Origin of the sequence: Mycobacterium sp. shizuoka-1, from assembly GCF_002723835.1 — a bacterium.
Classification (GTDB): Bacteria; Actinomycetota; Actinomycetes; order Mycobacteriales; family Mycobacteriaceae; genus Mycobacterium.
Window position 1 is genome coordinate 125,752 of the sequence record NZ_BEWG01000057.1, and the last position, 56,590, is coordinate 182,341.

Consider the following 56,590-nt stretch of genomic DNA (forward strand, 5'->3'; position numbering starts at 1 on the left):
GGACACCGCCGCCGCCGCGCAGCTCTCCGACCGGCCCGCCGACGCCCAGTCCGCCCTCAACGAGGCGTGGGCCGGCCTGCAGGCCACCCATCTCGACGCCCAGATCCTCGGCTCGCGCTACACCGAGGACACCGGCAGCGTGAACTACCGCTTCACCTGGCAGCTGCCCAAGAAACGGACCTGGACCTACGACGGCGTGCTGCAGATGATCCGGGACGAGGGCACCTGGCGGGTCCGCTGGACGGCCGCCGGCCTTCACCCCAAACTCGGTGAGCATCAACACTTTTCGCTGCGCGCCGATCCGCCGCGGCGCGCCTCGGTCAACGAACTGGGCGGCACCGACGTGCTGGCGCCCGGCAACCTCTACCGCTACCAGCTCGACGCGGCCAAAGCCGGCAGTGCGTTGATGGCGACCTCGCGGGTGGTGGCCGACCAGCTGCGGCAGTTCGACAACACCCTGGATCCGCAGCGGCTGGCCGAGCAGGCCAGCTCGTCGAGCGCCGCGCTGGATCTCGTCACGCTGCGGCCCTCCGATCACGACAAGGTCGGCCAGGTGCTGGACAACCTGCCCGGCGTCGTCGTCACCCCGCAGGCCGACCTGCTGCCGACCGACGACCGCTTCGCCCCGGCCGTCATCAGCCAGGTCAAGAAAGCGGTGATCGACGAGCTCGACGGCGAGGCCGGCTGGCGGGTGGTCAGCGTGAACCAGAACGGCGCCGACGTCGACGTGCTGCAGGAGGTGCCACCCACCCCGGCGCCGTCGATCTCGATCACGCTGGATCGTTCGGTGCAGAACGCCGCCCAGCACGCGGTCGACACCCAGGGCCGCAAAGCCATGATGGTGGTCATCAAGCCCTCGACCGGGGAGATCCTCGCGGTGGCGCAGAACGCGGCGGCCGATGTGGACGGCCCAGCGGCCACCACCGGCCTCTACCCGCCGGGCTCGACGTTCAAGATCATCACCGCCGGGGCGGCCATCGACCGCAACATGGCCACTCCCAACACCCTGCTGGGCTGTCCCGGAGAGATCGACATCGGCCACCGGACCATCCCGAACTACAACAAGTTCGACCTCGGCACCGTTCCGATGGCCAAGGCGTTCGCGAACTCGTGCAACACCACGTTCGCCGAGCTGGCCAGCCGGATGCCGCCGACCGCGTTGACCGTGGCAGCATCCCAGTACGGCATCGGCCCGGACTACACCATCGACGGGCTGACCACCGTCACCGGAACGGTGCCCCCGACGGTGAACCTGGCCGAACGCACCGAGGACGGCTTCGGGCAGGGCAAGGTTCTGGTCACCCCGTTCGGCATGGCGCTGGTCGCCGCGACCGTCGCGGCGGGCAAGACCCCGAACCCGCACCTGATCGTGGGCAGCCAGACCGCCGAGACCGGCGACCATCCGCCGATCACGCCGGCCATGCTCGACGGGCTGCGGCCGATGATGCGGATGGTGGTCACCAACGGCACCGCCAAGGACATCAGCGACGCCGGTGACGTCCGCGGCAAGACCGGGGAGGCCGAATTCGAAGGCGGCTCGCACGCCTGGTTTGCCGGCTATCGCGGTGACATGGCCTTCGCGGCTTTGATCGTCGGCGGTGGCAGTTCGGAGTACGCCGTGCGGATGGTCAAGATGATGTTCAACGAGCTGCCCCCGGACTTTCTGGCCTGACGCGCCCAATCCCGAAGTGGCGCAACCACTTCGGTTCTTGAGCGGCTGGCGTTGCCGCCGCGGGCGGTGCCTGCCGCCGACGATCTGGTGGCTCTGCGGCGACTTGCGGAGCTCGAGCGGGTATCGGATTGCACCAGAAGTCGGCTACCTTCGGTAGGCGGACGACAATCGGGTAGCTCATGGTCGGGGGCCATACGTGAGTGCTGCCGGTCGTCCAGGAAGGCGCTCATCGCGATGCCCGAACAGTTGACCCCCCACTTCGACGATGTCCAAGCCCACTACGACCTGTCCGATGACTTCTTCCGCCTGTTCCTTGACCCGACCCAGACCTACAGCTGCGCCTATTTCGAGCGCGACGACATGACGTTGGAAGAGGCCCAGATCGCCAAGATCGACCTCGCGCTGGGCAAGTTGGGCCTGCAGCCGGGCATGACACTGCTGGACGTCGGCTGCGGTTGGGGCTCGACGTTGATCCGCGCGCTGGAGCGCTACGACGTCAATGTGATCGGGCTGACGCTCAGCGAGAACCAGCACGCGCATGTCGAGCGGCTGCTCGCCGAGTCGGACAGTCCGCGCTCGAAGCGGGTGGAACTGCGCGGCTGGGAGCAGTTCGACGAGCCGGTCGACCGGATCGTGTCCATCGGTGCCTTCGAGCATTTCGGTTTCGACCGCTACGACGACTTCTTCGCGTTCGCCCACCGGTCGATGCCCGACGACGGCGTCATGCTGCTGCACACCATCCTCGGTCTGCACCCCGACCACGTGCTGGCCCTGGGCATACCGCTGACCTTCGACATGGCCCGGTTCTGCAAGTTCATGATCACCGAGATCTTCCCGGGCGGCCGGCTGCCGTCGGTGCGGATGGTCCAGGCGCACGCGGTCAAGCCCGGTTTCACCGTGAAGCGGTTCCAGTCACTGCAGTCGCACTACCCGACGACGCTCGACCACTGGTCGGTGTCTCTGGCGGCTCACAAGGACGAAGCGATCGCCATCCAGTCCGAGGAGGTCTACGACCGCTACATGCGGTACCTGGTCGGCTGTCCGGCCATGTTCCGCAGCGGCTTGATCGACGTGGGCCAGTTCACCTTGGTGAAATAGTCCAATTCCGAAGCGGCACAGGCGCTCCCATGGGTGTGCTTAGATAGCGCGTGGCCAACCGGATCCAGAGTCTGCTGGGCGTCACCTACCCCGTCGTCCAGGCCCCGATGACCTACATCGCGCGGGCACCGCTCGCTGCGGCGGTGTCCGAGGCCGGCGGGCTGGGGGTGATCGAGACCCTCACTCCCGAGGGGCGCGCCGACCTGGTGCGGGTGCGCGAGCTGACGGACCGGCCGGTGGGCGCCAACCTGATGATCCAGGGCTGGAAGCGCGACCCGTCGATCGTCGAGGTGCTGGCCGAGGCCGGCGTGCGCCACGTATTCACCTCCGCCGGCGACCCCGGCCTGTTCACCGCGCGGCTGCACGACGCGGGCATGACCGTGCTGCACGTGGTGGGGTCGTTGGCCGGGGCCCGTAAAGCGGTCGACGCCGGGGTGGATGCCGTGGTGGTCGAAGGTGTCGAGGGCGGTGGCTTCAAATCGGCGCTGGGCGCCTCCACCATGGTGTTGCTTCCGCTGATCGCCGACCACGTCGACCTGCCGCTGATCGCCGCGGGCGGGATCTGCGACGCCCGCTCGGCGGCCGCGGCGGTGGTGCTCGGCGCCGAGGGCGTCCAGATGGGCACTCGCATGCTGGCCAGCCGCGAGGCCGCCGTGCACGCCAACTTCAAGGACGCGATCCTCGCCGCCGACGACGCCGGCACGATCCTGCTCGACCTTCCCGGCAATCCGACGATGCGGGTGCTGCACACCGGCCTGGCGAGCCGGGTGTCCACCGAGGGTGCGAGCGCCCCGCTGATCAGCGGGGTGACCGAGCTCTACTTCGCCGGCGATCTGGAGGCCAGCGTCGCCAACACCGGCCAGGTGTCCTCGCGCATCGTCGAGGTCCTGCCGGTTGCCGACATCATCCGCGACACCTGGACCGGGGCCCAGCAGGCGTTGACCGCCGGAGTCGCCCGGCTCGGCTCACTGGCTCCCGATCCCGCCTGATCAGCTCGCCGCGGCGCCCGCAGTCACCCAGCGACCCCAGCGCCGACAAGAGGCACACCGAGGTCAGCCGGCGACGATCTCGCCGCCCTGCACCTTCACCGCGACCGGCGTCAGCGGAGCGACGGCAGGCCCACGGAGGACCTGACCGTCCAGGCCGAACCGGCTGCCGTGGCATGGGCAGTCCAGCGTGCCGTCGGTGACCGAGGGCAGCTTGCAGCCGGCGTGGGTGCACCGGGCGACGAACCCCTCGAACACGCCCGCGCTGGGCTGGGTGACGACGGTGTCGCCGACGACCTTGCCCGAGCCCACCGGGATGTCGGCGACCGCGGCCAGTACCTGACCGCGCGCCTGGCTGGTCGGCGGCGCGGTCAGCTCACCGGTGTTGGTGTTGCAGGCGGCCACCGGTGCGACGGCGGCGGTGATCAGCACGGTTCGGCGCGGCAGGGCGAACATCGGCCCAGGCTAGTCGAGGGCCGCTGAGATGGGCGGTTGGCCTGGGCGAACAGGTACCGTGGAAGGGCTATGACCGGAATCGACCCGACCCCTGCGCTGCGGGTGTCCGACGCCGACCGCAACGGGACGCTGCGGCGGCTGCACAACGCCGTCGCGCTGGGCTTGATCGACATCGGCGAATTCGAGGAGCGCTCGGCACAGGTGTCCGCAGCGCGGATGCAGACCGATCTCGAGGTCCTGGTCGACGACCTGCCCGGGCCAGGCGCCATCGTCACCTCGGCCGCCGACCGGGTCGAACTGCGCGGCTGGATGGGCTCGCTGAAACGGCACGGCGAGTGGATGGTGCCGACCCGACTGGCGCTGGTGCGCCGGATGGGCTCGGTCGATCTCGACCTCACCAACGCCCGCTTCGCCGGACCGGTCGTCGTCATCGAACTCGACATGGTCCGGGGCTCGGTGGATCTCCGACTGCCGGACGGGGCGAGCGCCTCGATCGACGATGTCACCGTCTACGCCGGCAGCGCCCGTGACCGCCGCCGGGACGCCCCGGCCGAAGGCACCCCGCACGTCGTGCTCACCGGGCGGGTCGTCATGGGCTCGGTCACCGTCCGCGGCCCCAAGCGTCCGCTGCTGCGTCGCCACTAGGCTGGCCCCATGCCCGTCCGCACCGAACTCCGCCCCGGCGTGGTTTCCCCGACCCTGCCGGTCCCCAAGGCGATCGAGCGTCCCGAATACGTCGGTAAATCGACCGTCGCCGAAGGCAGCGAGCCGTGGGTCCAGACCCCCGAGGTCATCGAGAAGATGCGCATCGCCGGACGCATCGCCGCCGGCGCGCTGGCCGAGGCCGGCAAGGCCGTCGCGCCCGGAGTGACCACCGACGCACTCGACCGGATCGCCCACGACTACATGATCGATCACGGCGCCTACCCGTCGACCTTGCACTACAAGGGCTTTCCGAAGTCGTGCTGCACATCGCTGAACGAGATCATCTGCCATGGCATCCCGGACTCGACCGTGGTGGCCGACGGCGACATCGTCAACATCGACGTGACGGCCTACATCCACGGTGTGCACGGTGACACCAACGCCACGTTCCTGGCCGGCGACGTCAGTGAAGAGCATCGCCTGCTGGTGGAACGTACTCACGAGGCCACCATGCGGGCCATCAAGGCCGTCAAACCCGGCCGGGCGCTGTCGGTGGTCGGGCGCGTGATCGAAGCCTACGCAAACCGATTCGGTTACAACGTGGTTCGTGATTTCACCGGGCACGGCATCGGGACCACGTTCCACAACGGACTGGTGGTGCTGCACTACGACCAGCCCAGCGTCGAGACCGTGCTGGAACCGGGAATGACGTTCACCATCGAGCCGATGATCAATCTCGGGTCGCTGGACTACGAGATCTGGGACGACGGCTGGACGGTCGCCACCAAGGACCGCAAGTGGACTGCGCAGTTCGAGCACACGCTGGTCGTCACCGAGGACGGCGCGGAGATACTCACCCTGGCGCCGTGACCGGCGGCGCGCTGCTGATCGCCGGCACCACGTCGGATGCCGGCAAGTCGATGGTCGTCGCCGGATTGTGCCGGCTGCTGGCGCGCAAGGGGATTCGCGTCGCGCCGTTCAAAGCGCAGAACATGAGCAACAACTCGGTGGTGACCGTCGACGGCGGCGAGATCGGCCGGGCCCAGGGCATGCAGGCGCGGGCCGCCGGCCTGCAACCGAGCACCCGGTTCAACCCCGTGCTGCTCAAACCCGGCAGCGACCGCACCTCACAACTGGTGGTCAAGGGTCATCCGGTCGGCACGGTGGGCGCCGCCGACTACATCGAACACCGCGACCGGCTGGCCGGTGTGGTGGCCGACGAATTGGCCTCGCTGCGCACCGAATTCGATGTCGTGGTGTGCGAAGGCGCCGGATCGCCCGCCGAGATCAATCTGCGCGCAACCGATCTGGCGAACATGGGGTTGGCGCGCGCGGCGAACCTGCCGGTGGTGATCGTCGGCGACATCGACCGCGGCGGGCTGCTAGCGCACCTGTTCGGTACCGTCGCCGTGCTGTCGCCGGACGACCAGGCCCTGATCGCCGGGTTCATCGTCAACAAGTTCCGCGGCGATCCGGCGCTGCTCGCGCCCGGCCTGGACCAGCTGGCCGAACTCACCGGGCGGCCCACCTACGGCATCGTGCCGTACTGCGACGAGTTGTGGCTCGACACCGAGGACTCGGTGTCGGTGGTCGCGGGCCAGGTGATCGGGGTGCCGGCAGCCCCGCGCGGTCAGCACTGGCTGCGGGTCGCGGCGGTCCGGCTGCCGCGGATCTCGAACTCCACCGACCTGGAGGCACTGGCGTGCGAGCCCGGGGTCCTGGTGCGCTGGGTGAGCGAGCCGGCCGAGCTGGCCGATGCCGACATCGTGGTGCTCCCGGGCAGCAAGGCCACCGTGGCCGACCTGGGCTGGCTGCGCGAGCGCGGGCTGGCCGAGGCGATCGCCGCCCACGCCGCCGCCGGGCGTCCCGTGCTCGGCATCTGCGGCGGCTTTCAGATGCTGTGCCGTCGCATCGGCGACACGGTCGAGACCCGCGCCGGCGACGTCGACGGCCTGGGGCTGTTCGACGCCGACATCGACTTTGCACCCGAAAAGGTGCTGCGCCGCTGGCCGAGTCCGTTGAGCGGCTACGAAATCCACCACGGCCGCATCACCCGCTGCGCCGAAGACGGCTGGTTCAGCGCCGACGGTACCGTGCAGGGCTACGCCCGCGGTGCGGTGTACGGCACCCACTGGCACGGGTTGCTGGACAACGACGAATTCCGTCGCGACTGGCTCACCGCAGCCGCCGCGGCGGCCGGGCGGACCGGATTCCAGGTGGCCACCGACACCGCGGTCTCGGCCCGCCGGGACGCCCAACTCGACGTCATGGCCGATCTGCTGGTCGCCCACGTCGACCTCGACGCGGTGTTGTCGCTGTGCAGCAGCGAGACGCTGGTGCGCCCCACGGTCAGCACGCGACTGAATCGGTAGCCTGAAACCCATGTCGGGTTTTAGGGTGCGCGTCTGCGCGGTGGTGGGCGCCGTCGTCCTGGTCGCAGGTTGCGGGTCGACGGTCGCGGGAACGGCCACGTGGCCGGGGGCCACGTTGGAACGGGCCACCCTGACCCCGGCGGACTTCCCGCCCGGCGTGCAGTACGACCGCATCGTCGAACACCCTGGCCAGCCCGACAACTCGGGCAGCCCGCCGTCGATGCTGTCGCGCCCGGAGGGCTGCGCCAACGCCATGACCAACGTCATCGCCGACTCCGCCGAGCGCGGCCCGGGCAGCGCCGCGAAATACGCGGCCACCTATAACGGTGCGCGCATCGTGATGACCGTGCTGTCCTGGCCGCTGGACCTGGACAAGCTCAAGGCGGCGGCGGGCCGCTGTGCGGAATTCGAAGCATTTTTCGACCGACGCAGCAAGGGCATCCCCATCACCACCACCGAGCTACCCCCTTTGGGGGATGATGTTCTGGCATATCAGCAAACAATGCAGCTGACGGGTTCACCTAGTAGTGTCTACATGGCGTTCCAGAACGTCGGCAGGTACGGGATGTTCGGAATCGCTTTTCCCACGCCCGATCCCAGCATCGGGGCCAAAGCGACACTGCCACAGACATTTCTGGACGTCGTTGCCAAGCAGGCTGCCAAGATTCATCGGAATATTTGAGTAGGAGTTGAGAGACCCTGCCGAAACTGCCCGCCGCAAGCCACTTTCGCAGTAACGTGGCGAAATGCCTTCGACGATGGTGACTGTCGATGGGTTCCCCGTTCCGGTCAGCGTGACCGGCCCGGAGAAGGGCCCCTACGTCGTCGTGCTGGGTGCCGCCCAGCATGCACCGGCCGCCTACGACGGGGTCTGTCAGCGCCTGCACACGGCGTCCGTGCGGACGGTGGTGATCGGTGCCGACCCGCGCCTGCATCCCAAGGCCGTGCTGGGCATCCTCGACGCGCTCGACGTCCGCTGGGGGATCCTGGTCGGGGATCGCGCCGGTGCGGAGCTGGCCTGGGAATTGGCCGCCACTCGGCTGGACCGGTTCACCGGTCTGGTGGTGGTCGACCGTGGCCACCCCCGAGTACCCGACCAGAACGGCGTGGTCCGCGACGAGGACTGCCCGCCGGTGGAGATCAACACCACCGCGTTGGTCAGCACCCCGGCCGCCAGGGCAGCGGCCAGAGCCAGCCAGCGGTACGTGTACAGCGACTACCGGATCGTGGAATTCACCGGACGGCGCAACGCCGCCGAGTCCACCGCCCAGTTGGCCGCCGAGATCGTGCTGCGCACCAGCACCTGGTAGCGCTCAACTACTCGGCGCGCCCGGCGGCTGCGCGGGTGTCCAGGCCTGCGGCAGGCCCGGCTGACCGGGAAACAGGAAATCGACGAAAGCCTGTGCGGTCGGCTGAGGCTCGTGATTGGCCAGGCCAGGGCGCTCGTTGGCTTCGACGAACACGTACTCGTCGCGGGTCACGTCGGGCACCAGAAGGTCGATGCCGGTGACCGGGATGCCGATCGCCGCCGCAGCCGCCACCGCGACCCGGCACAGCTCGGGATGCACGACGGCGGTCACGTCATGGATGGTCCCGCCCTGATGCAGGTTGGCGGTGCGGCGCACCCGCAGTCGCTCGCCCTCGTCGAGCACGTCGTCGAACGACCGGCCCGCCTCGGCCACCGTCGCCTCGGTGACCTCGTCGACCGGGATCCGGGACTCGCCTCCGGTGGCGGCCGCCCGCCGCCGGCTCTGGGTCTCGATCAGCTCCCGGACGGTGTGCTTGCCGGTGCCCACCACCTCGGCGGGTTTGCGCAGCGCCGCCGCGACGACCTTGCCGTCGATGACCACCAGCCGCAGATCGTCGCCGGGTGCACGCTGCTCGATCAGCACCTCGGGGTGCTGCTCGCGGGCTCGGGCCAGCGCGGCATCCAGCGCGCCGGGTCCGTCGACCCCGACGGTGATGCCCTTGCCCTGCTCGCCGCGCGTCGGTTTGACCACGACATCGCCCACTTCGGCCAGGAACGCGTGGTCCTCGGCGTCGAAGGTGGCCAGCCGGCCCCGGGGCACCACGATGCCGGCCTCCGACACGATGCGCCGGGTCAGCCGCTTGTCGTCGCAGCGGCTCATCGCCACCGCGGAGGTGTATTCGCTCAACGACTCCCGCGTCACCACGCTGCGGCCGCCGTGCGACAGCCGCATCTCGCCGGTCTCGGCGTCGAGCACCTCGACCCGGATGCCACGCCGCATGGCCTCGTCGGCGATGATCCGCGCATAGGGGTTCAGATCGTCGACGGTTTCCGACGCCGGGGTGAACAGCGGTTCGTTGATCGCGTTCTTGCGTTTGACCGCGAGCACCGGCACCCGCTGGAAACCCAGTTTCTCGTACAGCGCGATCGCGGCCTCGTTGTCGTAGGCCACCGACAGGTCCAGGTAGGCGCGCTGCCGGCTCTGGAAGATCGCGGCCAGCGCACGGGTGAGCGAGGCCCCGACCCCGGGCAGGCTGGTGGTCGGGTCGACCGCCAGCGTCCACAGGCTCGCACCGTCCTCGGGGTCGTTGAACAGCCGCTTGTGATCCACCCCGGTGACCGTGCCGATCACCGACCCGTCGTCGTCGCGCACCGCGACCAGATACTCCACCGCATCGCAGTGCAGGTGGTTGTTCCAGATCACCTCGGTGGGGGCGGCCACCATGCCGCAGCGCAGGTAGACCCGGTTCATCTCGTCGGCTTCGGCGGCATCCCGCAGCGGCCGCACCGAGAACCCGATCGGACCAGGCGGCTCGGGGTCGTCGTCGGGTAGCCGCCACCGGTAGGTGTGGCTGGGGTCGATGAACAGCTCGGCCGGCGATTTGGCCACCAGCACGTGCGATTCCCTGGCGTAGATGCAGATGTCCCTGCGGCCCTTGGCCTCGTGTGCCAGGACGGCGGCCAGCTTGTCGGGGTCTTCGAAAGTCTGCCCGAAAATGAGCCTGCCCCAACCGAGTTCGAGGACGACATCGTCGGACATCTCTTCGACCAGATGCGGCGGCGACGCGTCGTGCAGGCCGAGGGTGATGGCCTCGGTGGCGGTGCCGATGCGCGATCCGCCTCCGGCTACTCGCTGGGTGCTCATGCGGCCGGCCCGGTGATGCCGTGCTGCTGCAGCCACAATTCGAGCAGGCCGATCTGCCACAGCTCGTTGCCGCGCAGCGGGGTCAGCCGGCCGTTGGGATCGGCGAGCAGCCGTTCGACGGCCTCGGGGCGGAACAGGCCGCGCTCCTTGGCCTGCGGTGCGTACAGCGCGTCGCGGACCATGTCCAGGTAGGGCCCTTCCAGGTGGGTCAGGGCGGGCACCGGAAAGTACCCCTTCGGCCGGTCGATCACCTCGGCCGGGATCACCCGGCGGGCAGCCTCTTTCAGAACTCCCTTGCCGCCGTGTGCGGTCTTGTATCCCGGCGGGCAGGTGGCCGCCAGCTCGACGAGCTCGTGGTCGAGGAACGGCACCCGGCCTTCCAGGCCCCAGGCCATCGTCATGTTGTCGACCCGTTTCACCGGATCGTCGACCAGCATCACCGTGGTGTCCAGGCGCAGCGCGCGGTCCACGCCGCTCTGGGCGCCGGCGCGGGCGAAGTGCTCGGCGACGAATGCCAGGCTGGGATCGTCGGAGCCGGCCAGGCGCTCGTCGGCCAGCAGGGCCGCCACGCCGTCGTGATCGCGGTCGAAGAACGCCGCCCGGTAGCGGGCGACCGACCCGTCGACGCTGGCGGCGTCGGGCTCGTTCATCGGCAGATACCAGTGGTAGCCGGCGAACACCTCGTCGGCGCCCTGCCCGGACTGCACCACCTTGACATGCTTGGCGACCTCCTGGCTGAGCAGGTAGAACGCCACACAGTCGTGGGAGACCATCGGCTCGCTCATCGCGCCGATCGCACCTTCGAGAGCGGGCAGCATCCGGGCGGTGTCGATGCGGATCTGGTGGTGGTCGGTGCCGAAGCGCTTGGCCACGATGTCGGAGTAGACGAACTCGTCGCCCTTGACGCCGCCGACCGACTCGAAGCCGATCGAGAACGTCGAGAGCCCGGCCTGGCCCGCCTCGGCCAGCAGCCCGACGATCAGGCTGGAATCCACCCCGCCGGAGAGCAGACAGCCGACCGGGACATCCGCGACCAGGCGCCGCTTGACGGCCGTGCGCAGGGCATCGAGGACCGCGTCCTCCCAGTCCCGTTCGCTCCACCCGGCGTGGTCGTCGCGGCGAGTGAAATCCGGTTCCCAATAGGTGATTTCACGACGTCGACCGTCGGGTTCGACCACCAGCAGGGTGCCGGGAGGCAGCTTGCGCACGCCGCACAGGATGGTGCGCGGGGCGGGCACCACCGAATGGAAGCTGAGGTAGTGGTGCAACGCGATCGGGTCGATGTGGGTGTCGACGCCGCCCCCGGCCAGCAGCGCCGGCAGCGACGATGCGAAGCGCAGGCGGCGGGAGTCCTCCGAGATGTAGAGCGGCTTGATGCCCAGACGATCACGGCCCAAGACCACCCGGCCACTGTCGCGCTCGGTGATGGCGAAGGCGAACATCCCGTGCAACCGCTCGACGAATCGGTCGCCCCAGTGGTGGTAGGCCTTGAGTAACACCTCGGTGTCGCTGTGGGAGAAGAACCGGTATCCGTGGCCGGCGAGTTCGTCGCGCAGGGCCTCGTAGTTGTAGATGCAGCCGTTCCAGCAGATCGTCAGGCCGAGGTCGGCGTCCACCATCGGCTGGGCACCGGCCTCGGACAGATCGATGATCTTCAGCCGGCGATGGCCGAGCGCCACCCGGCCCTGGGACCACACGCCCGCGCCGTCCGGCCCGCGCGGCTCCATCGTCTCGGCCATGGCCGCCACCGCGGCCACATCGGGGGCCTGATTGTCGAGACGGACTTCACCCGCCGCTCCACACATCGATCCCGACCCATCCCGTCTGCTCGCTGACTCGGCCCTCCTATTTACCCGGGCGGCGCGGATTTCAACCGGGCCGAGACGTCCCTCACATAAACCGCGCCCCTCGGCCAGGGGCACGAGGGGCGCGGGGCCCGCCTCACGACGGGCCTGGGGTGTGGTCTCCTTCAGCGAGTCAGGAAACCCCCTCCAGCTCTTCACCGGTCACGTCGACCTGCTTGATCGGGCCGGTGAACCAGTTCTTCACCGATGCGTGCCAGTAGATCCACAGCAGGATCAGTACACCGCCGACGACCAACGGCGTGTAGTTGACGAACTTCCACTCGAAGCTGGCATCCCACGGTGCGCCGCCGATCGAGGTGGGGAACATCGCGATGATCGAGGTGATGATGATCTCGGCCAACGCCAGGGGAGCCATCCACTTGTGGTGCCCCCGCAGGTTCCACCGCCCCAGCGGGAACGAGTCACCGGCCTTCCAGCGGAAGTAGATCGGCACCGCGAAGCACAGGTACAGACCCACCACGCCGATCGACACCACCGCGAAGAATGCGATCGGGACCGGAGCGCCGTTGATGTCCACCTCGACCAGCGCGGGCAGCGTCAGTACTGCCGCGATCGCGGCGGTGATCATCACGGCATTGGCCGGAACTTTGCCGGCGTTGACCTTCGACCACAGCTGGTGACCCGGCACCGCCCGGTCACGGCTGAACGCGAACAGCATGCGCGAGGCGCTGGTCTGGCAGGCGGTGGTGCAGAACAGCTGGCCCGCCGTCGAGATCAGCAACACCGCACCGGCCCACTTGGAGTCCAGCGCCTGGCTGAAGATCGTGGCCACCGCGCCGCCACCGGCGGTGACGCCGTCGACGTCCTGCACGGCGAACAGGAAGGTCAGCAGCAGGATCCAGCCGCCGATCGCCGAGTAGAAGATCGACCGCCAGATGCCCTTGGCGGCGCCGTCGGCGGCGCTCTTGGTCTCCTCGGACAGGTGAGCCGACGCGTCGTAGCCGGTGATCGTGTACTGCGTCAGGATTGCCGACATCGGCAGCACGAACAGCAGGAACCCAAACCCTGAGGTGGACCCGCCGAAGAAGCCGGTGTTGTTGACCGTGGTGGTGAACACCGTGGACAAGCTGGCGTGCTGTGCGGGCAGCGCCCACAGGATCACGATGACCGCCGCGGCACCGAAGACGTGCCACCACACCGAGATGTTGTTGATCACGGCCAGCAGGTGGCTGGAGAAGATGTTGATGGTCGCGACGATCACCAGGATGACCAGGAACATGATGAACGTCCGCGTCAGGCTGTAGCCGGCCAGCCAGCTCTCGCTGAACGTGCCCAGCGTCAGGTCCAGGAACGTCGCCGACCCGTAGGCCACCGAGGCCAGGATGGCGATCAGCCCGACCAGGTTCAGCCATCCGGTGTAGAACCCGGCCTTGGGTCCACCGAGTTTGGCTGCCCACCAATAGATCCCGCCCGATGTCGGGAACGCCGACACCATTTCGGACATGCACAGCCCGATCATCAGGATGAACACCGACAGAATCGGCCAACCCCAGGCGATGGCCGCCGGGCCGCCGTTGTTCCAGCCCAGGCCGAACGACGTGAAGCAGCCGGCCAGGATGGAGATGATCGAGAACGAGATGGCGAAGTTGGAGAACCCGGACCAGGACCGGTGCAGCTCCTGGGTATAGCCGAGGCTGGCAAGGTGCCGTTCGTCCTCGTCGAGTATTTCGTGACCCTCTGGCACGGCTCTTCTCCTTCTGATCCGTTCTGGGCATCGATGGCGGAGAGGCGTCGACCGGCGCTCTCTGGTTAGGGACAATAGGCCGCTATTGGTCTGGTGTCCTACCTTTGGAGTGACGTTTATGTAAATCTGGAGGACGACATCGCCGCGGCGGCGATGTCCAATGGTTGACTTTCCGTCGAATCATCTGCGAACCGCCGCTATCGAGAGGGACACCCGTGACGTCTGGAGGTGTGGGCCGGCGCCGGCCCGGTCTGTTGGTGCAGGCCGAGCTGGAAGCGATGGTGGCCGCCGGTGAGATCGACACGGTGATCGTCGCCTTCACCGACATGCAGGGCCGGCTGACCGGCAAGCGGGTCGCGGCGCGGCTGTTCGTCGAGGAGGTGGCCGCGCACGGCTCGGAGTGTTGCAACTACCTGCTGGCCGTCGACGTGGACATGAACACCGTCGACGGATATGCGATGTCGAGCTGGGAGTCCGGCTACGGCGACATGGTGATGACCCCGGACTTCTCCACGCTGCGCGTGCTGCCGTGGCTGCCGGGGACCGCGCTGGTGATGGCCGACCTGTCCTGGGTCGATGGCGGCCCGGTGAACCCGGCCCCGCGCAGCATCCTGCGCACCCAGCTGGACCGATTGGCCCAGCGCGGCCTGGAGGCGTTCGTCGGCACCGAACTGGAGTTCATGGTGTTCGACGACACCTACCGGGCGGCCTGGGCGGCCGGGTACCGGGGGCTGTCCAAGGCCACCGACTACAACGTCGACTACGCGATCCACGCCTCCACCCGGATGGAGCCGCTGCTGCGCGACATCCGCCTCGGCATGGACGGCGCCGGGATGTACTGCGAAGGGGTCAAGGGCGAGTGCAACTTCGGCCAGCAGGAGATCGCGTTCCGCTACGACAGCGCCCTGGTCACCTGCGACAACCACACCATCTACAAGAACGGCGCCAAAGAGATCGCCGACCAGCACGGTAAGAGTCTGACGTTCATGGCGAAATACGATGAGCGCGAAGGCAACAGCTGTCACATCCACATCTCGCTGCGCGGCACCGACGGTTCTCCGGTCTTCGCTGATGCCGACGAGCCGCTGGGGATGTCGCCGATGTTCCGCAGCTTCATCGCCGGCCAGCTGGCCACACTGCGTGAGCTGACCCTGTTCTATGCGCCGAACATCAACTCCTACAAGCGTTTCGTCGAGGGCAGCTTCGCGCCGACGGCGATCGCCTGGGGGCTGGACAACCGGACCTGCGCGCTGCGCGTCGTCGGCCACGGCCATTCCATGCGGATGGAATGCCGGGCGCCCGGCGGCGACGTCAACCAGTACCTGGCGGTGGCCGCGCTGATCGCCGGCGGTCTGTACGGCATCGACAACGGGCTGGAGCTGCCCGACGCCTACGCCGGAAACGCGTACACCAGCGGCGCGCAGCGGCTACCGACCACGTTGGCCGAGGCCGCCGCGCTGTTCGAAGGCTCCACGATTGCCCGTGAGGCATTCGGCGACGAGGTCGTCGAGCACTACCTCAACAACGCGCGCATCGAGCTGGCCGCATTCAATTCCGCGGTCACCGACTGGGAAAGGGTGCGCGGCTTTGAACGGCTCTAGCCGGATGGACCGCCCCGTCATCGGGCTGACGACCTATCTGCAGCAGGCCCGCAGCGGAATCTGGGACGTGCACGCCAGCTTCCTGCCGGGCATCTATCTGCAAGGTGTCACCCTGGCAGGCGGCATCGCCATGCTGCTGCCGCCGCAGCCGGTGGACGCCGAGATCGCCGGCCGGGTGCTCGACGGGATCGACGGGCTGATCATCACCGGCGGCCGGGATGTCGACCCCGCGGCCTACGGCCACGACGCACACCCGAACACCGACCAGCCCGACAGCGACCGCGACGCCTGGGAATTCGCCCTGGTGGCCGCGGCCATGCGACGGCATCTGCCGCTGCTCGGGATCTGCCGCGGCGCGCAGGTGCTCAACGTGGCGCTGGGCGGCACCCTGCATCAGCACCTGCCCGACCTCGTCGGCCACACCCGCCACCAGCAGGGCAACGCAGTGTTCACCACCTCGACGATCCAGACGGTGGCGGGCAGCAGGCTGGCCGGGCTGGTGGGGGAGAGCACGACCGCGCAGTGCTATCACCATCAGGCCATCGACCGGCTCGGTGACGGCCTGATGGTCAGCGCGCTGGACGGCGAAGGCGTGATCGAGGGCGTCGAGGTTCCCGGCGACGACTTCGTGCTGGCCGTGCAGTGGCATCCCGAGGAGACGTTGGACGATCTTCGAGTCTTCGCCGGCCTGGTCGAGGCCGCGCGGGTGTATACGACAGAGAGAGTAGGAAGTTGATAACCGAACTGGTCAATCCGGCCACAGAGCAGCCGCTGCGGACGGTCGAGCTGACCGACGCCGCCGGTGTCGACGACGCCGTCGCGCGCGCCAAGGTTGCGCAGAAGGCATGGGCGGCAAAGGCTCCCGCCGAGCGAGCGGCCGCACTGCGGGCGTTCGCCGCGGTGGTCGACGCCCATGTCGCTGAGCTGGCCGCCCTGGAGGTGGCCAACTCGGGGCATCCCGTCGGCGCCGCCGAATGGGAGGCCGGTCATGTGCGGGACGTGCTCCAGTTCTACTCGGCCACACCGGAGCGGTTGTCGGGCAAGCAGATTCCGGTGGCCGGCGGGCTGGACGTGACGTTCAACGAGCCGATGGGGGTGATCGGGGTCATCACCCCGTGGAACTTCCCGATGCCGATCGCGGTATGGGGTTTCGCGCCCGCGCTGGCGGCCGGCAACGCGGTGGTGCTCAAGCCCGCCGAGTGGACTCCGCTGACCTCCATGCGGCTCGGCGAGCTCGCGGTGGAAGCCGGATTGCCCGCCGACCTGTTCCAGGTGTTGCCCGGGCGCGGGTCGGTGGTCGGGGAGCGGTTCATCACCCACCCGGATGTCCGCAAGATCGTGTTCACCGGCTCCACCGAGGTCGGCACCAAGGTGATGGCCGGTGCGGCCAACCAGATCAAGCGGGTGACCCTCGAATTGGGCGGCAAGAGCGCCAATATCGTGTTCGCCGACTGCGATCTAGAGAAGGCCGCGGCCACTGCGCCCTACGGGGTCTTCGACAACGCCGGCCAGGACTGCTGTGCCCGTAGCCGGATCCTGGTGCAGCGCAGCGTGTTCGACAAGTTCATGGAGATGCTCGAACCGGCCGTCAAGGGCCTGGTCGTCGGCGATCCCGCCGCCAGGGAGACCGAGATGGGTCCGCTGGTGTCGCGCAAGCATTTCGAGTCGGTGGCCGCCTACGTGCCCGACGACGCGCCGGTGGCCTTCCGCGGCTCGGCGCCGAGTGGACCCGGATTCTGGTTCCCGCCCACGGTGCTCACCCCGGCGCGCACCGACCGCACGGTCACCGAGGAGATCTTCGGACCGGTCGTCACGGTGCTGCCGTTCGAAGACGAGGCCGACGCGATCGCCCTGGCCAACGACACCGAATACGGTCTGTCCGGCTCGATCTGGACCGACAACCTGTCGCGGGCGGTCCGGGTCTCCCGAGCGGTGGAGGCCGGCAACCTGAGCGTCAACTCCCATTCGTCGGTGCGGTACAACACCCCGTTCGGCGGGTTCAAGCAATCCGGGCTTGGCCGTGAGCTCGGTCCCGATGCGCCCCTGCACTTCACCGAAACAAAGAACGTCTTTTTCGCAGTAGAGGAGAGCTAGATGAATCTGTCACAGCGACTCAAGGACAAGGTCGCCGTCGTCACCGGTGGCGCCAGCGGCATCGGGCTGGCGACCGTCAAGCGGATGCGGGACGAAGGTGCGATCGTCGTCATCGGCGATCTCGACGAGACCACCGGACAGTCGGTGGCCAACGACCTCAACGTGACCTTCGTCCAGGTCGACGTCGCCGACCAGGTCGCGGTGGATCGATTGTTCGACACCGCATTCGAATTGCACGGCGGGGTCGACATCGCGTTCAACAACGCCGGCATCAGCCCGCCCGACGACGACCTGATCGAGAGCACCGGTATCGACGCGTGGGACCGGGTGCAGGACGTGAACCTGAAGTCGGTGTTCTTCTGCTGCAAGGCCGCGCTGCGGCACATGGTGCCCGCGCAGCGCGGATCGATCATCAACACCGCGTCGTTCGTCGCGGTCAACGGCTCGGCGACCTCACAGATCTCCTACACCGCCTCCAAGGGCGGCGTGCTGGCCATGTCGCGCGAGCTCGGAATTCAGTACGCGCGGCAGGGAATTCGGGTCAACGCGCTGTGCCCCGGTCCGGTGAACACCCCGCTGCTGCGGGAGCTGTTCGCCAAGGACCCGGAGCGCGCAGCGCGCCGACTGGTGCACGTGCCGATGGGCCGTTTCGCCGAGCCGGAGGAGCTGGCCGCCGCGGTGGCGTTCCTGGCCAGTGACGACGCGTCGTTCATCACCGGGTCGAGCTTCCTGGTCGACGGCGGCATCACCGGCCACTACGTGACCCCGCTGTAAGGACGGGTGAGCGTGACGGCCGAACCGGAACCGCAGCAGGCCTCCGAGGCTCTGCTGCGTCCGGTGCGGCTGGGCAACGCGTTCGAGGACACCGTCGGGCGGCTGCTGCAGACCATCAAACTCGGCGTGCTGACGCCGGGCGATTCGCTGCCACCCGAACGGGAGCTGGCCGCGCGCCTCGGGGTCAGCCGTGACACCGTCCGCGAGGCGATCAAGTCGCTGGCCGACGCCGGCTACCTGGTGTCGCGGCGCGGCCGCTACGGCGGCACCTTCCTGGCCGAGTCATTGCCCGCGCAGACCGAGGGAGTGGTGCGCTTCAGCAGGGCCGACATCGACGACGCCCTGCGATTGCGGGAGATCCTCGAAGTCGGTGCCGCCCGGATGGCGGCCACCCGCACGCTGACCGCCGCCGAGCGCGACGGGCTGTGGTCGCGGATGACCGACGTGCGCTGCGCGTGTGCCGAGGACTACCGGCGGCTGGACTCCCGCCTGCATCTGGCGATCGCCGAGGCCGCCGGATCGGCGTCGCTGGTGCCGCTGGTGGCCGAGAACCGGATGCGCCTGAATGCGCTGCTGGACCAGATACCGTTGCTGCGCCGCAACATTGCGCATTCCGACGAACAACACGAGGCGATCGTGATCGCGATTCTGGCCGGCGACCCCGATGCGGCCGCCACCGCGATGCAGGCCCACGTCGCCGGCTCGGCGGCCCTGCTGCACGGCTTCCTGGACTAGCTGCCGCGGACCAGCGGCCCGGCCATGCGGAGATCGGGCTGAGAGCGCTCGAGCGGGGTGGTGATGACCCGAATCCACGTCGCGGTGAGCCATGCCGCGCACAGCGCCGCGATCACCATCCAGGCCGTGGGCCCCTGCGTCTGCCCAGGAGGTGCGCTCTGATGCCACCAGATGACGCCGACGCCGGTCACGGTCGCCAACCCGCTGACCGCACCGGCCACCCAACACCACCGGAAGTGCCGGACGGTCACCGCGATGACCGACGCCGCGGCGGCCAGCAGAGACATCGCAGCGGCCACCAGGCAGATCGGGATCCGGGCCGCCGGCGCGTCGCTGATCTCGGCCCAGCCGGTCGTCGCCGCGCCGACCGATCCGGCGGCAACGGCGAGGGTGACCAGGCGCGCCGGTCGGCTCATCCACACCTCGTCGAGCACCCGCCGCCAGATCTGGCGCAACATCGGATCGACGGGGGAGGCGCTACGGCGGGACACGTTCACTGGTCGTACCGGTCGGGGCGCTGGTTCCCGGCCGCTCAACCGACCTGGTCGTCGCGGTGCGCGGCGCTGATCATGTCCTCGCGGGCGCGGGCGACCCGGGACCGGATCGTGCCCACCGGGCAGCCGCAGACCTCGGCCGCTTCGGCATAGGACAGGCCGAGCACCTGGGTCAGCATCAGGGCGTCGCGGCGGTCGGTGTCCAGGCCGTCGAGCAACATCCGGATCTCGACGATGTCCTCGAATCGAGCGGCGCTGGGCCTGGTGTCGAGCACCTGCTCCAGATCGACCGCCGAGTTCGTCCGCGGCCGGGCCTGATTGCGCCGGATCTGGTCGATGACCACTCGGCGGGCGATCGACATCAACCACGTGCGTGCCGACGAGCGGCCGGAGAACCGGGGCAGCGCCCCGAGCGCGCGCAGGAAGGTCTCCTGGGTGAGGTCGTCGGCGTGACCCGGATCACCCAGGAATGCGACGGTGCGCCAGACGTCGCGCTGAGTGGCCTTGATGAACGCATCGAGGGCGGCCGAATCGCCGCGCCCGGCGGCCAGGGCCAGCACGGTCACCTGGTCGTCGTCGCGTTCGCCCACGGTCAGTGAGAGTAGGGGATGACCGCGACCGGCACATCTGGGGGGCCGGACCGAAGCGTATTTTGGGAGTCTCGGGAACCGATCGGCCTCGTGCGCCGACCAACACCCGGGCACCACTGAGCCAAGGAGGGCGATGACGGCATCCGTCGTGGGCGGTCCAGCCGCCACGGACGCGGCCGGCGCGCAGGGACAGGTGCACCGGGTCGAACTCGACGTCTCGGGAATGTCCTGCGCGGCCTGTGCGGCGCGGATCGAGACCAAACTCAACAAGCTCGACGGCGTGCGCGCCTCGGTGAACTACGCCACGCGGGTGGCCAGCGTCGACGTCCCCGATGCGGTGGCGGCCGACGACCTGTGCGCGGTGATCCGCAAGGCCGGCTACGACGCTGCCCCACGTTCGGCCTCACCGGCCGCGCCGGTGGACCCCGACGATCAACTGGCCCGTAACCTGCTGCGCAGGCTGGCCATCGCCGCGGTGTTGTTCGTGCCGCTGGCCGACCTGTCGGTGATGTTCGCGGTCGTCCCGAGCACCCGGTTCGCCGGCTGGGAGTGGGTGCTGACCGCGCTGGCGGCACCGATCGTCACCTGGGCGGCCTGGCCGTTCCACCGGGTCGCGCTGCGCAACGCCCGTCACGGCGCCGCCTCGATGGAAACCCTGATCTCGGTCGGCGTCACCGCGGCCACCCTGTGGTCGCTGTACACGATCTTCGTCGGGCACCGCAGCCGGCAGACCGACGGCATCTGGCAGGCGCTGGTGGGCAGCGACGCCATCTACCTGGAGGTCGCCGCCGGTGTCACGGTGTTCATCCTGGCCGGCCGGTATTTCGAGGCGAAGGCGAAATCGCGCGCGGGCAGCGCGTTGCGGGCGCTGGCGGCGCTGAGCGCCAAGAACGTGTCGGTGCTGCTGGCCGACGGCACCGAGATGGTGCTGCCCGCCGACGAACTCAAGGAGCAGCAACGGTTCGTGGTGCGCCCCGGCGAGACGATCGCCGCCGACGGGCTGGTGGCCGAGGGCAGCGCCGCGATCGACATGAGTGCCATGACCGGCGAGGCCAAGCCGGCGCGCGCGAACCCGGGTGATCCGGTGATCGGCGGGACGGTGGTGCTCGACGGCCGGCTGATCGTCGAAGCCGCCGCGGTGGGTGCCGACACGCGGTTCGCCGGGATGGTGCGGCTGGTCGAGGAGGCACAGGCGCAGAAGGCCGACGCGCAACGGCTGGCCGACCGGATCGCGGGTGTGTTCGTGCCCGCGGTGTTCGCGATCGCGGCCCTGACGGCCACCGGCTGGTTGTTGGCCGGCGCCGACGCCGACCGCGCGTTTTCGGCGGCCCTGGCCGTGCTGGTGATCGCCTGCCCCTGCGCGCTGGGGCTGGCGACCCCGACCGCGATGATGGTGGCTTCCGGGCGGGGGGCCCAGCTGGGCATCTTCCTCAAGGGGTACCGGGCGCTGGAGGCGATCCGCGCCGTGGACACCGTGGTGTTCGACAAGACCGGAACCCTGACGACGGGGCACCTGGCCGTCACCGAGGTGACCGCCGCCGACGGCTGGGACCTCACCGAGGTCCTGGCGCTGGCCGCCGCGGTCGAGGTGGCCTCCGAGCATGCCGTCGCGGTCGCCATCGCCACGGCCACCGAACAGCGTCGGCCGGTGGAGGATTTCAGATCGCATGCCGGGCGCGGGGTGACCGGCACTGTCTCCGGCCGGCAGGTGCGCGTCGGCCGCCCGTCTTGGGTCGCCGAGCGTGCCGCGGTGCCCGCCGCCGTCCAGTCGGCTCGCCGCAGCGGTGAATCACGTGGTGAGACAGTCGTTTTGGTGGCCGTCGACGACCAGGTGTGCGGGGCGATCGCGGTGGCCGATGCGGTCAAGGACTCGGCGGCCGGTGCGGTGGCCGCGCTGCACAGCCGGGGACTGCGCACCGTGCTGCTGACGGGGGACAACGCCACCGCAGCCGGTGCGGTGGCGGCGGTGGTCGGGATCGACGAGGTCATCGCCGAGGTGCTCCCCGAAGGCAAGGTCGACGTGATCGAGCAGCTGCGTGAGCAGGGCCGGGTGGTCGCCATGGTCGGCGACGGGATCAACGACGGGCCCGCGCTGGCGTCGGCGGATCTCGGTCTGGCAATCGGGCGTGGGACCGACGTGGCGATCGGTGCGGCCGACATCATCCTGGTGCGCGACGATCTTGACATCGTCCCGCAGGCTCTCGACCTCGCCCGCGCCACGATGCGCACGATCCGGACCAATCTGTTCTGGGCATTCGGCTACAACGTGGCGGCCGTTCCGATCGCCGCGGCCGGACTGCTCAACCCGCTGATCGCCGGTGCGGCGATGGCGTTCTCGTCGTTCTTCGTCGTGTCGAACAGTCTGCGGTTGCGCAACTTCGACGCCCGCTAGTCACCGAAAGGCAGATCAGATGTCCCAGCAGACCTTCCTGGTTACCGGCCTGCATTGTCAGAGCTGTGTGCGGGCGGTGAGCGGCGCGTTGACCGCACTGCCCGCGGTCAGCGCCGTCGAGGTGGACCTGGACGCCGACGGCGCCTCCACGGTCCGGGTCGAGTCCGCCACCGACCTCAGCGTCGAGCAGGTTCGTACCGCGCTCGAGGAAGAGGGCGAATTCGCCGTCGTGGGCTGATACGGCTGCCACGATGGAGTCCCCACGTCAGAAGGAGACAATGATGTCCCGAACAGCAGGCGAGCGGTATCAGTGTGGCGAGTGCGGAGCCACCATCGTCTACGAAAAGCCTTGCCCCTGTTGCAAGTCTGCCAGCGACCACGCCGAAACGTGCTGCGGGCAGCAGATGTCGAAGGTGACATAGTCGCCATTTCCTGAGGTCGGCCCGCGGCTGTCGTGCCGCGCGGTGATCGTCTCCGGCGCCGGTGGGGTGAACGGCGTTTCCGGACAGGAATTTTCGCCGCTACAGCGGCATATCTGAGTTCGTGCTGCCGGCAGGTCGGTCGCGAGCTGCCATCGGGAATCGAGGGCGTGGCGATGTGCTGCATCGACGTCGTGGCTCGCGCCCGGCCTGCCTGCGGCCAACCTAACATATGTTCATCTGAACAGCTAGACTGATGATCTTCCCGTCTGGTGCCCGCAGAGAGGACTGTGCATGGCCGAGTACACCTTGCCCGAGCTGGATTACGACTACGGCGCTCTGGAGCCGCACATCTCCGGCGAGATCAACGAGATCCACCACAGCAAGCACCACGCGACCTACGTCAAGGGGCTCAACGACACCTTGGCCAAGCTCGAGGAAGCTCGCTTCAAGGATGATCATGCGGCGATATTCCTGCACGAGAAGAACCTGGCGTTTCATCTCGGCGGGCACGTGAACCACTCGATCTGGTGGAAGAACCTGTCTCCCAACGGCGGCGACAAACCTGTCGGGGAGCTGGCCGCCGCCATCGACGACGCGTTCGGGTCATTCGATGCGTTCCGCTCCCAGTTCACCGCGGCGGCCAACGGATTGCAGGGTTCCGGTTGGGCGGTGCTCGGGTACGAGCCCCTCGGCGGCACCCTGCTGACGTTCCAGCTCTACGACCAGCAGGCCAACGTGCCGGTCGGGATCGTGCCCCTGCTGCAGGTCGACATGTGGGAACACGCCTATTACCTGCAGTACAAGAACGTCAAAGCCGACTACGTGAAAGCATTTTGGAACGTCGTCAACTGGGCCGACGTGCAGGACCGGTTCGGTGCTGCCGCCGCGAAACGCGGTTAGCTCAGCCCGCGCCGCCCCGGTTCTCGGCCAGCTTGCGCAGCATCGCGTTGTAGGCGTCGAGGTCGTCGTCGTAGTGCGCGTCGGCGTGCCGGTCGGTGCGTGCGGCGGTCCGGCGGTCCTGACGGGTCCACTGCACGACCAGTGCCACCACCACGACAATGATCGGCAGTTCACTTGAGCCCCAAGCGATCGCCCCACCCAGGTGCTGGTCGTCGTTGAGGCTGCCCAGCCATGGCAGATCGAGGTTGCGGTAGAACGTTCCGCCCAGCACCGACGTCATGGTCATCGTCGCGATACCGAAGAACGCGTGGAACGGCATCACCGCGAACAGCATGCCGAGTCGTCCGATGAACGGCAGGCGCTTGGGTCCCGGATCGATACCGATGATGCCCCAGAAGAACAGATATCCGGTGATCAGGAAGTGCAGGCTCATGAACTCGTGGCCCCAGTGGTACCGCACCAGCGTGTCGAACAGCGGGGTGAAGTACACGGCATAGAGCGAGCCGACGAACAGGACGAACGCCGTTGCCGGGTGGGACAGGAACCGCGATATCGGCGAATGCACCAGCCACAACAGCCATTCCCGCGGTCCTGGCGGGTGGCCGGCGCCGGCGACGGGCAGCGCACGTAGGGCCAAAGTGATCGGTGCTCCCAGCACGAGGAAGACCGGAATGAACATGTTCAGTGCCATGTGCTCGGACATGTGCACGCTGAACATCGCCGACCCGTAGGCGCGCACGCCCGACCCGGTGGCGAACAAGAATGCCGCGCAACCGAACAGCCATGCCACCGTGCGTCCCGGCGGCCAGCTGTCACCGCGGCGGCGCAGCCGCACGACCCCGATCAGGTATGCGGCCGCCAGCGCCACCGCGGCCATCCCGAGCAGAACGTCGAAGCGCCACACGGTCAGCAGCCGAACCGCACTGGGGGGATCGGGCAGCTGGTATCCCAGGAACACGTCCCACGCGGTGAACTGGTGGGCCAGCAGCCGCGGCGCCGTCTGCACGGCCATCGCGGACACGGCCGCCACCGCAAGGACGGCAGCCAGGGCACCGGCCAGGGTGACGCCGCGGGCGGACCGAAGCCGGCCGACGTCGAAAAGCCAGCCGAACAGCAGGGCGGCCCCGGCCAGCACTCCGAGTCGGCCGTAATCCGAGCCGGTCAGCCCCGCCGGGGTGGCCAGGAGGAACAGCAGCAGCGCGCCGTACACCAGCGCCACCGCGCCCGCGGCGACCTCGACGACCAGCACGCGCCGGCGCAGCTCGGCCGTCGGCGGGGAGACGACGGCGCTGACCTTGACTCCGGTCAACACCGCGAGGGCGAGCGCGAACACGATGGCGGCACTGGTCGCGTAGTCGTGATCGGGCCCCTGTCCGGCGTTGCCGCTGACCGGCAGCACGATCACCCCGATCAGCGTGGGGATCACCAGTGCGGCGTGCCAGACCCAGCGGACCGTGAGCCGCAGTGAGATGGTCACGACGGCGGCGGCCACCGCAACGGCGATCCATCCGCGAGCCATTTCCGAGGCGCCGAGCGCACTTCCGATGCCCGCGCCGCCGATCAGGCGGCTCAACGGCACCCCGGCGGCGTTCGCCGATTGGATCAGCACCATCGCCAGCGAGCTCACCAACCACAGTGGTGCCAGGCGTTCGGCCATCAGGTGGACCCGGAACGACGCCGGATCCAGCACACCGCGGTCGTCGGGCTCCGCGGTGATCACGACGAAGACCAGCGCGCCGAGACAGATCGCGGCGGCCAGGGTGGCGGTGAAATAGCCCACGACCTCAGCGACGCTGGTCGCGGCGCCCGGATACGAATCACCGGTCGCGCTGAACCGGCTGGCGCCGGTGACGGCGGCGTGGCCGGCCAGCGCGGCGACCATGGCCAGGTAACCGGCGAGGATCCACCGACCCGCCGGCCGGGCGGCTGCCTGGGTCGACTCCATCGTCGAAAGTCTACGACTGCCCGTCGTAGTCGAGTCGCCGTGGTGGGAACTTTCTGGTGCGATGGGTCGACCATTGCTGAGGCGCGGACGACGAGTCGACGTAAGGAGTTGGGCCGGTGATTGCAGACCTCACGCTGCGGTGGTTGGTCACCATCCTGTTCGTTCTCGGCGCCGCGGAGTGCCTGTATGCCCTTGCGGTCGGCAACCGGCGGCCGGTGACCGTGATCGGCCAGTTGCTGCACGTTGCCATGGCCGTCGCGATGGCGGTGATGGCCTGGCCGTCGGGTGCCGCGCTGCCCACTGTCGCGCCGATGGTGTTCTTCCTCTTCGCGACCGGCTGGTTCGTCGTCGTCACGGCCGGCCCGATCGGCGCCGGGCATCGGATCGCCGGCAGCTACCACGCGCTGATGATGCTCGCGATGGCTTGGATGTATGCGGTCATGAACGGCCACCTGTTGCCCGGCCAGTCGACCTATGTCGGCAATCCGTCAGATACGGGTTCGGCGGCGGGGGGCTCGGGTCATGCCGGGCACGCCGGGATGAACATGCCAGGAATGGACATGCCGGGGATGGATATGACCGGGACGGCCGGCTCCGGCGCCAGTTACCCGGTCTACATCACCACGCTGAACTGGGTGTGCGCCGTGGGTTTCGCGGTGGCAGCGGTGTATTGGCTGTTCCGGTACCTCGCGGCGCGCATGGACCGCGAACCCGCCGATGCCGGCGTGCCGCTGGGGTTTCTGTGTCAGTCGATGATGGCGGCCGGCATGGCGATCATGTTCGGCGTGATGCTCTAGCGCGACGACGAACTGTGGCCCGGCCGTCGGCCGGGCCACAGCAGTGCACTGGTGGGCTAGCAGGACCCCTGCGCCCGCAGCGATGTCTGCGCCGCCCGCACGGTGCACGACTTCGCCGTCGAGGACGCTGAACGGTGCGGAGTGGCCGTGACGTGGTGGCCGCTGAGCTGGCGAATCACCGAAGCGGACAAATTGGCCTCGTCCGGTAGCGCCACACCCTTGGCCTGCAGTGCGTCGTAGGTGGTCTTGATCAAACCGCCGTTGAGCAGGCCCGTCACCGTGCCGTTCGTGCCGTGGGTGGGATGGGCGTAATTGGGGGTGCCGAATGCACTGTGGTAATTCGCCCCGAGCGGAGAGTCGTCCAACGCCTTGGTGAATGCGGTGTTCTGGTTGAACACCCGGTCGCCGAGCGCCTGGATCGCCCGGATGCCGGGCGCCGGATTGCCCGGCGTGGTCTCCGAGCCGAAGCCGGGCCGGCCGACCGCGTCGCCCGACGGCGTGCTGTAGCCGTGCGCCGAGGCGATCCCCGCCGCAGGAGTGGCCACCATCAGCACGGTGGCCAGCGCGGCCCCGCCCAATACGGTGCCGGTGAAGACGCGATGTCGCTGGGTGTCAAGGGTTCTCATGTGGTCAATGCCTTTCGTCGAATGTGTTGTCGGTCAGCGCTTCTGGCTGTCACATGCGGCTGTCGTGGTGCGGGCTTCCGGGTCGGCGCAGACGTTCTTCGAGCCGCCCGCGCCGGCCGATCCGCTCGCGCCGGTTCCGCCGCCGGTCTTGGCGCTCCCGCTCTTGGCGGCGCCGCCACCGGAGCCACTACTGCTGCTGCCACCCGAGTCCGAGCCACCGTGATCGTGGCCCGGGTGTGCGGCCGCGATTCCCGGCGCGGCCAGCGTCAACGCCGCGGCCGCGATCAGCGTGCCGAGCAGCCTCGGCACACGTGGTCGTCCCTGTGTCATGCGCATCTCCCGTGTTCGCGGGGCGGCGGATCTACTACGATATGTAGTACTTGGGCGCAGATGTCTGCGCGCGTGTCCCCGGCCCAACCTGTGTTGTCGGTATCAACTTCGTGCGGATTCCCGAGCGGCTGCGGTGACCGCTGACGCGTCACAGCAGGCGATCAGGAAACGCACAGACAATTGGTCGCCGCGCGTCCGGGAAAGTTCCCGCGAGATCAGGCTGCCGAACCGTCGGTGGGGTAGAGGTGCCCGCGTCGTCGACCCCGAGAGGCGTTGTCGGGCAACACCACATCGGCGGTGACGCCCACGGCGTCAGATCGCGGCGCCGGACCGGGGGTGCGGGCGTCGCGCCATACCAGCAGCGCCAGCACCGTCCCGGCCAGGACCGGCAGGTGCGACAGGATGCGGTCCAGGCCCACCGCACCCGACGCCGCGTCGCTCACGACGTATCCGGTGAGGATCGCGGTGAACACCGCCAGCACGCCGGCCAGGCCGGCGGCCGCCGCGGGGCGCGCCGCCGCGACGATCATGACGACGCCCAATGCCGCCGACCATGCGGTCGATTCGTTGAGCAGGTGTCCGCCCATCATCGCGTGATGCCCGGGCGCCGCCGTGCCGATGCCGGCGCCGGCGGCCTGGGCGATCGCCAGTCCCAGTTGGATCAGCCCGACCAGTCCCAGCGTCCAGCGCAGCCAGGTGGCACTCGCCGGCAGCCGACGGGACGCCCGCGACGCCGCGGGCCGCTCGCCGGGGGCCGCGACGGCCGCCACCTGGGAGCGGCCGGCCAGGCGCCGCAGCAGCTGGGTCTGCTCGACGGCCTGCGCATACCAGTCGCCGCAGGCAGCGCAGGTGGCGAGATGCTCGTCGACCCGGGCGGCGGGAACAGGTTCGCGTTCGCCGTCGATCCGGGCTGACAACGCCTCCTGGGCGACAGTGCAGTCCACGTTGCAATAGTCGCCTATCCGGCCTGGATTGTTCCAGCGTCCCGGGCGCAATCGGCCTCCTGGGCTAGATTCCTATTCATGGACGGGCCGGGAGATGAGGGCAAGGTCGAGCGTGCCTCGTCCGCGCTGGCCGACGTCGACATCCACGGCTGGACCCAGCGCTTCGATCTGCTCTCCGACCCGCACCGGCTGGAGATTCTGCTCGGGCTGCACCGGGCCCCCGGGATCTGCGTCGGTGACCTGGCGGCAGCGGTGAGCCGATCGGAAAACGCTGTCTCGCAAGCGCTGCGCGTGCTGCGTCAACAGGGCTGGGTCAGCTCCACACGGGTGGGCCGGCAGGTGAGCTACCGCCTGGAGGATCACACCGTGCACGACCTGTTGCACTGGATCGGCGCCGCGCACTCCGACGTTCACGCCGAATAGCGCGATCGGTTCACCCGAATATCTGTACAGGTAGACAGATGACCGGGCGCGGGCATAGGCTTCCCACTCGGGACGGGGACACCGCCGTCATCGCGAGGAGGCACCTTTGAGCGTCCGGATCACGGCGATGCACATGAGTGACGGCCTGGTCAACGCGCCCACGTCGGTGGTCTTCGGGCTCCTGGCCATCGCGGTGGTCGGCTTCTGCGGCTGGCGGGCGCGCACCGAACTCGACGAGCGCACCGTTCCGCTGGCCGGGCTGGTCGCGGCCTTCATCTTCGCCGTCCAGATGATCAACTTCCCGATCCTGCCGGGAGTCAGCGGCCACCTGCTCGGCGGCGCCCTGGCCGCGATCCTGGTCGGCCCGTACACCGGCGTGCTGTGCATCACGATCGTGCTGGTGGTCCAGTCGCTGCTGTTCGCCGACGGCGGGGTGACCGCCCTGGGGATGAATATCACCAACATGGCGCTGATCGGGGTGACGGCCGGCTATTCGGCGGCCCTGGTGTTGTACGCCCTGGTGCGGCGGCGCCGCCGCGAGGCCTCGGTGCCGGCGCTGGGGGTCGTCGGTTTCCTTTCGGCCCTGATCGGAACGGTCTGTGCCGCAATGGGCTTCGTCGTGGAGTACGCGATCGGTGGTGCCGCGCCGACCGCACTGGGAACGGTCGCCGCCTACATGTTCGGCACCCACGTCCTGATCGGAATCGGGGAGGGGCTGATCACCGCCGTCACGGTGATGGCCGTCGCGCGGTCCCGTCCGGATCTCGTCTACCTGCTTCGGCGCGACCGTGACCGCGCGGCGGTGACCCTGTGAACACCCGGCGCTGGGCATTCTGGGCGGCCTTCGGTGCCGCGATCCTGCTGATCGCCGGCGTGGTGTCCTACTTCGCCAGTTCCAGTCCGGACGGACTGGATTCGGCGACGCTTCAGGGCTGCCAGGTCGTCGAGACCGCGCACGGCGAGCAACTCACCGGAAACTGCATCGCCCAGCACGCGACCGAGCACTCGATGTCGACGTCGCCGCTGGCCGACTACACGATTTTCGGCCACGCCGACACCAATGGGCCGGCCGGAATCATCGGCGCCGTCGTGGTGCTGGCCATCGCCTTCGGTGCGTTCTGGTTGATTGCGCGCACTCGCCGTTCGAAGGGCTGAGATGGGCGCCGGGCACTCCCACCCGCTCTATCGGGACGGCGAATCGGCGGTGCACCGCGCGCCCGCCGAGGTGAAGATCGCCGGCTTGGTGCTGTTCGTCCTCGCGGTCGTGGCCACCCCGCGCGAGATGATCTGGCCGTTCGCCGTCTACGCCGCGATCGTGCTGGTGGTGTGGCGGCTCGCCGGTATCCCGCTGCGCTGGATCCTGCCGCGGATGCTCATCGAGGCACCGTTCGTCGTGCTGGCCGTGCTGCTCCCGTTCGCCGAAGGCGGCGAGCGTGTCGAGGTCGCCGGCGTCGGGCTGTCGGTGACCGGGCTGTGGGCGGCCTGGGGGATCGTCGTCAAAGGGACGCTGGGGGTGGCGGCGTCGCTCACGGTCGCGGCCACCACGTCGGCGCGCGAGCTGCCGCTGGCGCTGAGCCGGCTCGGCATGCCCGGACTGGTGACCTCGATGCTGGTGCTGATGATCCGCTACGTCGACCTGCTGTCGGCCGAGGTGAGCCGGATGCGGATGGCCCGGATCTCCCGCGGTGACTCGCCGCGCGCCATCCATCAGATCGGGGCGATCGCCAAAGGGGTTGGCGCGCTGTTCCTGCGGTCCTACGAACGTGGTGAGCGTGTCTACCTGGCCATGACCTCGCGCGGCTTCGACGGCAAGGTGCCGGAGCTGGCGATCGTCGGCGCCGGGCCGCGCGCGTCGGGCGCGCAGTGGGCGTACGCGCTGACACCGGCGGTGGCGGCGGCCACGGTGGCGGCCTCGGCGTGGGTGCTGCGATGAGCGCGCCGGCGATCCGCGTCGAGGGTCTGCACCACCGCTACCCGGACGGGCGCGTCGCGCTCGACGGGGTCGACCTGTGCATCGCCCCCGGCGAGCGGGTGGCGATCCTCGGGCCCAACGGCGCGGGCAAGACCACCCTGATGCTGCATCTCAACGGCGTGCTCGCCGCGACCTCGGGCGCGATAGAGATCAGCGGTATCCCGTTGACCCGCAAGACCCTTCGCGACATCCGGCGCCGGGTGGGACTGGTGTTCCAGGACCCCGACGATCAGTTGTTCATGCCGACGGTGGCCCAGGACGTCGCGTTCGGACCGGCCAACTTCGGGGTGACCGGCGACGAGTTGGCGGCCCGGGTGGCCGCCGCGCTGGATGTGGTGTCGATGACCGAGCATGCCGACCGCAGTCCCGCGCACCTGTCCGGCGGTCAGCGCAGGCGTGCGGCGCTGGCCACCGTGCTGGCTTGTGAACCGGAGATCCTGGTGCTCGACGAGCCGTCGGCCAACCTCGACCCGGTGGCCCGGCGCGAGCTCGCCGAGACGCTGGCGAGCCTGCCGGCCACCATGGTGATCGTCACCCACGACCTGCCCTATGCCGCCCAGCTGTGTGATCGGGCGATCGTGCTGGACGGCGGGGTGGTGGTGGCCGACGACACCGTCACTGCGGTGCTCTCCGACAGCGAACTGCTGGCCGCCCACCGCCTCGAACTGCCCTGGGGCTTCGTCGTCCCCGCGCGCTGAGATTCAGTGCCGGCGCGACGGCGGCCACGGCGGCTCGCCACAGAGCGCCAGCAAGGCGTTCTCGATCACCTCGGGCAACGCCGGGTGGATCCAGTACTGGCCGCGGGCCATGTCCTGGCCGGCCAGCCCGAAACTCATCGCCTGGATCAGTGGCTGGATCAGTGACGACGCCTGGTGGCCCATGATGTGGGCGCCCAGGATCGTGCCACTGTCGCGCTCGACCACGATCTTGGCGATGCCGGTGCTGTCTTCCATCGCCCAGCCGTAGGCCACATCGGCGAAATCCTGGACCTTGACCTTGATGTCGTAGCCGGCCGCCCGGGCCTCGTTTTCGGTGAGCCCGACACACGCGATCTGCGGGTCGGTGAACACCGCCGACGGCACGAACCGGTGATCCGACGGCATCAGGTTCTCGGTGTCGTCCCAGTCGTGCAAGAGGTTGTGCCGGACCACCCGGGCCTCGTGGTTGGCGACGTGCTTGAGCTGGTAGTGCGAGCTGACGTCACCGAGTGCGAAAACGCCTCGCGCCGTGGTCCGTTGATACTCGTCGACCACAACGAGGCCGTCCTCGTCGAGTTCCACCCCGGCCAGGTCCAGGTCCATCAGGTCTCCGTTGGGAATCCGGCCGGTCGCCACCAGCACCGCGTCTGCGCGCAGGGTGGAGCCGTCGTCGAGTTCGACGACCACCTGCGACCCGTCCTGGGTCGCGCCGATCATGTTGCGGTGAAAGCGGATCTCCCACTTCTTGGCGGCGATGTCGGTGAACCGTTCGCAGATCGTGTCGTCGCAGTGCGACAGCATGCCGGCCCCGCGGATCACGATCGTCACCCGAGTGCCCAAGGCGGAGAACACGTGCGCGAATTCGGCGGCGACGAACCCGCCACCGATGATCACCAGGTGTTCGGGAAGTTCGGGAATCCGCATGATGGTGTCGCTGGTGTGCACCTCCACGCCGCAGCCGGCGATCGCCTCGGGAACCATCGCCCGCGCGCCGGCGGCGATCACCACCTGCTCGGCAGTGAACTCCGCGCCGTCGTCGGTGCGCAACCGGTAGCCCGATTCGGTGCGCCCGGTGAAGCGGGTGTGGCTGTCGTAGACCGTGACGTTGGGCGAGGAGCGCCGGTAGTTCTCGCCGCCGATCGCCAGCGGGTCGATGCGGCCGAACACCCGCGACACGATGTCGGGCCAGCGCACGCCGTCGACGTGGGCGTCGACACCGAACCGGGCGGCGTCGCGCACGGTCTGGGCCACCTCCGCGGCGTAGACGAACATCTTCGTCGGGATGCATCCCACGTTCAGGCAGGTGCCGCCGAACACCCCCTGCTCGCAGATCGCGACCTTCTTGCCGGCGTAGCGCTCGTCGAGGATCGAGTTGCCCGACCCGGTCCCGATGATCGCAATGTCGTAGTGCTCCAACGCATTCCCCTTATCCCCGGCCGGTGGCCGATCCGGCCGTGTGATGCGCTCGGTAGTCGTCGAGCCAGCCGGCCAATTCCCGATACGCCGCGGCGCGAGGCTGCGCCAGCGACAAGAACACGTCGTGCTTGGCGTCGCGCACCGGGACGACGGTGGTGCGGTTGCCGATACAGCCGGCCCAGCGCGCGATCTGGGTGACGTCGAGCACGGCGTCCCCGCGCTGCATGGCCTCCGGCACGGTGCCCTCGGTGACGCTGTGGTCGGACCGCAGAATCAGGTTGGGCACACCGACATCCAGGCCGCGATGCAACGTGGCATGCCCGCGGCGGATGGCGTGGATCCAGCCGAACGTCACCGGGAACCCGCCCAGCGGTTTCCACTGCAGGTTGTACTCGAACTCGCCGTGATAATCGCGGTGCAGCGTCAGCCCGTAGCCGCCCTTGCTGGTGCCGCGCACCACTCGGGTCTTGCGGACCCGTGACATCGCGCCGATCGCCGTCGAGGTCAGCCTGGTCCGCAGGATCGCCGGGCCGTGCAGGTCTAGCCAGGGACTGTTGAGCACCAGGCCGCCCAGCGACAGCGAGCCCGTCGCGTTACGCCTGCGCACCCGGTCGAGCCACAGCGAGACGATCAGACCACCCGCGGAATGGCCGTACACCAGGATCTGCGTGCCGGGGTTCTCGGTGGCGATGACCGCCGCCGCCCGTTCCAGTTCCCGGTCGTAGCGGGCCAGATCGGTGGTGAAGTGCGGGGTCTGGCCGTCGCGCCAGGACCGGCCACACTTGTGTTGGTCCAGCGCGTAGAACCGGAAGCCGGCCGCCGCGAAGTGCTCGGCCAGTTCGGTGTTGAAGAAGTAATCGGTGAACCCGTGCACCGCCAGCACGGTGTGCGCGGCGGGCGCCTCATCGGCGCGCCGGACCAGCGTGGCGAACAGTTCGCCCTCGCCGTCGGGGTCCGGCCCCAGAGCCATGGTGGCCTGTTGGTAGCCGGGAAGGACATCGTCGGCCCATTCGGCCTGCGCTGCCGTCACAAGGCCTTACCTTAGTGGGCGACGCTGCGGGGGTGTGGTGCTGGCGACTCTCGCGAATAACTGAGTGCCGGTCGGGATAACCTGACTATCTGTACAGCTGTTATCGAGTGCGAGTAAAGGACGACGAGCCGGTGTCTGATAACACCAAGACCGACGTGGTGCTGGTCGGCGCGGGAATCATGAGCGCGACGCTGGGGGCGCTGCTGCGGCTGGTCCAACCGGACTGGTCCATCACCTTGGTCGAACGCCTCGACGCCGCCGCCGCCGAGAGCTCCGATCCGTGGAACAACGCAGGCACCGGCCACTCCGCGCTGTGTGAGCTCAACTACACGCCGGAGAAGGCCGACGGCACCATCGACATCGCCAAGGCCATCAACGTCAACGAGCAGTTCCAGGTCACCCGCCAGTTCTGGAGCTACGCGCACGCCAACGGCATCCTGCCCGACGTCCGCAGCTTCCTGAACCCGATCCCGCACGTCAGCTTCGTGCAGGGCGCCGAGCATGTCGACTATCTGCGGCGCCGCCGCGAGACCCTGGTGCGCAACCCGCTGTTCGCCACGATGGAGTTCATCGACGACCGCGACGAGTTCGCCCGCCGGCTGCCGCTGATGGCCAAGGGCCGGGACTTCTCGCAACCGGTCGCGCTGAACTGGACCACCGACGGCACCGACGTCGACTTCGGATCGCTGACCCGCCAGCTGCTCGGCTACGGCACCGAGCGCGGCATGACCACCCTGTTCGGCCACGACGTGCTCGACCTGCACAAGGAGTCCGACGGCGGCTGGACGGTCAAGATCCACAACCGGCGCACCGGCCAGAAGCGCAAGCTGTCGGCCAAGTTCGTGTTCGTCGGCGCCGGCGGCGGTGCGCTCCCGCTGCTGCAGAAGGCCGGCATCGCCGAGGCCAAGGGCTACGGCGGGTTCCCGGTCAGCGGTCAGTGGCTGCGCACCGGCAATGCCGAGCTGGCCGCCGCGCACCAGGCCAAGGTGTACGGCCTGCCGCCGCTTGGCGCTCCGCCGATGTCGGTGCCGCACCTGGACACCCGGGTGATCAACGGGCGCTCGTGGCTACTGTTCGGGCCGTTCGCCGGATGGTCGCCGAAGTTCCTCAAGGAAGGCAAGGTCACCGACCTGCCGTTGTCGGTCAAGCCCAACAACCTGGCGTCGATGATCGGCGTCGGGCTCACCGAGATGGGGCTGCTGAAGTACCTGATTGGCCAGCTGGCCCTCAGCGAGGCCGACCGCGTGGACAACTTGCGTGAATTCGCCCCCAGCGCAGTCGATTCCGATTGGGAGCTGGATATCGCCGGCCAGCGGGTGCAGGTGATCCGCCGCGACGCCAAGAAGCTGGGTGTGCTGGAGTTCGGCACGACGGTGCTGGCCGCGGCCGACGGCTCGATCGCCGGTCTGCTCGGTGCCTCGCCGGGCGCCTCCACCGCGGTTCCGGCGATGATCGAGGTGATGGAGCGCTGCTTCGCCGATCGCTACCAGAGCTGGCTGCCCAAGCTCAAGGAGATGGTGCCCTCGCTGGGTGTCAAGCTCTCGGAGAACCCGGAGCTGTTCGCCGAGGTGTGGGCGCACGGCACCGAGGTGCTCGGGCTGGACAGCGGTGCCGACGGCAGCCGCGCCGCACTGGCGGCCGGGGCGGACACCACGTCGCTCACCCCGGGTTCCGGTGACCCGGAGCCCGCGGGGGTGGTGTGACGGTCGCCCTGCGCCGCTTCTGGGCCAAGGACCTCGACGCGGCCACCCTCTATGAGCTGCTGAAGCTGCGGGTCGAGGTGTTCGTCGTCGAACAGGCCTGCCCGTATCCCGAGCTCGACGGGCGCGACCTGCTGGCCGAGACCCGCCACTTCTGGCTCGAGCAGCCCGACGGCACGGTGATCGCCACGCTTCGGCTGATGGAGGAGCACGGCGGCGGGGAGAAGGCGTTTCGCATCGGCCGGGTGTGTACCCAGCGCGCCGCCCGCGGGCAGGGCCACACCACCCGGCTGTTGCAGGCCGCGCTCGCCGACGTCGGCGTCCACGCCTGTCGGATCAACGCCCAGACCTACCTCGCCGAGATGTACGCCCGGCACGGATTCGTCGCCGACGGAGACGAATTCGTCGAAGACGGCATCCCGCACGTTCCGATGCTGCGTCCGGCCGCGCCGTCATCGGTCGAACAGTCGTGAGCGCGCCCGCTTTCCCGTTCAGCGCGATTGTCGGCCACGACCGGCTGCGGCTGGCGCTGGTGCTGTGTGCGGTGCGCCCGGAGATCGGCGGGGTGCTGATCCGGGGTGAGAAGGGCACCGCGAAGTCGACCGCGGTGCGTGCCCTGGCCGCGATCCTGGCCGAGGTCGATGCGGGTTCGCGACTGGTGGAGTTGCCGATCGGGGCGACCGAGGACCGCGTCGTCGGGTCGCTGGACCTGCAGAAGGTGTTGCGCGACGGTGAACACGCGTTCTCGCCGGGACTGTTGGCCCGGGCGCACGGCGGCGTGCTGTACGTCGACGAGGTCAACCTGCTGCACGACCACCTGGTCGACATCATGCTCGACGCCGCCGCGATGGGCCGGGTGCACATCGAACGCGACGGGATCTCGCATTCGCACGAGGCGCGGTTCGTGCTCATCGGCACCATGAATCCCGAAGAGGGAGAACTGCGCCCGCAGCTGCTTGACCGGTTCGGGCTGACCGTGGACGTGGCGGCCTCCCGCGACGTCGCGGTGCGTAGCGAGGTGATCCGTCAGCGGCTGGCCTTCGAGGCCGACCCGGCCGGGTTCGCTGCGCGGTTCGCCGAGCAGGACAGCGACCTGGCCCGCCGGATCGCCGCCGCGCGTGAGCGGGTCGCCGACGTGGTGCTGCCCGACGCCGAGCTGACCCGGATCGCGGCGCTGTGCGCGGCCTTCGACGTCGACGGGATGCGGGCCGACCTGGTGGTCGCGCGCACCGCGGTGGCGCACGCCGCCTGGCGGAGCGCGGAAACCGTTGGCCAGGAAGACATTCGGGTGGCCGCCGAGTTGGCGCTGCCGCACCGGCGCCGCCGCGACCCGTTCGACGACCCTGGCCTGGACCCCGCGCAGCTCGACGAGGCACTGGCCTCCGCCGACGCCGACCCCGACCCCGATCCGGATCCACCGGGAGGTGGCGGCCAGTCCGTCGATGGATCATCCGAAATGACTGCACCGCAGGGCAATTCGTCGTCGTCCCCGAAACCGTCGGCGCCGCCGGCGGCGACGTTTCGGACCCGGGCGCTGACCGTGCCCGGGGTGGGGGAGGGCAACCCCGGCCGGCGCTCCCGGGCGCGCAACCGATCCGGCGCGGTGGTGACCGCCGCCGACACCCCCGAGCAGGGGCACGGGCTGCACCTGTTCGCCACGGTGCTGGGTGCCGCGGCCAACGGCCGGCGCCGACCGCAGCCCGAGGACATCCGCCGGGCGGTGCGGGTGGGCCGGGAAGGCAACCTGGTGATCTTCGTCGTCGATGCTTCCGGCTCGATGGCGGCCCGCGACCGGATGTCGGCGGTGTCCGGGGCCGCGCTCTCGCTGTTGCGCGACGCCTACCAGCGCCGCGACAAGGTCGCCGTCATCACGTTCCGTCAGGACGGCGCCCGGGTGCTGCTGCCGCCGACGGGCTCGGCGCACATCGCCTCGCGTCGGCTCACCCGCTTCGACACCGGCGGCACCACGCCGTTGGCGCAGGGACTGTTGACCGCCCGCGACATGGTGCTGCGGGAGCGGGTGCGCGACCGGACTCGGCGCCCCCTGGTGGTGGTGCTCACCGATGGTCGGGCCACCGGCGGCCCGGACCCGTTGGGTCGCAGCCGTTCCGCGGCCCGCCGCCTGGTCGCCGAGGGTGCTGCCGCGGTGGTGGTGGACTGCGAGACGTCCTATGTCCGGCTGGGTCTGGCCGCTGATCTGGCGCAGCATCTGGACGCCCCGCTGCTGCAACTGGAGCAGTTGCGCGCAGACTATCTGGCGCAGGCCGTGCGCCGCGCCGCCTGAGACACGACGCCCGAGACACGACAAGGAGCCGTCCATGCCGCAGGGCCAACCGGCCGTTGTGCCCGACGACGGCCTGACCACCCGGGCCCGCCGCAACACCCCGGTGCTCGCGGTGCACACCGGGCCCGGCAAGGGCAAGTCGACCGCCGCGTTCGGGATGGCGCTGCGGGCCTGGAACGCCGGCATGAACGTCGCGGTCTTCCAGTTCGTCAAGAGTGCCAAGTGGAAGGTCGGCGAGGAGTCGGCGTTCGCCGCGCTGGGCCGGCTGCACGATGAGCAGGGCGTCGGCGGCGCGGTGCAGTGGCACAAGATGGGCTCGGGCTGGTCCTGGAGCCGAAAGGCCGGTTCCGACGTCGACCACGCCGCGGCCGCCGCCGAGGGCTGGGCCGAGATCGCCGAGCGGCTGGCCGGTCAGCGCCACGACTTCTACGTCCTCGACGAGTTCACCTATCCGCTCAAGTGGGGCTGGATCGACACCGACGAGGTGGTCGCGACCCTGCTGGCGCGACCGGGTCACCAACATGTGGTGATCACCGGACGCGACGCCCCCGCGCGGCTGATCGACGCCGCCGACCTGGTGACCGAGATGACGAAGGTCAAGCATCCGATGGATGCCGGCCGCAAGGGCCAGCGCGGGATCGAATGGTGAGTGCCGTCCCCGCCGTCGTGATCGGCGCCCCCGCATCCGGAAGTGGAAAGACCACGGTGGCAACGGGTTTGATCGGCGCGCTGCGAGCGGCCGGGCATCGGGTCGCACCGTTCAAGGTGGGCCCGGACTTTATCGACCCCGGTTACCATGCACTGGCGGCCGGCCGGCCCGGCCGCAACCTCGACCCGGTCCTGGTCGGCGAGGAACTGATCGGACCGCTCTACCGGCACGGCAGCGCCGCCGCCGACATCGCCGTGATCGAAGGGGTGATGGGGCTTTTCGACGGCCGCATCGACGAGCACCTGGTCACTCCGGCCCGCGGGTCCACCGCGCACGTCGCCGAACTGCTCGGCGTCCCGGTGCTGCTGGTGGTCGATGCGCGCGGTCAAAGTCACAGCATCGCCGCTGTGCTGCAGGGATTTTCGACATTTCACCCGGGGGTGCACGTGGCCGGGGTGATTCTCAACCGGGTCGGCACTTCCCGCCACGAGCAGGTGCTGCGCCAAGCCTGCGAGGCCGCCGGCGTGCCGGTGCTCGGCGCGATCCCGCGCCATGACGAGTTGGCGGTGCCCTCGCGGCACCTGGGCCTGGTGACCGCCGTCGAACACGGCGACCAGGCGCACGCCGCGGTCGCGGCGATGACCGCGCTGGTCGCCCGCCACGTCGACCTGGCGGCCGTCGTCGCACTGGGTGCCGCGCGGGTGAGCGCCGCGGCGTGGTCGCCGCACGACGTGGTCGGCCCGCCCGCCGACGGGCGGCCCGTGGTGGCGGTGGCCGCCGGCAAGGCGTTCAGCTTCGGCTATGCCGAGCACCCCGAGCTGTTGGGTGCCGCCGGCGCCGACGTCGTCGAGTTCGATCCGCTGACCCAGACGCTTCCCGCCGGGACCGCCGCGCTGGTGCTGCCGGGCGGTTTCCCCGAGCAGCATCTGGCCGATCTGTCGGCCAACACCGCACTGCGCACCCAGATCCGCGACCTGGCCCGCAGTGCTCCCGTGCAGGCCGAATGCGGCGGACTGGCCTATCTGATGGACGACCTGGACGGCCATCCGATGTGCGGGGTGCTGCCCGGCTCGGCCCGGTTCACGCCGCGGCTCACCCTGGGTTACCGCCAGGCGGTGGCGCTGTCCGACTCGTCGCTGTACGCCGCGGGGGAGCGCGCTGTCGGCCACGAATTCCACCGCACCACAGCTGATTTCATCGGTGACGTGGCACCAGCGTGGGCGTTCCGGGAACGAGACGGCCACCCGGCGACCGATGGTGCGGTCTGCGCCGGGGTGCACGCGTCGTATCTGCACACCCATCCCGCGGCCCAGCCACGCTCGCTCGCGCGGTTTGTCACTCGCGCCGCCTCATTCACTAGGCTCGGCGGGTGACCGAGAACGCCTACCTCGTCGGCTTACGTCTGGCAGGCAAGAAGGTCGTCGTGATCGGCGGCGGCACCGTGGCGCAACGACGCCTCCCGTTGCTGATCGGCAGTGACGCCGACGTGCACGTGATCACCCGGGCCGCGACGCCGGCGGTGGAGGTGCTGGCCACCCAGAAGCCCGGCATCACGCTGGCGCTGCGCGACTACCGCGACGGCGACCTCGAGGGCGCCTGGTATGCGATCGCGGCCACCGACGATCCCGCCGTGAACGCCGCCATCGTCGCCGAGGCCGACCGTCGGCAGATCTTCTGTGTCAGGGCCGACATCGCCAGGGAGGGCAGCGCGGTCACGCCGGCGTCGTTCGGCCACGACGGGCTGGTGGTGGGGGTGCTTGCCGGTGGCGAGCATCGCCGCTCGGCGACGATCCGCTCGGCCATCCACGAGGCATTTCAGCAGGGATTGATTGCGCTGGACAGCCCCGAGCGGCCCGGCGACGTGGTACCCGGCAGCGTGGCACTGGTCGGTGGCGGGCCCGGCGACCCCGAGCTGATCACCGTGCGCGGGCGCCGGCTGCTGGCCCGCGCCGACGTCGTGGTCGCCGACCGGCTGGCGCCGCCCGAGCTGCTGGCCGAACTCGGGCCGCACGTCGAGGTCATCGATGCCGCCAAGATCCCGTACGGGCGGGCGATGGCCCAGGAGGCGATCAACAACGTCCTGATCGACCGGGCCCGCGCGGGGCACTTCGTGGTGCGGCTCAAAGGCGGCGACCCGTTCGTGTTCGCCCGTGGTTATGAGGAAGTCCTCGCCTGCGCCGAAGCCGGGATCCCCGTCACAGTCGTGCCGGGTGTGACCAGTGCCATATCGGTGCCGGCCATTGCTGGAGTTCCGGTCACCCACCGCGCGGTGAATCACGAATTCGTGGTGGTCAGCGGCCATTTGGCACCACAGCATCCGGAATCGTTAGTGAATTGGAATGCGCTGGCGCAATTGTCGGGAACGATAGTTTTGCTGATGGCGGTCGAACGCATCGAATTGTTTGCCGAGGCATTGATCGCGGGCGGCCGACCTGCACAGACGCCGGTTCTCGTGGTGCAGCACGGCACCACCGCCGCCGAACGGACGGTGCGAACCACATTGCAGGAAGCGGCGCAACGCATTCGCGCCGAGGACATCAGACCGCCGGCGATCATCGTGATCGGCCCTGTTGCGGGCCTTCCAGCGACTTTCGGCCTTTAACATCTTCTTAAGATTACTGTAGGGTAGCTCGGTATGACGGCCCTCAACGATGCTGAGCGAGCGAGCGATCGCGCCGCCAACAGTTCGAAGCGAGCTGTCCCGATGCGCCTTGAGTCGACGACTGACCAGAAGGCGCTGGCGCGGACGAGTTACTACCCGGCCTGGCTGCCGTCGCGGCGGTTCCTGGCCGCGGTGACCGCGATCGGCGGCATGCAGTTGCTGGCCACCATGGACAGCACTGTCGCGATCGTGGCCCTGCCCAAGATCCAGGACGAGCTGAGCCTGTCCGACGCGGGTCGCAGCTGGGTGATCACCGCCTACGTGCTGACCTTCGGCGGCCTGATGCTGCTCGGCGGCCGCCTCGGCGACACCATCGGCCGCAAGCGCACCTTCATCGCCGGCGTCGCGCTGTTCACCATCGCCTCGGTGCTGTGCGGTATCGCCTGGGACGAAGCCACTTTGGTGATCGCTCGGCTGCTGCAGGGTGTGGGTGCGGCGATCGCCTCACCCACCGGCCTGGCCCTGGTGGCCACCACCTTCCCCAAGGGCCCAGCACGCAATGCCGCGACCGCGGTGTTCGCCGCCATGACCGGCATCGGCTCGGTGATGGGCCTGGTGGTCGGCGGCGCCCTGGTCGAGGTGTCGTGGCGGTTCGCATTCCTGGTCAACGTGCCGATCGGCCTGCTGATGATCTACCTGGCCCGCAACACCCTGCGGGAAACCCAGCGCGAGCGGATGAAGATGGATGCGGCCGGCGCCCTGCTGGCCACCGTCGGCTGTACCGCCGCGGTGTTCGGCTTCGCCCAGGCCCCCGAGAACGGCTGGTCCTCGCCGGTGACGTTCGCGGCGGCCGCCGCGGCCGCGGTGGCCTTCGTCGCGTTCGTCTTCGTCGAGCGCCGCGCCGTCAACCCCGTCGTGCCGTTCAGCCTGTTCCGCGACCGCAACCGGCTGGCCACCTTCGCCGCGGTCTTCCTCGCCGGCGGCGTGATGTTCACGCTGACCGTGCTGATCGGCCTGTATGTGCAGGACATCATGGGCTACAGCGCGCTGCGCGCCGGGATCGGCTTCATCCCGTTCGTGATCGCGCTCGGCATCGGCCTGGGACTGTCCTCGCAGCTGGTGTCGTACTTCCCGCCGCGGATCCTGGTCATCGCCGGCGGTGTGCTGGTGCTGGGCGCCATGCTCTACGGCTCCACCCTCAACGGCGGTATCCCGTATTTCCCGAACCTGGTCCTGCCGATCACCATCGGCGGTCTCGGCATCGGCATGATCGTCGTGCCGCTGACCGTCTCGGCGATCGCCGGGGTCGGCTTCGACCAGATCGGGCCGGTGTCGGCGATCGCGCTGATGCTGCAGAACCTCGGCGGTCCCGTGGTGCTGGCCATCATCCAGGCCGTGATCACCTCCCGCACGCTCTACCTCGGCGGCACCACCGGGCCGGTGAAGAAGATGAACGAGGCGCAGTTGCACGCCCTGGACCAGGGCTACACCTACGGCCTGCTGTGGGTCGCCGCGGTGGCGGTGATCGTGGGCGTGGTGGCGCTGTTCATCGGCTACACCGCCCAGCAGGTCGCCCACGCCCAGGAAGTCAAGGAAGCGATCGACGCCGGCGAGCTCTGAACTCGAGTCGGGCTCTAGTCTCGATCCGGTTTCGGCCCGGTTTCGCACGCTGCGCGCCTGAAAGCGCGGCCCATTCGTGGCGGTAGGGTTGCTACCCATGTCTGGCGTGAGCGGTCCCGCACCGGCCACCAGACCCCTTGCCTCCCGCGTGCTGGGGGTCGCGATCGTCGCGATCACCGGCATGCAGTTGATGTCCACGCTGGACGGCACCATCGTGATCGTCGCGCTGCCGCGGATGCAGGCCGAGCTCGGCCTGTCCGATGCCGCCAAGAGCTGGGTGATCACCGCCTACGTGCTGACCTTCGGCGGGCTGTTGCTGCTCGGCGGCCGCGTCGGCGACGCCGTGGGCCACAAGCGGGCGTTCATCTCCGGCGTCGGCGTGTTCACCATCGCTTCGCTGGCCTGTGGGCTGGCCAACGACCAGTGGACGCTGATCGTGGCCCGCGCGGTCCAGGGGGTGGGTGCGGCGGTGGCCGCGCCGACCGGCCTGGCGCTGATCGCCACCACCTACGCCGTCGGGCATGCCCGCAATCAGGCGCTCGCCGTCTCGGCCGCCATGCAGGGCCTCGGCTCGGTGCTGGGCCTGGTGCTGGGCGGCGCGCTGACCGGGTTGTCATGGCGGCTGGCGTTCCTGGTGAACGTGCCGATCGGGATCTTCATCATCGTCGTGGCACTCGTCCGGCTCGAGGAAACCCGGCACGAACGCCTCAAACTCGACGTCACCGGCGCGCTGCTCGCCACGCTCGCGTGCACCTGCGCGGTGCTGGTCTTCACCCAGGGTCCGCCGCGCGGCTGGATCGACCCGTGGGTGATCGGCGCGGGGGTGGCCGCGGTCGGCTTCTTCGTCGCCTTCCTGATCGTCGAGCGCAGCGCCGACAACCCGCTGGTGCCGTTCTCGGTGTTCGACAGCCGCAGCCGGGTGGCCTCCTTCGCGGCGTACTTCATGGCCGGCGGCGTGATGCTGACCCTGAGCGTGATGATCGGCCTGCTCGTCCAGGATGTGCTCGGCTACTCGCCGCTGCGCGCCGGGATCTGCTTCATGCCGTTCGCGGCCGCGTTCGTGGTGGGCAACGTCGCGGCCACCCGGCTGGCGCTGCGCGTGCCGCCGCGCTGGCTGATCCTCGGCGGCGGACTGCTGGTGCTGGCCGCGATGCTGTACGGCTCGACACTGAACCGGTCCATCCCGTATTTCCCGGACCTGTTCGTCCCGATCGTCGTCGGGGGTCTGGGCATCGGGCTGATCTCGGTGATCCTGCCGCTGTGCACGCTGGCCAATGTCGGCCCGCGGGAGATCGGTCCGGTCTCGTCGATCACGCTGATGGTGTTCAACCTCGGCGGGCCGCTGGTCCTGGTGATCGTGCAAGCGGTGCAGACCTCGCGCACGCTCTACCTGGGCGGTACCACCGGGCCGGTGAAGTACATGACCCCGGCCCAGCTCGACGCGCTCGGGTACGGCTACACCTATTCACTGCTCTGGGTGGCGGGCATCGCGCTGCTCGTCGGGGTGGCCGCGCTGGGCATCGGATTCTCGACCAAGGACATCGCCGCCGCCCAGCACACCCGCGAAGCCGTCGAGGCCGGCGAGCTCTGAGCCGTCAGCGGCGCCGCTGCGCTTGCCCCCGGAACCGTCGGTAACCGCCGTACACCGCCGCCGCGACAAGGAAATTCACGAAGTACGCCAGATCGGCGCCGTGCAGCGCGGTGGCCACCGGGCCGACGATCAGGTTGGTGTGCATGAACGGAATCGCGGCGGCGAATGCGGCGAAGAACGCGCCCAGTGCGACCAGCGCGTCGGTGCGCCCGGTCAGCTCGGCGGCCGGGTCCACGGTGTCGCGCCCGGCGCTGCGGTAGCGCCAGTCGATGGCCACGATCGCGACGAACGCCGGGATCCAGTAGCTGACGAACAGCAGCACACCCTGGAATCGCGCGGCCAGGTCGCCGGAGTGCAGCCACATGATCAGCGCGAACGCGATCACCACCACCACGACCGCCGACACCGGCCGCCGCACCCGGACCCCGACGGTCTGCAGCGCCAGCGAGCCGCTGTAGTCGTTCATCGCATTGGACGTCACCGAGCCCACCGCGATGGCCAGCAGCGCCACCGCACCCAGCACACCGCCGCCCATGATCTCGCGCACCCCGGCGGCGGTCTGATCGGTCAGCGTGCCTGCCGCGGCCACCCCGATCGCCTGCACCGCGATGTAGGCCACCGCCAGCCCGCCGAACGTGTAGCCGAACACCGCCGTGCGCGAGGTGGTCACCGGCAGGTAGCGGCTGTAGTCCGAGGCGTAACTGGCCCACGAGATGGCCAGGCTCAACGCGATGGTGACCTCCAGGACGAACGCCCCGGCCAGATCCGCGCCGGCGAGGGTGGGCAGCGTGATGACCTGGTGCCCGCTGATCAGTTTCCAGCCGAACACCGCGAAGGTCACGATCAGCACCACCGTCATCACCGCCTGCACCCGGTGGATCACCTCGTAGCCGAACACTCCGACGGCACCCTGGGCTGCCAGCACGATGACCACCGCGAGCCAGAACGGCATGCCGAGCAACTCGGCGAGCGCCTCGCCGCCGAACAGCCCGACCAATCCGTCCCAGGCGATCGACGACAACCACTGGATCACCGCCACCACGCTCACGGTGCCGCCAAATGCCATGCGCGCGTTGGGTAATTGAGCGGTGCCGGTGCGTGGCCCCCAGGTGGACAGGTAGCCCACCGCCAGGCAGCCGACCACCGTGCCGATCACCATCGCCAGCAGACCCAGCCAGAAACCCAGCCCCAGCACCACCGCGAGCGTGCCGGTGAACACCACGGTCATGTTGACCTGCGGGGCGAACCACACCGTGAACAGCCGTCGCGCGGACCCGTATCGGTTGTCCGGAGGGATCGGGGCAATGCCGTGCGTCTCGACGGCCATGTCGCCGACGTGCGACGGCATCCGGCCGGCGTAGGTGTGGGACGCCAGAGACGATCCCGCGGGCCCGGTGGGCGACGAATCACGTGTCACCCACCCACCCTAGTGGCAGCCGGGCTCAGACCTCGATCGGTGGGTGCAGCCGCTCCATCGTGTACTGGCGGTTGCGCCGCGCTGCCCACGCGGTCGCCGCCAGCGATGCGGCCAGCACGCCGGACAACACGGCCACCGCGATCCACAGTCGATGGTCGATCCCGCCGTTGATGAGCTGCCGTAATCCGTTGACGGCGTAGGTCATCGGGTCCGCCGGATGGATCCATTGGAATGGTTTCGCGGTGGTCTCCACCGGATAGATCCCGCCGGCCGACACCAGCTGCAGCATCAGGAACGCCAAGGTCACCACGCGCCCGACCGCCACCCCGAACAGCGCGTTGAACGCTTGGATGATCCCGAGGAACGCGGCGATGACCAGGATCAGGAACGCCACCGTCGCCAGCGGGTAGCGGGCCTTCAGGCCGACTCCGTAGTGCACCACGACGTACATCACCACGACCTGACACACCGCGACCAGCAGGGCAGGCCAGTAGGAGGCGAGTACCACCCGCAGCGCGCCGAGCCCGTTGATGATCGGCCGGGACTGCAACGGCGTCAACAGCATCCAGATGATGAGCGCACCGATGAACAGCGCCAGCGGGAGAAAGAACGGTGCGAAGCCGGTGCCGAACGTGGCGGCCGGGTTGTGCGTGACCAGATCCAGGTTCACCGGCGAGGCCACCGTCTTGGCGACGACCTGCCGCTGCTGGGGCGTCCACGACGGCACCTGGGTCGAGCCTTGTCGCAGCTTGCCGGCCAGCTCCTGGCTGCCGGCCTTGAGCTGGCCGGTGCCGTCGGCGAGGCGTTGCGCGCCCGCGGCGAGCTGGCGACTGCCGTCGGTCAGGGCGACCAGCCCTTTGCTGAGCCGCTGGGTGCCCGCGTCGAGTTGCTGGACGCCGCTGCGAAGTTTGAGGACGTCGGCGCGCAGCGTGCCGTCGACCGCGGCGGACAGGAACGTCCGCATCTTGCTGTTGGGATCACCGAGTTCGTCTTCGAGGCGGGCGGCGCTGTCGCGCAGCCGGGCCAGGCCGTCGTCGGTGGCGGGGTCGATCCCTTGCGCGCGCAGCAGCCGCTGAGCGCCGGCGAGGACGGTGCCGACCTCGCGCACGGTGGGGTCGGGATTGGCCGACAACGTGGCCACCGCCTGGTCGACGAGGGCCGCGGCCTGCGTCTGGTCGACGTGCAGCGCGGCGATCCGGTCGGTGGTGGAGCGCACCGCGCCGCTGAGGTGTTGGGCGACCGCACCCACCTCGGCCGGGTCCAGCCCGAGGCTGTCGACGCGTTCCAGCACGTGCACCAGCGGATCGGTGGCCGTGGTGATCGCGGCGTTCAACTGCCGGGTGCCCGAAACCAGCTGGGCCGCCCCGTCGCGGGCGGTGGCCATGCTGGTGGCCAGCGTGCTCGATCCGGCGGCGAGCTGCCGGGCGCCGCCGTCGGCGGTGACCAGCCCGGCGGACAGCTTGTCGGCGCCGTCGGCGGCGGCCGTCAGACCTGCGCCGGCGTCGGTCAAGCCGGTCAGCACGGTGCCCACGGTCTGTTCCCCGACGCTGGAGTTGACCTGGTTGATCACCTCGCGGGCCGCGTTCTGGCCGATGATCGAGCCGAGGTAGTTGTTGGCGTCGTTGAAGGTGAACTGGAGGTTGGCCTGGGTCGGGTCGCCGCCTGAGGGCGAGGCGATGTCGGCACTGAAATCGGGCGGGATGGTGATGGTGAAGTAGTAGGTGCCGTCGGCCAGCCCCTTGGCGGCATCGTCGGCCGACACCTCGTGCAGCAACAGCTGGCCGGAATCCTTGAGCGCCTTGGCCACCTGGTCGCCGGCGCGCAGCGGCTTGCCCGCGGCATCGGCACCCTGGTCGGAGTTCACCAGAGCGGCGGGCACCTTGTTCACCGCCGCGAACGGATTCCAGAACGCCCACAGGTACATGGCGCCGTACAGCAGCGGCATCAGCACGATCGTGATCAGCGCGATCCGGGGCAGGACGCCCCGCGAGTACCGCTTGAGATCGGTGCCGAGCGACATTCCGGCGAGCATTCTCACCCCGTGCCTTTCTGCGTCTGCGCCAGCTCGGCGCGGTCGGTGTTGGCGACCTCGATCTGCGATCGCACATCGTGGCCGGTGACCCCGTTGACCGTTGCGGTGACGACGGTCTGTTCACGCCCCAGGTCGATCAGGCGCTCGATGAGCAGATCCCGGTTGACGTCGCTGGTGACGAAATCCAGGTTGCCGACCACGAGCAGCGGCGGGCGCCTGGTATTGGCCAGGGCGATCCGCAGCAGCAGCCGGTCGAGCTCGGAGAGCTCCTCGAAATACTCGTGCAGTGGCGGCAGCGGATGAGGGCCGAACACCGGCGCGCACAGTGCGGCCAACGCGGTGCTGTCGGCTCGCCGCACCAGCCGGTACCACGGTGCGTCCCAACGCAATTGCTCGGTGATCAGATCACATACGGTCACCGACTCGGGGACCGTGTCGAGTTCGTCGATACCCGCCAGGGCCGACTTCGCGAAGATGTCGTCGGCCGCGGCAGCCCCGAACACCGACAACTCGCCGGACTGCGGAGCCATCCGTCCGGCGATCGTCATCAACAATGCGGTACGTCCCGATCCGGCCGGGCACACCAGGACGTTGACCCCGCCCGCGGGTATCGCCAGGTCCACCGGTCCGTAGACCGGACCCCACGGGCCGCGCATCCGGATGCCCCGCGCGACCACCGCGGGCGGATCCATGTCGTCGGTGTGGCTCTGAGGCGATTCCGGTTCCACTGTGCCCTCCCGCTCATCGGTGCCCGCACATCACAACACGCCGCGCCGCCCACGCGCGGCCGAACCTACCCGCCGGACAGCGCGCCGCAACCCGGTTAGGCTCGACGGGTGACCGGGGCGCCCGACCTGCCGAGCCGACAAGAAATATCCGACGCGGTCGGCACGCTGGGCTGGCGACTGGTGCTCGGCGCCCTTTACGCCGAGGTCCCGGTGTCGTCGCTGGCCCAGGCCGGCGACGCGGCTCTGCTCGCCATCGGAGCCGTAGGCAAGGACGGGCAGGGACACCTCAGCGTCGACATCCGCGCGCAGCGCGCGGTCCTGCGCCTGCAGTCAGCCGACCAGTGGGCGGTCACAGCCGTGGATATCGCTGTGGCGCAGACCATCTCGGCGGCGTTGCGGGAGCAGGGACTGCGCCTGGGGCCGGGCACGGTGCAGGCGGTCGAGATCGCCATCGACGCGCTGGACATCGCGGGAGTCCGCCCGTTTTGGAAGGCCGTCACCGGCTACGTCGACGAGCCCGGACCGTCGGATCTGTCCGACGGGCTGATCGACCCGTCGGGGCGCGGCCCGGCGATCTGGTTTCAGCAGATGGACGCCCCGCGGCCGCAGCGTAACCGCATCCACCTCGACGTCGACGTCCCGCACGACGCCGCCGCCGACCGCATCGCCGCGGCGATCGCCGCCGGTGGCACGCTGCGCTCGGATGCGCACGCGCCGGCGTTCTGGGTCCTGGCCGATCCGGAGGGCAACGAAGTCTGCATCTGCACCTGGCAGGGTCGCGACTGAGCGCTCATCGCTAGGCTGTTCCACCGTGATCACCCGCATGTCCGAGCTGTTCTTGCGCACCCTGCGTGACGACCCGGCCGACGCCGAAGTGCCCAGCCACAAACTGTTGATCCGCGCCGGCTACGTCCGGCCGGTGGCGCCGGGGCTGTACACCTGGCTGCCGCTGGGCCTGCGGGTGCTGCGCAAGATCGAGAAGATCGTCCGCGAGGAAATGGTCGCGATCAACGGGCAGGAGATCCTGTTCCCTGCGCTGCTGCCCAAGGCGCCTTATGAGACCACCAACCGCTGGACCGAGTACGGCGACGGGGTGTTCCGGCTCAAGGACCGCCGGGACAACGACTACATGCTCGGGCCCACCCACGAGGAGTTCTTCACCTTGACGGTGAAGGGGGAGTACAGCTCCTACAAGGACTTCCCGTTGGTGCTGTTCCAAATCCAGACGAAGTATCGCGACGAGGCCCGCCCGCGCGCCGGCATCCTGCGCGGGCGCGAGTTCGTGATGAAGGACTCGTATTCCTTCGACGTCGACGACGACGGCCTCAAGACCGCCTACCACGCGCACCGCGAGGCGTACCAGAACATGTTCAAGCGCATGGCGATTCGCTATGTGATCGTCTCGGCGGTGTCCGGGGCGATGGGCGGGTCCGCCTCCGAGGAGTTCCTGGCCGAGAGCGAGGTCGGCGAGGACACCTTCGTGCGCTGCCTGGAATCCGGCTACGCGGCCAACGTCGAGGCCGTCGTCACCGCGGTCCCGGAGGCGCTGCCGTTCGACGGCCTGCCCGAGGCGACGGTGCACGACACCGGGGACACTCCCACGATCGCCACCCTGGTGGAGTGGGCGAACTCCGCGGGTCTGGGGCGGGAGATCACGGCTGCGGACACCCTGAAGAACGTGCTGCTCAAGGTCCGAGCGCCCGGCGGCGAGTGGGAGCTGCTGGCGATCGGGGTGCCCGGCGACCGGGAGGTCGACGACAAGCGCCTCGGCGCGGCGCTCGAGCCGGCCGACTACGCCATGCTCGACGACGCCGACTTCGCCAGGCACCCGTTCCTCAAGAAGGGCTATATCGGCCCGAAAGCCTTACTGGCCAACGGTGTTCGCTATCTGGTCGACCCGCGGGTGGTCGACGGGACGGCGTGGATCACCGGTGCCGACGAGATCGGCAAGCATGTCGTGGGCCTGGTGGCCGGTCGCGATTTCGTCGCCGACGGCACCATCGAGGCGGCCGAGGTGCGTGACGGCGACCTGTCACCGGACGGGGCGGGCCCGCTGGTGTCGGCCCGCGGCATCGAGATCGGCCACATCTTCCAACTGGGCCGCAAATACACCGACGCGTTCTCCGCCGACGTGCTCGGCGAGGACGGCAAACCGGTACGGCTGACCATGGGTTCCTACGGCGTGGGGGTGTCCCGGCTGGTGGCTGTGATCGCCGAACAGCAGCACGACGAGCTGGGCTTGCGCTGGCCGTCGTCGGTGTCGCCGTTCGACGTGCACGTGGTGATCGCCAACAAGGATGCGGCGGCCCGCGCCGGCGCCGAGGAGCTGGCCCGCGATTTGGACCGGTTGGGCCTGGAGGTCCTGCTCGACGACCGCACGGCCTCGCCGGGGGTGAAGTTCAAGGACGCCGAGCTGATCGGGGTGCCGTGGATCGTCGTGGTGGGCCGGGGCTGGGCCGACGGTGTGGTCGAGTTGCGCAACCGGTTCAGCGGCGACAACCGGGCACTCGCAGTGGACACCGCGGTGGCGGAGATCGCGTCGGTGCTCGCGTCCTAGCGATTTCGGCGCGCTTTCGTTCGCCCAGCGGCGGTTTTCGCGCCGAAATCGCTCGTTACTCGGTGCCGCCGGGGAACGCGACCGTCACCGGCGCGACGCCCAGGATCTGTTTCCAGCGTGCCGCGGTGACCGCCGACTCGGTCAGTGCGCTGACCCCGAACGCGCGGTCGGATTCCGAGCTCGCCTGCTCGATCACCGCGCGCCAGGCCACGGCGCCGTCGTCCTCCATCCGCACCGCGAGTTTGGCCGCATCGGTCGGGGTGTTCACCGGCATCGGCAGCTGGTAGCCGGCGGCCGGCAGCGGCGCGGTGACCGAGCGGGCGGCCAGCATTGCCATCGCCGCCTCGCGGCGCTCCCGGTGCTGCGCCATCGCCGTCGACACCAGATCGTTCTCGTCGGGGGAGCTGTGCGCCGAGACGATGCCGTAGCCGTAGATCGCGGCGTGCTCGGCGGCCACGGCGTCGAAGAGCGCGGCCGCGGCGGCATCCGAGGGGCGCTCGGGGTTCGGTGTGGTCGACGGTGTCGGCTCCGGTGAGGTCACTGCCCGGCCTTCCCCGATGGCAGCGCCACCGTGTACGCGCTGACGCAGGACGCCGCGATCGACCCGAGCAGACCCGCCCGGTAGCCGGACAACGTGGGTGCCAGTCTGGTGGCGCTCTCACCCGAGCTGCGCAGGGCGGCGACCACATCGGCCACCGTCGGCGGGGGACCGGCGGGTGCCGCCGACGTGCTGGTGGTGGAGCTCGTCGTGGTCGGTGCACCGGATGCCCGCGCGATCTCGTCGCTCAGCGCCGTGGCGTGCCGTCCGCGCTCGGCCGACACCTCGATCAACGCCGGGGCCAGCGCCGGCGGGGCGGCCTTGGCCGCCGCGGCGGCCAGCGCGCTGTCCTGGCGGGCCAGCTCGGCCTGCTGCTCGAGGGGATCGGGTCCGGGCGGTGAGCTGGTGCCGCATCCGGTGCCGGCGGCCCCCAGCAGGGCGGCCAACGCCAGCCCGCGGCCGCCGCCGATGAGGACCCGCCGCCGGGTGATGCCGCCGGATGGGCCGGGTTCTGGGCTCAGCACGCCAACATCCTGCCATTGCGGTGCGCCGCGCTGGCGTATCGTTGAGGGCTGGCTCTCTGCGATTCTCGTGCGGGGAGCCCTGCGATCCGGCAGATCAGGACAACTCAAGATGAGGAGCTCGCCGTGGCTGGCCGTTCTACGGGGCTACCAACCCAGAAGCAGGTGATCGAGCTACTCGGTGGTGAGTTCGTGCGCGCCGGATACGAAATCGAAGACGTCGTGATCGACGAGCGCACCCAACCGCCGCGGATCACCGTGATCGCCGACGGCGACCGACCGCTGGATCTGGACACCGTCGCCGAGCTGTCCCGGTCGGCCTCGGCCCTGCTCGACAGTCTGGACAGCGACGACGCGTACGTTTTGGAGGTCACGTCCCCGGGGGTGGAGCGGCCGCTGACCGCGGAGAAGCATTTCCGCCGCGCGCACGCCCGCATGGTCGACGTCGACCTCGCCGACGGCAGCACCGTCAAAGGCCGGTTGGGCACCGTGTCCGACGGCGCCGTGGATCTTGTCGTGCGCGAACGCGGCGATTGGTCGGTGCGCCGGATTCCGCTCGCCGAGATTGTCAAAGCCGTTGTCCAGGTTGAGTTTTCACCGCCAAAGCCACGCGAGTTGGAGTTGGCGGGAGCAGCAGGAACGGAGGCCGGAGCATGAACATCGACATGACCGCCCTGCACGCGATCGAGATCGATCGCGGCATTTCGGTCGACGAGTTGCTCGACACCATCAAGTCGGCACTGTTGACCGCCTATCGGCACACCGAGGGCCACCAGCCCGACGCGCGGATCGAGATCGACCGCAAGACCGGCGTCGTGCAGGTGATGGCCCGCGAGACCGACGCCGACGGCAACCTGATCAGCGAGTGGGACGACACCCCGGAGGGATTCGGCCGGGTGGCGGCGACCACGGCCCGCCAGGTCATGTTGCAGCGCTTCCGAGACGCCGAGAACGAACGCAGCTACGGCGAGTTCTCCGCGCGGGAAGGCGACATCGTCGCCGGCGTCATCCAGCGGGATGCCCGCGCCAACGCCCGCGGCCTGGTGGTGGTGCGGCTGGGCAGTGAGACCAAGGGGGCCGAGGGGGTCATCCCGGCGGCCGAGCAGGTGCCCGGTGAGGCCTATGAGCACGGCGACCGGCTGCGTTGCTACGTGGTCGGCGTCAGCCGCGGGGCGCGCGAGCCGCTGATCACCTTGTCACGCACCCACCCGAACCTGGTCCGCAAGCTGTTCTCGCTGGAGGTGCCCGAGATCGCCGACGGGTCGGTGGAGATCGTGGCGGTGGCACGCGAGGCCGGGCACCGGTCCAAGATCGCCGTCGCCTCACGGGTGCCCGGGCTCAACGCCAAGGGCGCCTGCATCGGCCCGATGGGCCAGCGGGTCCGCAACGTGATGAGCGAGCTGTCGGGCGAGAAGATCGACATCATCGACTTCGACGAGGACCCGGCCCGCTTCGTCGCCAACGCCCTGTCGCCGGCCAAGGTGGTGTCGGTCTCGGTGATCGACGCGGGGACGCGTGCGGCGCGGGTCGTGGTGCCCGACTTCCAACTGTCCCTGGCGATCGGCAAGGAAGGGCAGAACGCGCGCCTGGCCGCCCGGTTGACCGGCTGGCGCATCGATATCCGTAGCGATGCGGCGCCGCCCGAGGGCGGCCCGGAAGCCTGACGCATTGCCCATTCGCGTGGTAATCGGAGAACTATTCAGCAAATTCTCCAACGCCCGTCCTGAGAATCATGAAATGCATAAATTGCAGGTACCCACACTCGGAGCGAATTGTCACTGGGGTTTCCTAGGGGCGTGAAAGCGGCTGGTGGGCGCCGCAACTCTCGCGCCGGCGCTGGTCAGATGTGATGCGACCGCCCGCTGGATAACCGCTTTCGGCATTTCAGAACAATGCCCGCACGGTAGGGTCATGTCGTATGGGGGGAATGCGGTGACGCTCGGTATTCGCTCGACGGCAAACTTTTCGTCGCGCCGCCATTTGTGGCTTCAGCGCTTTCTCGACGGAATGGTCGTCGGTGGCCGCGGCTGAATCAGGTGAAGGCGCCCCCTTCGTCGATGTGCTGATCATCGGTGCCGGCCCCACGGGGTTGACCGCCGCCGATTGTCTGGTCGCCGCGGGACGGTCGGTGGCGATCGTGGAGCGCTCCGGGCAGGTGGGCGGGTTGGCCCGCTCGGCGACCGTGGCCGGCAACGAGATCGACCTGGGCGGTCACCGCCTGTTGTCGGCCACCGCGGAGCAGCGGCGCACCTGGCTCGACTTCGCCGCCCGGCTCGGCGGTATCCCGATGTCCGATATCGGTCGGCGCAGCGGGATCTTGCGCGACGGTTACGTCGTCGCCTACCCCTTCGACACCCAGCAGTTCCGCGACGCGGTGCCGTGGTCGGTGCGCGCTCGCGGTGCCGCGTCGCTGGCCGCCTGGAAGTTACGGTCGCCCAGCGGCCGGGTGGACCACAACCTCGACGACTGGGTGAAGAACCGGTACGGGCCGTTCCTCGCCGAGACGTTCATGGCGCCGCACGCCCGCAAGGTCTTCGGAGTGGACCCCAGAGACATCCCCGCGGGGTGGGCTGCGCAGCGGATTCTGTCCCCGGGATTCGGATCGGTGCTGGCCACCGCGATCCCCAAGCCGGGGCGTACCGGCCGGCCCGCCGACGTGATCGACCGCTTCGTCTACCCCCGCGGTGGCGTCGGCGTGCTGTGGTCGGGGCTGGCCGAGCTGCTCGGCGACCACGTGACCTGGTTCCTCGACTCCCAGGTGCGGGCGATCACCCGACAGGGCGACGGCCGGTTCTCGGTCATCGTGTCCGGCCCCGAATCGGATGTCACCGTGTCGTGCGGGCGGATCATCTCGACCGGACGACCGGAGGATCTGGCGGTCAGCCTGGGCCTGGCGGACCTCGGCGCGGTGATCGCACAGCGTTCGGGGCGGCGCGATCTGCTCGTCGGCGTGGTGCACGTGCGCGACTGCCCGGCCAGCTGGCACGGCTACCAGTGGCTGTACACCCACGACGCCGGCGTCCGGGCACACCGGTTCAACAACTACGGCGAGTGGCAGAGCCTGCACTGCCCGTTCGGGGTCATCGGTCTGGAGTACACCGTGCCGTCCGGCGAGACGTTCGACGTCGCAGCCCAGGTGCGCACGGACATGTCGATCCTGCTTCCCGGCGGCACCGTCGACTACCTGGGCTCCGAGGTCGCCACCGACGCGTACGCGAACTTCGACGCCTCGGCCGAGGAACTCGCCGCCCTCGACGAGGCGCTGATCCGGTTCGGCGACGGGATCATCAGTACGGGGCGGCAAGGAGCGGGCATCTACATCAACTTGGACCAGGCGATGCGGCTTGGCCGACGCGTCGCCACGATGCCGGCCGGGCATTCCGGTGTCGTCGGGCGCGACGAATACTCGACCTATCAGGAGAAAGTCGGCTGACAACCCGAGCGGGGCGACATTCGCGGCCGGCAGTCAAGGGTGGTTCGGAGTGGTGCCGTGATGACGGTAGACTGTGCCGTGATCCAGCGCGAGACTCCGGCCCCCGGGAAACCGCATCGACGTACCGAAGGTCCGGTGCGGACATGCGTCGGGTGCCGGAAGCGAGAGTTGGCCGTCGATCTCTTCCGAGTGGTGGCAGTGTCGGACGGGAACGGTGATCGCACCGTATCCGTTGACCAAGCCGGTAACCTCCCGGGTCGGGGTGCGTGGTTGCATCCCACTGATCGGTGCCTGCAGGCAGCGATTCGGCGGCGAGCTTTCGGCCGAGCGTTGCGCATCACCGGTTCACCGGACACCTCCGCGGTGGTCGAGTACGTCAACGCCCAGGCGGCGCTGAACGACTCAGCCAGCCCGGCACGAGAACAGGCAGCGAAGAACATGAGCACACCGTGAAGTCCCGACGATGACCATGCGTCGTAGCTAAACCCGAGGCGCGGCCTACCACCGCTGTCGCCTCTCTGAGTAGGAGATGTAGTGGCAGCACCAGGTAAGGCACGCGTACACGAGTTGGCCAAGGAACTCGGTGTCACCAGTAAGGAAGTCCTCGCCCGGCTGAGCGATCAGGGCGAATTCGTCAAATCCGCGTCGTCGACGGTGGAAGCCCCGGTGGCCCGCCGTCTGCGCGAATCATTCGGCGGCGGCAAGCCCGACAAGGCACCCGCCAAGCCCGCACCGGCCGGCGCCGTAGGCAACGGCGCGCCGGCCAAGCCGGCAGCACCCGTCACGGCCGACGCCGCCGCGCCCGCGCGCCCGGTGCCGACTGCCCCCAAGCCCGCGGCCCCGG

General features: G+C 69.3%; 54 protein-coding genes. 37 read left to right on the forward strand and 17 right to left on the reverse strand.

The window, feature by feature from the left end; all coding sequences use genetic code 11:
* The 3 genes from MSZK_RS17410 to MSZK_RS17420 form a co-directional block, all read left to right on the forward strand.
* Positions 1-1,672: penicillin-binding transpeptidase domain-containing protein (locus MSZK_RS17410; RefSeq protein ID WP_099249934.1), on the forward strand; the 1,672-nt coding region annotated here is incomplete at its 5' end.
* A gap of 234 nt (positions 1,673-1,906) precedes the next feature.
* Complete coding sequence (locus MSZK_RS17415) at positions 1,907-2,770, forward strand: cyclopropane mycolic acid synthase family methyltransferase (RefSeq protein ID WP_099249935.1); 864 nt, start codon at positions 1,907-1,909, stop codon at positions 2,768-2,770.
* Between the two features lie 50 nt (positions 2,771-2,820).
* Complete coding sequence (locus MSZK_RS17420) at positions 2,821-3,759, forward strand: nitronate monooxygenase family protein (RefSeq protein WP_099249936.1); 939 nt, start codon at positions 2,821-2,823, stop codon at positions 3,757-3,759.
* Positions 3,760-3,822: 63 nt separating this feature from the next.
* Here MSZK_RS17420 and MSZK_RS17425 read toward each other — a convergent pair whose 3' ends face one another.
* Complete coding sequence (locus MSZK_RS17425) at positions 3,823-4,212, reverse strand: ubiquinol-cytochrome c reductase iron-sulfur subunit (protein ID WP_099249937.1); 390 nt, start codon at positions 4,210-4,212, stop codon at positions 3,823-3,825.
* Positions 4,213-4,281: 69 nt separating this feature from the next.
* Between MSZK_RS17425 and MSZK_RS17430 the strand changes: the two genes are divergently transcribed.
* The 5 genes from MSZK_RS17430 to MSZK_RS17450 all read left to right on the forward strand — a co-directional run bounded on the left by MSZK_RS17430 (position 4,282) and on the right by MSZK_RS17450 (position 8,539).
* Complete coding sequence (locus tag MSZK_RS17430) at positions 4,282-4,857, forward strand: DUF1707 domain-containing protein (RefSeq protein WP_099249938.1); 576 nt, start codon at positions 4,282-4,284, stop codon at positions 4,855-4,857.
* A gap of 9 nt (positions 4,858-4,866) precedes the next feature.
* The gene (map, locus tag MSZK_RS17435; protein WP_099249939.1) at positions 4,867-5,727 is read left to right on the forward strand and encodes a type I methionyl aminopeptidase; all 861 of its coding nucleotides are present in this window, start codon (positions 4,867-4,869) and stop codon (positions 5,725-5,727) included.
* Positions 5,724-7,229 carry a cobyric acid synthase gene (locus tag MSZK_RS17440; RefSeq protein ID WP_099249940.1) on the forward strand — a complete coding sequence of 502 codons (1,506 nt, stop codon included), beginning with the start codon at positions 5,724-5,726 and terminating at the stop codon, positions 7,227-7,229. Before map ends, MSZK_RS17440 begins: the two co-directional genes overlap by 4 nt.
* Positions 7,230-7,239: 10 nt before the next feature.
* Positions 7,240-7,911 (forward strand): hypothetical protein, encoded by a 672-nt coding sequence (locus MSZK_RS17445; protein WP_099249941.1) that lies wholly within the window; start codon positions 7,240-7,242, stop codon positions 7,909-7,911.
* 64 nt (positions 7,912-7,975) lie between these two features.
* Positions 7,976-8,539, forward strand: coding sequence for an alpha/beta fold hydrolase (locus tag MSZK_RS17450; RefSeq protein WP_099249942.1), 564 nt, complete (start codon positions 7,976-7,978; stop codon positions 8,537-8,539).
* A gap of 3 nt (positions 8,540-8,542) precedes the next feature.
* On the opposite strand, the gene ngg is transcribed toward MSZK_RS17450, so the two are convergent.
* The 3 genes from ngg to MSZK_RS17465 all read right to left on the reverse strand — a co-directional run bounded on the left by ngg (position 8,543) and on the right by MSZK_RS17465 (position 13,891).
* Positions 8,543-10,342, reverse strand: a complete 1,800-nt coding sequence (ngg, locus tag MSZK_RS17455) for an N-acetylglutaminylglutamine synthetase (protein WP_099249943.1) — start codon at positions 10,340-10,342, stop codon at positions 8,543-8,545.
* Complete coding sequence (locus MSZK_RS17460) at positions 10,339-12,147, reverse strand: N-acetylglutaminylglutamine amidotransferase (RefSeq protein ID WP_099249944.1); 1,809 nt, start codon at positions 12,145-12,147, stop codon at positions 10,339-10,341. Before MSZK_RS17460 ends, ngg begins: the two co-directional genes overlap by 4 nt.
* 172 nt (positions 12,148-12,319) lie before the next feature.
* On the reverse strand, positions 12,320-13,891 hold the full coding sequence (locus MSZK_RS17465) for an amino acid permease (protein ID WP_099249945.1): 1,572 nt from the start codon (positions 13,889-13,891) through the stop codon (positions 12,320-12,322).
* 278 nt (positions 13,892-14,169) lie between these two features.
* On the opposite strand from MSZK_RS17465, the gene MSZK_RS17470 reads away from it, so the two are divergent.
* Genes MSZK_RS17470 through MSZK_RS17490 form a run of 5 tightly spaced genes read left to right on the forward strand, consistent with a single transcriptional unit; the run spans position 14,170 to position 19,095 of the window.
* Positions 14,170-15,492: a glutamine synthetase family protein gene (locus tag MSZK_RS17470; RefSeq protein WP_099249996.1), complete on the forward strand. Its 1,323-nt coding sequence runs from the start codon at positions 14,170-14,172 to the stop codon at positions 15,490-15,492.
* Between the two features lie 4 nt (positions 15,493-15,496).
* Positions 15,497-16,228 carry a gamma-glutamyl-gamma-aminobutyrate hydrolase family protein gene (locus tag MSZK_RS17475; protein WP_099249946.1) on the forward strand — a complete coding sequence of 244 codons (732 nt, stop codon included), beginning with the start codon at positions 15,497-15,499 and terminating at the stop codon, positions 16,226-16,228.
* Complete coding sequence (locus tag MSZK_RS17480; protein ID WP_099249947.1) at positions 16,225-17,586, forward strand: aldehyde dehydrogenase; 1,362 nt, start codon at positions 16,225-16,227, stop codon at positions 17,584-17,586. The genes MSZK_RS17475 and MSZK_RS17480 overlap by 4 nt, the downstream gene beginning before the upstream one ends.
* The gene (locus tag MSZK_RS17485) at positions 17,587-18,360 is read left to right on the forward strand and encodes a 3-oxoacyl-ACP reductase (protein ID WP_099249948.1); all 774 of its coding nucleotides are present in this window, start codon (positions 17,587-17,589) and stop codon (positions 18,358-18,360) included. It begins immediately after the preceding gene.
* 12 nt (positions 18,361-18,372) lie between these two features.
* On the forward strand, positions 18,373-19,095 hold the full coding sequence (locus tag MSZK_RS17490) for a FadR/GntR family transcriptional regulator (protein ID WP_099249997.1): 723 nt from the start codon (positions 18,373-18,375) through the stop codon (positions 19,093-19,095).
* On the opposite strand, the gene MSZK_RS17495 is transcribed toward MSZK_RS17490, so the two are convergent.
* Positions 19,092-19,586: a hypothetical protein gene (locus MSZK_RS17495; protein ID WP_142389949.1), complete on the reverse strand. Its 495-nt coding sequence runs from the start codon at positions 19,584-19,586 to the stop codon at positions 19,092-19,094. The genes MSZK_RS17490 and MSZK_RS17495 overlap by 4 nt on opposite strands.
* A gap of 41 nt (positions 19,587-19,627) precedes the next feature.
* A complete protein-coding gene (gene sigC, locus MSZK_RS17500; protein ID WP_099249950.1) occupies positions 19,628-20,179 on the reverse strand; it encodes an RNA polymerase sigma factor SigC in 552 nt (183 codons plus the stop codon).
* A gap of 133 nt (positions 20,180-20,312) precedes the next feature.
* On the opposite strand from sigC, the gene MSZK_RS17505 reads away from it, so the two are divergent.
* The 3 genes from MSZK_RS17505 (at position 20,313) to MSZK_RS17515 (ending at position 23,893) form a co-directional block, all read left to right on the forward strand.
* Positions 20,313-22,571 (forward strand): cation-translocating P-type ATPase, encoded by a 2,259-nt coding sequence (locus tag MSZK_RS17505; protein WP_099249951.1) that lies wholly within the window; start codon positions 20,313-20,315, stop codon positions 22,569-22,571.
* A 19-nt stretch (positions 22,572-22,590) separates the two neighbouring features.
* A complete protein-coding gene (locus MSZK_RS17510; protein ID WP_099249952.1) occupies positions 22,591-22,809 on the forward strand; it encodes a heavy-metal-associated domain-containing protein in 219 nt (72 codons plus the stop codon).
* Between the two features lie 475 nt (positions 22,810-23,284).
* Positions 23,285-23,893, forward strand: coding sequence for a superoxide dismutase (locus MSZK_RS17515; RefSeq protein WP_099249953.1), 609 nt, complete (start codon positions 23,285-23,287; stop codon positions 23,891-23,893).
* A gap of 1 nt (position 23,894) precedes the next feature.
* Here the strand turns inward: MSZK_RS17515 and MSZK_RS17520 are convergent, their stop codons facing one another.
* A complete protein-coding gene (locus MSZK_RS17520; protein WP_099249954.1) occupies positions 23,895-25,838 on the reverse strand; it encodes a cytochrome c oxidase assembly protein in 1,944 nt (647 codons plus the stop codon).
* A 116-nt stretch (positions 25,839-25,954) separates the two neighbouring features.
* Between MSZK_RS17520 and MSZK_RS17525 the strand changes: the two genes are divergently transcribed.
* Positions 25,955-26,635, forward strand: coding sequence for a DUF5134 domain-containing protein (locus tag MSZK_RS17525; RefSeq protein WP_099249955.1), 681 nt, complete (start codon positions 25,955-25,957; stop codon positions 26,633-26,635).
* 56 nt (positions 26,636-26,691) lie between these two features.
* On the opposite strand, the gene MSZK_RS17530 is transcribed toward MSZK_RS17525, so the two are convergent.
* The 3 genes from MSZK_RS17530 to MSZK_RS17540 form a co-directional block, all read right to left on the reverse strand.
* Positions 26,692-27,261, reverse strand: a complete 570-nt coding sequence (locus MSZK_RS17530; protein ID WP_099249956.1) for a hypothetical protein — start codon at positions 27,259-27,261, stop codon at positions 26,692-26,694.
* Between the two features lie 33 nt (positions 27,262-27,294).
* Positions 27,295-27,591, reverse strand: coding sequence for a hypothetical protein (locus MSZK_RS32400; protein ID WP_158230598.1), 297 nt, complete (start codon positions 27,589-27,591; stop codon positions 27,295-27,297).
* 215 nt (positions 27,592-27,806) lie between these two features.
* A complete protein-coding gene (locus tag MSZK_RS17540; RefSeq protein WP_099249957.1) occupies positions 27,807-28,535 on the reverse strand; it encodes a zf-HC2 domain-containing protein in 729 nt (242 codons plus the stop codon).
* Positions 28,536-28,613: 78 nt separating this feature from the next.
* Here MSZK_RS17540 and MSZK_RS17545 point away from each other — a divergent pair, with 78 nt between their 5' ends.
* The 5 genes from MSZK_RS17545 (at position 28,614) to MSZK_RS17565 (ending at position 31,628) form a co-directional block, all read left to right on the forward strand.
* Complete coding sequence (locus MSZK_RS17545) at positions 28,614-28,958, forward strand: helix-turn-helix transcriptional regulator (RefSeq protein ID WP_099249958.1); 345 nt, start codon at positions 28,614-28,616, stop codon at positions 28,956-28,958.
* A 127-nt stretch (positions 28,959-29,085) separates the two neighbouring features.
* Entirely contained in the window at positions 29,086-29,772 is a 687-nt protein-coding gene (locus MSZK_RS17550; protein WP_099249959.1) for an energy-coupling factor ABC transporter permease, read from the forward strand.
* Positions 29,769-30,113 (forward strand): PDGLE domain-containing protein, encoded by a 345-nt coding sequence (locus MSZK_RS17555; RefSeq protein WP_099249960.1) that lies wholly within the window; start codon positions 29,769-29,771, stop codon positions 30,111-30,113. Before MSZK_RS17550 ends, MSZK_RS17555 begins: the two co-directional genes overlap by 4 nt.
* Position 30,114: 1 nt before the next feature.
* The gene (cbiQ, locus tag MSZK_RS17560; protein ID WP_099249961.1) at positions 30,115-30,891 is read left to right on the forward strand and encodes a cobalt ECF transporter T component CbiQ; all 777 of its coding nucleotides are present in this window, start codon (positions 30,115-30,117) and stop codon (positions 30,889-30,891) included.
* Positions 30,888-31,628, forward strand: coding sequence for an energy-coupling factor ABC transporter ATP-binding protein (locus MSZK_RS17565; protein ID WP_099249998.1), 741 nt, complete (start codon positions 30,888-30,890; stop codon positions 31,626-31,628). Before cbiQ ends, MSZK_RS17565 begins: the two co-directional genes overlap by 4 nt.
* A gap of 3 nt (positions 31,629-31,631) precedes the next feature.
* Here MSZK_RS17565 and mtr read toward each other — a convergent pair whose 3' ends face one another.
* Together mtr and MSZK_RS17575 are read right to left on the reverse strand one after the other, a co-directional pair.
* Complete coding sequence (mtr, locus tag MSZK_RS17570; protein WP_099249962.1) at positions 31,632-33,044, reverse strand: mycothione reductase; 1,413 nt, start codon at positions 33,042-33,044, stop codon at positions 31,632-31,634.
* A 10-nt stretch (positions 33,045-33,054) separates the two neighbouring features.
* Positions 33,055-34,014 carry an alpha/beta hydrolase gene (locus MSZK_RS17575; protein WP_099249999.1) on the reverse strand — a complete coding sequence of 320 codons (960 nt, stop codon included), beginning with the start codon at positions 34,012-34,014 and terminating at the stop codon, positions 33,055-33,057.
* A 191-nt stretch (positions 34,015-34,205) separates the two neighbouring features.
* Here MSZK_RS17575 and mqo point away from each other — a divergent pair, with 191 nt between their 5' ends.
* From mqo to MSZK_RS17615, 8 genes are all read left to right on the forward strand, one after another.
* On the forward strand, positions 34,206-35,777 hold the full coding sequence (gene mqo / locus MSZK_RS17580) for a malate dehydrogenase (quinone) (RefSeq protein WP_099249963.1): 1,572 nt from the start codon (positions 34,206-34,208) through the stop codon (positions 35,775-35,777).
* A complete protein-coding gene (locus MSZK_RS17585; protein ID WP_099249964.1) occupies positions 35,774-36,247 on the forward strand; it encodes a GNAT family N-acetyltransferase in 474 nt (157 codons plus the stop codon). Before mqo ends, MSZK_RS17585 begins: the two co-directional genes overlap by 4 nt.
* Complete coding sequence (locus MSZK_RS17590; protein WP_099249965.1) at positions 36,244-38,058, forward strand: VWA domain-containing protein; 1,815 nt, start codon at positions 36,244-36,246, stop codon at positions 38,056-38,058. Before MSZK_RS17585 ends, MSZK_RS17590 begins: the two co-directional genes overlap by 4 nt.
* A 34-nt stretch (positions 38,059-38,092) precedes the next feature.
* Entirely contained in the window at positions 38,093-38,707 is a 615-nt protein-coding gene (cobO, locus tag MSZK_RS17595) for a cob(I)yrinic acid a,c-diamide adenosyltransferase (protein WP_099249966.1), read from the forward strand.
* Positions 38,701-40,080: a cobyrinate a,c-diamide synthase gene (locus MSZK_RS17600; RefSeq protein WP_099249967.1), complete on the forward strand. Its 1,380-nt coding sequence runs from the start codon at positions 38,701-38,703 to the stop codon at positions 40,078-40,080. Before cobO ends, MSZK_RS17600 begins: the two co-directional genes overlap by 7 nt.
* Entirely contained in the window at positions 40,077-41,309 is a 1,233-nt protein-coding gene (cobA, locus tag MSZK_RS17605; RefSeq protein WP_099249968.1) for a uroporphyrinogen-III C-methyltransferase, read from the forward strand. The genes MSZK_RS17600 and cobA overlap by 4 nt, the downstream gene beginning before the upstream one ends.
* A gap of 102 nt (positions 41,310-41,411) precedes the next feature.
* On the forward strand, positions 41,412-42,929 hold the full coding sequence (locus tag MSZK_RS17610) for an MFS transporter (RefSeq protein WP_371411352.1): 1,518 nt from the start codon (positions 41,412-41,414) through the stop codon (positions 42,927-42,929).
* Between the two features lie 97 nt (positions 42,930-43,026).
* Complete coding sequence (locus MSZK_RS17615) at positions 43,027-44,520, forward strand: MFS transporter (RefSeq protein ID WP_099249970.1); 1,494 nt, start codon at positions 43,027-43,029, stop codon at positions 44,518-44,520.
* Positions 44,521-44,524: 4 nt separating this feature from the next.
* On the opposite strand, the gene MSZK_RS17620 is transcribed toward MSZK_RS17615, so the two are convergent.
* The 3 genes from MSZK_RS17620 to MSZK_RS17630 all read right to left on the reverse strand — a co-directional run bounded on the left by MSZK_RS17620 (position 44,525) and on the right by MSZK_RS17630 (position 48,661).
* Positions 44,525-45,868 (reverse strand): cytosine permease, encoded by a 1,344-nt coding sequence (locus MSZK_RS17620; protein ID WP_099249971.1) that lies wholly within the window; start codon positions 45,866-45,868, stop codon positions 44,525-44,527.
* A 94-nt stretch (positions 45,869-45,962) separates the two neighbouring features.
* Positions 45,963-47,969 (reverse strand): YhgE/Pip domain-containing protein, encoded by a 2,007-nt coding sequence (locus tag MSZK_RS17625; RefSeq protein ID WP_233211359.1) that lies wholly within the window; start codon positions 47,967-47,969, stop codon positions 45,963-45,965.
* Between the two features lie 2 nt (positions 47,970-47,971).
* Entirely contained in the window at positions 47,972-48,661 is a 690-nt protein-coding gene (locus MSZK_RS17630; RefSeq protein ID WP_099250001.1) for an ATP-binding cassette domain-containing protein, read from the reverse strand.
* A 144-nt stretch (positions 48,662-48,805) separates the two neighbouring features.
* Here MSZK_RS17630 and MSZK_RS17635 point away from each other — a divergent pair, with 144 nt between their 5' ends.
* On the forward strand, positions 48,806-49,483 hold the full coding sequence (locus MSZK_RS17635; protein ID WP_233211360.1) for a VOC family protein: 678 nt from the start codon (positions 48,806-48,808) through the stop codon (positions 49,481-49,483).
* 25 nt (positions 49,484-49,508) lie between these two features.
* The gene (locus MSZK_RS17640; protein WP_099249972.1) at positions 49,509-51,254 is read left to right on the forward strand and encodes a proline--tRNA ligase; all 1,746 of its coding nucleotides are present in this window, start codon (positions 49,509-49,511) and stop codon (positions 51,252-51,254) included.
* Between the two features lie 55 nt (positions 51,255-51,309).
* Here MSZK_RS17640 and MSZK_RS17645 read toward each other — a convergent pair whose 3' ends face one another.
* Both MSZK_RS17645 and MSZK_RS17650 read right to left on the reverse strand, forming a co-directional pair.
* A complete protein-coding gene (locus tag MSZK_RS17645; protein WP_099249973.1) occupies positions 51,310-51,795 on the reverse strand; it encodes a ferritin-like domain-containing protein in 486 nt (161 codons plus the stop codon).
* On the reverse strand, positions 51,792-52,316 hold the full coding sequence (locus MSZK_RS17650; protein ID WP_099249974.1) for a hypothetical protein: 525 nt from the start codon (positions 52,314-52,316) through the stop codon (positions 51,792-51,794). The genes MSZK_RS17645 and MSZK_RS17650 overlap by 4 nt, the downstream gene beginning before the upstream one ends.
* A 123-nt stretch (positions 52,317-52,439) precedes the next feature.
* Between MSZK_RS17650 and rimP the strand changes: the two genes are divergently transcribed.
* From rimP to MSZK_RS17675, 5 genes are all read left to right on the forward strand, one after another.
* Entirely contained in the window at positions 52,440-52,970 is a 531-nt protein-coding gene (gene rimP, locus MSZK_RS17655) for a ribosome maturation factor RimP (protein ID WP_099249975.1), read from the forward strand.
* The gene (gene nusA, locus MSZK_RS17660) at positions 52,967-53,977 is read left to right on the forward strand and encodes a transcription termination factor NusA (protein ID WP_099249976.1); all 1,011 of its coding nucleotides are present in this window, start codon (positions 52,967-52,969) and stop codon (positions 53,975-53,977) included. The genes rimP and nusA overlap by 4 nt, the downstream gene beginning before the upstream one ends.
* 353 nt (positions 53,978-54,330) lie before the next feature.
* On the forward strand, positions 54,331-55,746 hold the full coding sequence (locus MSZK_RS17665; protein WP_158230599.1) for an FAD-dependent oxidoreductase: 1,416 nt from the start codon (positions 54,331-54,333) through the stop codon (positions 55,744-55,746).
* Positions 55,747-55,806: 60 nt separating this feature from the next.
* Entirely contained in the window at positions 55,807-56,199 is a 393-nt protein-coding gene (locus tag MSZK_RS17670; protein ID WP_099249978.1) for a YlxR family protein, read from the forward strand.
* A gap of 81 nt (positions 56,200-56,280) precedes the next feature.
* Positions 56,281-56,590: translation initiation factor IF-2 N-terminal domain-containing protein (locus MSZK_RS17675; RefSeq protein ID WP_199203376.1), on the forward strand; the 310-nt coding region annotated here is incomplete at its 3' end.

Coding starts and splice junctions, on each gene's coding strand:
- MSZK_RS32400 (WP_158230598.1), bottom strand. CDS start 27,591: ATGACACAGGGACGACCACGTGTGCCGAGGCTGCTCGGCACGCTGATC.
- MSZK_RS17575 (WP_099249999.1), bottom strand. CDS start 34,014: ATGGCTCTGGGGCCGGACCCCGACGGCGAGGGCGAACTGTTCGCCACG.
- MSZK_RS17510 (WP_099249952.1), top strand. CDS start 22,591: ATGTCCCAGCAGACCTTCCTGGTTACCGGCCTGCATTGTCAGAGCTGT.
- MSZK_RS17515 (WP_099249953.1), top strand. CDS start 23,285: ATGGCCGAGTACACCTTGCCCGAGCTGGATTACGACTACGGCGCTCTG.
- cbiQ (WP_099249961.1), top strand. CDS start 30,115: ATGGGCGCCGGGCACTCCCACCCGCTCTATCGGGACGGCGAATCGGCG.
- MSZK_RS17505 (WP_099249951.1), top strand. CDS start 20,313: ATGACGGCATCCGTCGTGGGCGGTCCAGCCGCCACGGACGCGGCCGGC.
- MSZK_RS17425 (WP_099249937.1), bottom strand. CDS start 4,212: ATGTTCGCCCTGCCGCGCCGAACCGTGCTGATCACCGCCGCCGTCGCA.
- MSZK_RS17630 (WP_099250001.1), bottom strand. CDS start 48,661: ATGGATCCGCCCGCGGTGGTCGCGCGGGGCATCCGGATGCGCGGCCCG.
- MSZK_RS17615 (WP_099249970.1), top strand. CDS start 43,027: ATGTCTGGCGTGAGCGGTCCCGCACCGGCCACCAGACCCCTTGCCTCC.
- MSZK_RS17460 (WP_099249944.1), bottom strand. CDS start 12,147: ATGTGTGGAGCGGCGGGTGAAGTCCGTCTCGACAATCAGGCCCCCGAT.
- cobO (WP_099249966.1), top strand. CDS start 38,093: ATGCCGCAGGGCCAACCGGCCGTTGTGCCCGACGACGGCCTGACCACC.
- MSZK_RS17600 (WP_099249967.1), top strand. CDS start 38,701: ATGGTGAGTGCCGTCCCCGCCGTCGTGATCGGCGCCCCCGCATCCGGA.
- MSZK_RS17430 (WP_099249938.1), top strand. CDS start 4,282: ATGACCGGAATCGACCCGACCCCTGCGCTGCGGGTGTCCGACGCCGAC.
- nusA (WP_099249976.1), top strand. CDS start 52,967: ATGAACATCGACATGACCGCCCTGCACGCGATCGAGATCGATCGCGGC.
- MSZK_RS17445 (WP_099249941.1), top strand. CDS start 7,240: ATGTCGGGTTTTAGGGTGCGCGTCTGCGCGGTGGTGGGCGCCGTCGTC.
- map (WP_099249939.1), top strand. CDS start 4,867: ATGCCCGTCCGCACCGAACTCCGCCCCGGCGTGGTTTCCCCGACCCTG.
- MSZK_RS17530 (WP_099249956.1), bottom strand. CDS start 27,261: ATGAGAACCCTTGACACCCAGCGACATCGCGTCTTCACCGGCACCGTA.
- MSZK_RS17620 (WP_099249971.1), bottom strand. CDS start 45,868: ATGCCGTCGCACGTCGGCGACATGGCCGTCGAGACGCACGGCATTGCC.
- MSZK_RS17625 (WP_233211359.1), bottom strand. CDS start 47,969: ATGCTCGCCGGAATGTCGCTCGGCACCGATCTCAAGCGGTACTCGCGG.
- MSZK_RS17450 (WP_099249942.1), top strand. CDS start 7,976: ATGCCTTCGACGATGGTGACTGTCGATGGGTTCCCCGTTCCGGTCAGC.
- MSZK_RS17610 (WP_371411352.1), top strand. CDS start 41,412: ATGCGCCTTGAGTCGACGACTGACCAGAAGGCGCTGGCGCGGACGAGT.
- MSZK_RS17470 (WP_099249996.1), top strand. CDS start 14,170: ATGGTGGCCGCCGGTGAGATCGACACGGTGATCGTCGCCTTCACCGAC.
- MSZK_RS17545 (WP_099249958.1), top strand. CDS start 28,614: ATGGACGGGCCGGGAGATGAGGGCAAGGTCGAGCGTGCCTCGTCCGCG.
- MSZK_RS17520 (WP_099249954.1), bottom strand. CDS start 25,838: ATGGAGTCGACCCAGGCAGCCGCCCGGCCGGCGGGTCGGTGGATCCTC.
- MSZK_RS17565 (WP_099249998.1), top strand. CDS start 30,888: ATGAGCGCGCCGGCGATCCGCGTCGAGGGTCTGCACCACCGCTACCCG.
- ngg (WP_099249943.1), bottom strand. CDS start 10,342: ATGAGCACCCAGCGAGTAGCCGGAGGCGGATCGCGCATCGGCACCGCC.
- MSZK_RS17550 (WP_099249959.1), top strand. CDS start 29,086: ATGCACATGAGTGACGGCCTGGTCAACGCGCCCACGTCGGTGGTCTTC.
- MSZK_RS17485 (WP_099249948.1), top strand. CDS start 17,587: ATGAATCTGTCACAGCGACTCAAGGACAAGGTCGCCGTCGTCACCGGT.
- MSZK_RS17415 (WP_099249935.1), top strand. CDS start 1,907: ATGCCCGAACAGTTGACCCCCCACTTCGACGATGTCCAAGCCCACTAC.
- MSZK_RS17475 (WP_099249946.1), top strand. CDS start 15,497: ATGGACCGCCCCGTCATCGGGCTGACGACCTATCTGCAGCAGGCCCGC.
- MSZK_RS17670 (WP_099249978.1), top strand. CDS start 55,807: ATGACGGTAGACTGTGCCGTGATCCAGCGCGAGACTCCGGCCCCCGGG.